We start from the raw sequence: 57,671 nt of genomic DNA, 5'->3' as shown, positions 1-57,671 counted from the left end.
CGTATCTGCCCGACAACGGCTTTACCTTCAACGGTGACCACCACGAGATCTACCTCAGCGACGCGCGTCGAACAGCGCCCGCCAAGCTCAAAACGATTCTGAGGCAGCCCGTCAAGGCGGTGTAGCGAGCCGCTTATCGTCAGGGGAGTCGACGATCATGGCACATCGCCGCGGCGATGTGCCATGATCCGTTTTATGCCTGACCCAGGGGAGTTGCGGCCCGTCGACGAGAACGATCTCAGGGCGCTGGCGGCCTTGACCGGTTGACGGTCTCGACGAGGAGTTGTTCGACGGCGTTGGGGTTTCGAAGTAGGAAGAGTTTTGCGTGGCCGGCGTGCTCGGCGATGGCGGTCATGATCGTGGGAAGGCTGCGGCGTCGGTATGTGACAAGCCAGCGCCAGAAGGCCAGGTTCTCGCGGGAGCGGTGCAGGGTGCGCCAGACGCAGCGCCAGAGCGGAAAGTCCAGCACGATCACGGCGTCGGCGGCTTGTAGTCGCACGGAGAGAACGTCGTATGGGCCGAGATCGCCATCGAGGATCCACCGTTCTCCGCTGGTGAGCCGGCGTTGGATCGCCGCCCACCGGTCCTTGGGTGCCGGGGTGAGGCCGGGTGTCCAGAAGTGTTCGTCCAGTTCGATGACGGGCAGGGCCGGGGCGGCGCCGAGGCGTGCGGCAAGGGTCGACTTACCCGCGCCGCCGCGGCCGAGGACAACTACTTTCCGCATCGTGGTTATGGTACGAGCGCTGGAAACGCTCGACCAGAAAAGATCATTTTCTCGGCGAATCGGTCCGCGAGGCGGGGTAGTGGTCAGAGATCACGATACCCGTCTCGGCAAAGGCGTTCTCGATCGTCCAATGTGGACAAAGACCGACGAGTGGTGGTAAGCGATGGCCGAGTCTATCACGCTGTGCAATGTGATAGGAACGCCTTGTGTAAGGAGCGTGTGCCTAATACGCACAGTGTTTGGGTATATCGCGAATTGATCCTTGACAACCATTTTCCACTCCCGAGACGTGTACCAGGTTGGACTATTTCCCCGACACCTGCGATGCTGACCCCTGTCACGCTGCGGGCGTTCACCCGCGGCGGCAGCGAAGCCGGAAGAAGGTGCCAGATGGCCCGGGCAAGCACCAGTACCGAGCGAGGTTGGCTCGCGGAGGTCCGCGCGGAGGAGAAGGTTCTCCGCGATGCGCAGGAGCGCAAGGCCGCGCGGACGGTCGCAGGACACTCCACCGACGCGACGGAGTGCGCGCAACTGCTGGAAATGCTCGGTCTCTACCCTGGCCAGGACCGAGAGGTCTGAATCACCGCGGCGTCCCACCGATCCGGCGGGTCAGTTCGCCGGCCGCCTGCCGCACCGCCTGTGCCACTTCGGGCCAGGTCTGTCCACAGGTCACCCGCTCGTCCGGGCAGTAGTGCCGGAGCGTGACGGCGATGGCCGCCATGGGCCAGGCACCGTGGTCGAAGACCGGGTAGGCGACCGACGCGAACCCGGCGGTCACGTGGCCGTCTTCCACCGCCCAGCCTCGTCGCCGTTCGATCGCGAGGATCCGGCGCAGCTCGGCCAGACCGCGCGGCCCGCGGTCCGTGCGGCGGACGAATGCGGCGGTGCTGGGAAAAAGCGCCCGTACGTGCGCGGTGGGCAGGTGCGCGAGCATCGCCCGCCCGGACGCGGTGAGCTGTGCGGGTAGCCGCACGCCGACGTCGGTGACCAGCGTTTCCGGCCGGGATGGCCGTTCCTTGAGCAGATACAGCAGTTCGTTGCCGTGCAGGACGCCGAGTTGCGCGGTGTGGCCGAGCCGGTCGACGAGCCTGCGCAGCAACGGCGCGGCCAAACGCTCCAGCGGTTCGTGCCGGAGGTAGGCGGAGCCGAGTTCGAAGGCCGCGATGCCCAGGCCGTACCGCCGTTCGGCGGGCATGTGCGCGACGAAACCGGCCGCCTCCAGTTCGGCCAGCAGGTGATAGGTCGTCGACCGGGGCAGGTTCAGCTCACGGGCGATCGTGGCAGCCGGAACCGGCCCCGCGTGCCCGGCCAGCACGCGCAGCACGGCGAGCCCACGACGCAACGCGGGCACGTCGCTGCTGGTACCCATGTGTCTGGAATACCAGACCAAACCTCCACGCGGTAGTCGGTGGAACGGTGCGCGGGGAGGTGCAATAGGCCAATGACGCGCACAGTTCGGCTGGACTCGGCACCGCTGACCCGAGAGCAGGTCGTCGCGGTGACTCGGCAGCAGGTGGCGGTCGAACTGACCGAAACCGTCGTCAAGAATCTCGCGGCGACCCGGCAGCACATCGACGCGCTCGCCGAGGCGGATCGGCCGGTCTACGGCGTCTCGACCGGCTTCGGCGCGCTCGCGACCCGGCACATCCCGCTGGACCGGCGGGCGGCGTTGCAGCGGTCCTTGATCCGCTCGCATGCGGCGGGCGCCGGCCCGGTCGTCGAACCCGAAGTGGTCCGCGCGCTCATGCTGTTGCGCCTGCGCACGCTCGCCAGTGGGCACACCGGTATCCGGCCGGCCACCGCGCAAGCGCTGGCCGCGCTGCTCAACGCGGGCATCGTGCCGGTGGTGCACGAGCACGGTTCGCTGGGCTGTTCCGGTGACCTGGCGCCGCTGGCCGCGGTCGCGCTCGCACTGATGGGCGAGGGCGACGTGTTCGACGCCGGCGGCGTCCGCAGGCCCGCCCGGGACGCGTTGGCCGAAGCGGGGATCGAGCCGGTCGTGCTCGCCGAGAAGGAGGGGCTCGCGCTCACCAACGGCACCGACGGGATGCTCGGCATGCTCGTGCTGGCCATCGAAGACCTGCACCGGTTGCTCGACGTCGCGGATTTCGCCGCCGCGATGAGCGTGGAGGCCTTGCTGGGCACCGATCGCGCCTTCGCCGCCGACCTGCAGGCGCTTCGGCCCCATCCGGGCCAGGCCGTTTCGGCGGGGAGAATGTTCGCCGCGCTCAGGGATTCCGAGATCGTCGCGAGCCACCGCGGCCCGGAAGACACCCGGGTGCAGGACGCGTACTCGCTGCGGTGCGCGCCGCAGGTGCACGGCGCGGCGCGGGACACGGTGAGCCACGCCGAGCAGGTCGCGGACCGCGAACTGGCTTCGGCCGTCGACAATCCGGTCGTGCTGGCGGACGGCCGCGTCGAATCGAACGGCAACTTCCATGGCGCGCCACTGGCCTACGTGCTGGACTTCCTCGCGATCCCGGTCGCCGACGTGGCGAGCATCGCCGAGCGCCGCACCGACCGCATGCTCGACGTCAACCGTTCGCACGGCTTGCCGCCGTTCCTGGCCGACGACCCCGGTGTCGACTCCGGACTCATGATCGCGCAATACACCCAGGCCGCGCTCGTGAGCGAGCTCAAGCGGCTGGCCGTGCCGGCGTCGGTGGATTCGATTCCCAGCAGCGCCATGCAGGAGGACCACGTGTCGATGGGATGGTCGGCGGCGCGCAAGCTGCGCCGGGCCGTCGACGGTCTCACCACGGTGCTGGCGGTCGAGTTGCTCACCGCGGCCCGGGCGCTCGACCTGCGGGCGCCGCTGCGCCCGGCCCCGGTGACGGCGGCGATCCGGGACCTCGTGCGCACCCGCGTCGGCGGGCCGGGTCCCGACCGGCACCTCGCGCCGGAGATCGCGGCGGTGGAGGAACTGGTCTCCTCGGGCGAGATCTTGGCGGCCGTGTCCGGCAAGACATTGGAGCGACGATGAGCCGCTATCGCCTTTCTGCTCATTGGCGCGACCGGGTGCGGGTGTCCCGCAAGACATTGGGAGCGACGATGAGTCATCATTGCTTTTCTGCTCGTTGGCGCGACCGGGTGCGGGTGTCCCGCAAGACACTGGAGGTGCGATGACTGTTCGAGCGGCTCGCGGCGACAAGCTCACCGCGAAGAGCTGGCAGACCGAGGCGGCGCTGCGGATGCTGCACAACAATCTCGACCCGGAGGTCGCCGAGCGCCCGGAGGAGCTGGTCGTCTACGGCGGCACCGGCAAGGCCGCCCGTGACTGGGCGAGCTTCGCGGCGATCACGCAGTGTCTGACCACTTTGGACGACGACGAGACACTGTTGGTCCAGTCGGGTAAGCCGGTCGGAGTGTTTCGCACCCACGAGTGGGCGCCGCGCGTGCTGCTGGCGAACTCGAACCTGGTCGGCGACTGGGCGAGTTGGCCCGAGTTCCGCCGGCTGGAGCGGCTCGGCCTGACGATGTACGGGCAGATGACCGCGGGTTCGTGGATCTACATCGGCACCCAGGGCATTCTGCAGGGCACCTACGAGACGTTCGCGGCGGTGGCCGAGAAGAGGTTCGGCGGCTCGTTGAAGGGCACGCTGACGGTGACCGCCGGGCTCGGCGGGATGGGCGGAGCCCAGCCGTTGGCGATCACGATGAACGGCGGGGTGGCGCTGGTCGTGGAGTGCGACGCGCAGCGAGCGCGCCGGCGGCTGGAGACTCGTTACCTCGACGAGCTGGCGTCCGATGTGGACGATGCGGTCCCGCGCGTTTCCCAGGCCAAAAAGGACGGCACCGCGCTGTCCGTCGGCGTGATCGGCAACGCGGCCGAGGTGCTGCCCGAGCTGTTGCGACGGGGGGTCGAGGTCGACATCGTCACCGATCAGACCTCGGCGCACGATCCGCTTGCCTACCTGCCGGCCGGCGTTTCCGTCGAGGACTGGCACGACTACGCGTCGCGCAAGCCTGACGAGTTCACCGAGCGTGCCCGCGAGTCGATGGCCGAGCACGTCGGTGCGATGCTCGGCTTTCTCGACCTCGGCGCCGAGGTCTTCGACTACGGCAACTCCCTGCGCGGCGAGGCGAAACTGGGCGGCTGCGCGCGTGCCTTCGACTATCCCGGATTCGTCCCCGCGTACATCCGGCCGCTGTTCTGCGCGGGCAAGGGGCCGTTCCGGTGGGCGGCGCTGTCCGGGGACCCGGCCGACATCGCCGCGACCGACCGCGCGATCCTGGAGTTGTTCCCGGACAACGCCGCCCTGTCCCGGTGGATCCGGCTCGCCGGGGAGCGGGTCGCCTTCCAGGGACTGCCGGCGCGGATCTGCTGGCTGGGTTACGGCGAGCGGCATCTGGCCGGGCTGCGGTTCAACGAGATGGTCGCCGCGGGTGAGTTGTCGGCGCCGGTGGTGATCGGGCGCGACCACCTTGACGCGGGTAGCGTCGCCTCGCCGTACCGGGAGACCGAGGCGATGGCCGACGGCTCGGACGCGATCGCGGACTGGCCGTTGCTCAATGCCCTGGTGAACACCGCGTCCGGTGCCACCTGGGTGTCGATCCATCACGGCGGCGGGGTCGGTATGGGGCGGTCGATCCACGCCGGCCAGGTGTGCGTGGCGGACGGAAGTGCCCTGGCCGCAAGGAAGATCGAGCGGGTGCTGACCAATGATCCGGGCATGGGGGTGATCCGGCACGTGGATGCCGGATACGAGCAGGCGGTGCGGGTCGCCGAGGAGTACGGGGTGCAAATCCCGATGCGGGACCACCCATGAGTGCCGTTTCGCTGCTGCGGGATATCTCCGACGTCGGCCGGGATCACTGGCGTGGCGGGTATTCGCGGCATGTGTTCGACCCGGCGGAGACACAGTTGCGCGAGTGGTTCGCCGAGCAGGCGGGGCGGCGCGGACTGGACGTGGAAGCCGACCGGAACGGCAACCTGTGGGCGTGGTGGGGGACGCCGGGCCCCGGCGCGGTGGTGACCGGAAGCCATCTCGATTCGGTGCCCGGCGGCGGTGCCTTCGACGGCCCGCTCGGCGTGGCCAGCGCGCTCGACGCCGTGAAACGGCTGCAGGACAACGGTTTTCGCCCGCGCTGTCCGGTCGCCGTGGTGGTCTTCATGGAAGAGGAAGGCGGCAGGTTCGGGGTGCCGTGCCTGGGTTCCCGGTTGCTGACCGGGTCCCTCGACGCGGACACGGCACGGGCGCTGCGTGATCCGGACGGCGTGACGCTCGCCGAGGCGGCGCGGCGGGCCGGGGCCGATCCGGAACGGTTCGGGCGGGACGAGGTCGCGCTCTCCCGGGTAGGAAGGTTCATCGAACTTCACGTGGAGCAGGGCCGCGGGCTGATCGATCTCTCCTCGCCGGTGGCCGTGGGCAGCACGGTCATCGAACACGGCCGGTGGCGGTTCACGTTCACCGGCCAGGGAAATCACGCCGGGGCGACGCTGCTGGCCGACCGCCGGGACCCGATGGTGCCGGCCGCCTCCCTGATCGGCGCGGCCCGGCGGTTCGCGGCGGAAACCGAGGGCGCGCGAGCCACCGTCGGCAGGCTGGTGCCCAGGCCCGGCGGCACGAACGTGATCGCGTCCACTGTGGACGCCTGGTTGGATGCCCGGGTGCCCGGCGCGGACAACACTCGTCCGATGGTGGAGCGGATCATCGAGGTCGCACGGCTGGCGGCCGCCGTGGAGGGGTGCGAGCTGACGGTCACCGAGGAGTCCCACGCGGGCGCGGTCACCTTCGACCCGGGACTGCGGGAGCGGCTCGGCGCGGTGCTGGGCCCGGTGCCCGAACTCGCGACCGGGGCCGGTCACGACGCGGCAATCCTCGCCCAGCACGGCGTGCCGTCCGGCATGCTCTACGTGCGGAACCCGACCGGTGTCAGCCACGCGCCGGAAGAGTTCGCCGAGGACGCCGACGTCGAGCGGGGCGCCGAGGCGCTGGCCGAGGTGTTAAGGGATTTGTCGACATGACCTACTTACCGCAAGCCGCGGCAATCAAGGTGACCGCAGAGCGCGCCCCCGAAAGCCCGCTATCGGGGGCGGCAGGGCGCCCATCCGGACTACGTCAGCCGGGCTCGCGAGGAGCGCCTTGTCGACACGATCGCGGTAGCGCGCAGACTCGCGGAGAGATCGGCATGACGCACTTGGTCCGCGAGGAGTTCGCGGAGGAACCAGCATGACGGCTTACTGGTGCGAACGAGCCTGGCTACCGGAGGGTGTGGCCACGTCCGTGCGGATCGAGATCGAGCACGGTCTCTTCACGTCGGTCACACCTGGGTCGCCGCCGGCGGGTACCGTCCTCAGTGGACTGGTTCTGCCCGGGTTCGCCAACGCGCACTCGCACGCCTTTCACCGCGCGCTGCGTGGCCATACGCACCACGAGCAAGGCACGTTCTGGACCTGGCGGGAGGCGATGTACGCGGTCGCTGAACGGCTCGACCCGGATTCGTACTACCGGCTCGCGCGCGGTGTCTTCGCGGAGCTGACGCTGGCCGGGTACACCAGCGTTGGCGAATTTCACTACCTGCATCACGCACCAGGTGGAAAGCACTACGCCGACCCGAACGCGATGAGCTACGCCCTGGCCCAGGCCGCCGAAGACGCCGGGATCAGGCTGACCGTGCTCGACACGTGCTATCTCACCGGCGGGTTCGGGAAGGCACTGAGCCCGCGGCAGGCACGCTTCGGGGACCGCGACGTCGCGGCGTGGGCGGAGCGGGTGAAATCCTTCGCGCCGCCGGGCGAGCACGTCCGGGTGGGGGCCGCCGTGCATTCCGTGCGGGCCGTCCCGCTTGACCAGCTTCCACTGTTCTCAGAGTGGTCGGAACCGCTTCACGTGCATCTGTCCGAGCAACGGATGGAGAACGCGGACTGCCTGAGCCACTACGGCCGCACCCCTGCGAGCGTGCTCGCTGAGGCGGGTGTACTTGGTGAAAACACTGTCGCGGTGCATGCCACGCACCTCACACGCGACGACATTGGGCTGCTCGCTCGCTCGGGCACCCGGGCATGTTTCTGTCCCACCACCGAGCGGGATCTCGGGGACGGGATCGGGCCCGCGCGCGGACTCGCGGATGCCGGCGTCCGGCTGTGCCTGGGCAGTGACAGTCACGCGGTGATCGACCCCTTCGAGGAGGTCCGGGCCCTGGAAATGGACGAACGGCTCGCGGCCGAGGAACGCGGCCGGTTCACCGCGCCCGAACTGATGGCGGCGGCGACCGCGCACGATGCGATCGGCTGGGGTGAGGCGGGCCGGCTCTCCCCGGGCGCCGCGGCGGACCTCGTCGTGGTGGACCTCGGTTCGGTCCGCACCGCCGGCGTGGACCCGCAGGGCGCGCTGTTCGCGGCCACGGCGACCGATGTCACGGACGTGCTGATCGGCGGCCGGTGGGTGGTCCGGGACCGCTCCCACCGGCTGGTGGACGAGCCGGAAGTGGTGCTGGCGCAGGAGATCGGTGCGCTGTGGCAATCCTGATCACCGGTATCGGCGAACTGACTACGAACGATCCCGAACTGGGCCGGCCGCGAGACGCGGCAGTGGTCCTCGACGGCGAACGGATCGCGTGGGTGGGTCCGGCCGTGCGGGCGCCCGCGGCCGACGAGCGGTTCGACGCCGAGGGCCGCGCGGCGCTGCCCGGCTGGGTGGACAGCCACACCCACCTGGTCTTCGCCGGGGACCGAACCGCCGAGTTCGCGGACCGGATGGCCGGAAAGCCTTACCAGGCAGGCGGAATTGCCACCACGGTGGCGGCGACCAGGGCGGCCGGGGACGCCGAGCTGGCCGCGAACCTGCGGCGTCACGTGGACGAGGCGGCGCGGCAGGGCACGACCTGCCTGGAAACCAAGACGGGGTATGGGCTTTCCGTGCCGGACGAGGTGCGCTCGGCTCGGATCGCGGCCACGGTGGCCGACGAGGTCACGTTCCTGGGTGCGCATCTCGTCCCGCCCGGCGCGGATCCTGAGTCCTATGTGGACCTCGTGCGCGGCCGGATGCTGGACGAGGTCGCGCAGTTCGTGCGCTGGGTGGACGTGTTCTGCGAGCGCGGGGCTTTCGACGAAGCGCAGTGCGAACGGGTGCTGCGCGCGGGGATCGCGCGCGGACTCGGCGCACGGGTGCACGGCAACCAGCTCGGTCACGGCCCCGGGGTGCAGCTCGCGGTGCGGGTCGGGGCGGCCAGCGTGGACCACTGCTCCTACCTCGACGAGGCGGACTTGGCCGCGCTGTCCGGGTCGGACACCGTCGCCACCCTGCTGCCCGCCTGCGATCTGTCGACCCGGCAGCCGCTGGCGCCCGCTCGGCGGCTGCTCGACGCGGGGGTGGTGATCGCGCTGGCCACCAATGCGAACCCGGGCAGCTCCTACACCACTTCGATGAACTTCTGCGTGGCGACCGCGGTGTTGCAGATGGGGCTGTCGGTCGAGGAGGCGGTCTGGGCGGCAACGGCCGGCGGCGCGCGGGCGCTACGGCGCGACGACGTGGGTGTGATCCGGGTCGGTGCGCGGGCCGACCTGCAGGTTCTCGACGCTCCCTCGGTGACGCATCTCGCCTACCGTCCAGGTGTGCCGCTGACCTGGCGGGTCTGGCGGCGTGGTCGAGCCGTTCTGCCCTGCTTCGTTGTGGAGGAAGGGGCGTTTGCTACGGATCATCCGTAGCAAATACGCCTTCCTCCTTTTCCGGCCCCGCCAGCGGGAGGGCTCAGCCCGCGAGGTGGTCGCGGGGGAGCGGCGGAAGGAGCCGGGTGACGCGCTCGGGGTCGTCAAGTAGCGCGATGATCTCCGCCAGGGCGTTGTCGGGGACGAACTGCAGGCCGGCCTCGATCGCGGACTCCGGCAGGTGATCGACGAACCGCGCGACGGTGACCCAGTCCTCCCGCCGCGCCAGCTCCGCGGCGACGGCGGTCATCAGTGGTTTCGGCAGCCCCGCGACGATGCCGGACGCCCGGCGCGGGTCGAGTTCGGCGGCGACGTCGGCGAGGAAGGCCGGCGATAGCCGCCGGGCGATCTCCACCCCCTGCGCGGGGTCGACCAGGCCGGCGATCCGCGCCGACAGCAACGGTCCGAACGCCAACTCGGCCATCCGGGCGAGCACCGGGCCGGGCAGCAGGCGGCTCGCCGCGGCCATTCGCCGCAACGGGCCGGCGTGCGCGTCGAACAGTGCGGCCGAGGTCTGCTCGCGGAACCGCCGGAGCTCCGCCGGCGGCACCTTTCGCAGGTAGCCGAAGCGTTCCGGCGGCGCACCAAGTAGCCGCGCGAGCTTGCGGATCTCGGCCTCGTGCGGGGTCACAGGCCCACGGCCTTGCGGATCACGGGACGCAGCAGGGCGGGAACGTGCCGCAGGGAATCGTCACCGACCTTGGCCAGCGCGGCGGCCTGCCGGCGGCGGGCGCCCCGCACCGCGTCGGCGAGGTCCCACTGGTGCTCATCCGACAGGGCCGCGATACCCGGGGGCAGGGGCCCCACCTGCTCACTGAGGGTCCGCTCGGTGTCCATCAGCCGATGATCTCATCTCGGTTGTCACGCGCGCAGAACAATCGAACGTCAAGCTGTGTTGTTCAAATACGCGCGATCGACGAACGCGCCTACGGACCGTGACTTGGCGACGCGCACCCGGCCAGCCGCCTCCGGCAGCCCGCAGCCGCGTTCGCGAAGCCTCGAGCGACTCGCCGAAGTACCGAAACAGGCTTCCGAACGGCCCTCAATCCAGACCGGGTGGGCGCTCGGGCCAGGAATGCCTGGGGTAGCGGCCGCGAAGCTCGGCACGCACCGCGGAATAGCCGGTGCGCCAGAAGGAAGCCAGGTCACGCGTGATCGCCGCGGGCCGGCCGGCGGGGGAGAGCAGGTGCAGCAGCACGGGGACACCGGCCACGCGCGGCGTCTCCGGCCAGCCGAACGCATCCTGCAACCGCACGGCCAGCACCGGTTCACCGGTGCCGTAGTCAACGCGGGCACGCGCCCCTGAAGGAAGCCGGATCTTTTCAGGCGCGAGGTCGTCGAAGCGGGTGGCCTCGGGCCAGGGCAGGAGCCGGCGTAAAGCGGTGACAGTGTCGATGCGCGCCAGGTCGGCCCGGCGTCGTGCGGCCGACAGCTCGGGCAGCCACTCGCCGGTCCGCGCCAGCAGGCCCGCCGAATCCACGGCGGGCCACGGTTCACCCACCGTCTCGTGCAGGAACGCCAGCCGCTCCCGGAGGCGCTCCGCGTCTCGGGTCCAGTGCAGCAAGCCCAGCCCTTCTTCGCGCAACCCGTCCAGCAAAGCCCGTCGCACAAGCTCCGGATCGGCTTCGGGTAGGGGACGCTCGGCGAGCACGATCGAGCCAAGCCGGCGCACCGATCGCGCGATGACGTCCCCCGACCAACCGACCTCGTCCACTGTGGACAGCAGGTTGGGCGCGGCCCGCACGGCCAACTCCTCATCCGCCCGCGCGGCGAGCCGGATGACGCCGTGGGCCCGGCCGGGATCGCGAGTGGCCTCGGCGACCGCGAGCCACTCGGCATCGCCGAGGCCGCTGCCGCCGGGTAGCTCGGCCGCGGTGCCGCCTGCCAGCAGATATACCGGCGAGCCCGGCTGCCTGCGCCGCGCCAGCCGCTCGGGATGGGCCAGGGCGATCACCAGGGCGGGATCCGGCGCTTCTTCCCCCGCGGGGACGAGCCGGGTGAGCCTGCGCACCTCGCTGCGCCAATGCCGGCCCCGTTCGCTTTGAGCACCACGAAGCGCGCGCAGTTCGGCTTCGGCGTCGGTGAGCGTTGCGCCCGCGTCGAGGAGCGCCACCACCTCGGCGGCCGATCGGGGTCCTACCTCGGCCGCTCCGTCGAGCAGTGCCCGGGCGAGCCGCGGATGCAGCCCCAGCTCCGCCATCCGCCGGCCCCGCTCGGTCACTTTGCCTTCGTCGTCGGTGGCGCCCAGCGTGCGGAGCAGCGTACGGCCGGCCGCGAGCGGGCCCTCTCCGGGCGGGTCCCACCACGACAGCGCGGTGCCATCGGGGGTGGACCAGCAGGCGAGTTCCAAGGCCAGCCGGGAAAGCTCCGCGGTGCGGATCTCCGGTTCCGGGTAGGCCGGCAGCGGGTCGTGACGCTGCCAGCACCGGTAGGCGCGACCCGGCGCCTCGCGCCCGGCACGTCCCGCGCGTTGGTCGGCGACCGCAGCCGAGACCCGCACGGTCGCCAGGCCGGGCAGGCCCCGGCGGTGATCCATGCGCGGAACCCGGGCCTGACCGGAATCCACCACGGCGACCACACCCGGCACCGTCAGGCTGGACTCGGCGACGGCGGTCGCCAGGACCACGCGGCGGCGCGGGCCAGGCCGGAGGGCGGCGTCCTGCGCTGCCGTGCCGAGCCTGCCATGCAGCGGCATCACGTCCACTTCGGACAGATCAGCGAGCATTCCGCTCACTCGCGATATTTCCGCCACACCAGGCAGAAAGGCCAGCACATCACCGTCCGTTTCGGACAGTGCGCTGTGCACCGCGCGGGCCACCCTGGCCTCCAGCCGCTCGTCGCGACCAGGTGGCAGGTAGGCCACCTCGACCGGGAAGCTGCGGGCGTGGGCGGTGATGACCGGCGCCGAGCCGAGCAGGTGCGCAAGACGGTCCGCGGCGACGGTCGCGGAGGTCGCCAGCAACGCCAGGTCGGGGCGCAGTCCCGCGCGGACGTCCAGCAGCAGGGCCAGCAGCAGGTCGGCGTCGAGATGCCGTTCGTGGCACTCGTCCAGCAGCACCGTGTCGACGTCACGCAGTTCCGGGTCGCTCTGCAACCGCCGCACGAGCAGGCCGGAGGTGACCACCTCGATGCGGGTGCGCGAAGACACCTTCCGGTCGCCACGCACCGAGTATCCGACGGTCCGGCCGACGGGCTCGTCGAGCAGCGCCGCCATCCGTGCTGCCGCCGCTCGTGCGGCGAGTCGTCTAGGTTCGGCGACCAAAATGCGGCCCGTCCGGTGCTCGGCGAGCGCGAGCGGGACGATCGTCGTCTTGCCCGTGCCCGGCGGCGCCACCAAGACCGCGCTGCCCGCCTCGTCGAGGGCGGCGGTGACTTCGCCGAGCACGGCGCGGACGGGGAGGTCGGGAAGTTTCATCGCTCCGTCACGGTAGGCGGCTCGGGCAGCGGATACCCGGACGGCCCGATGTTGCGGCGCACCGAGTCCTGCCAGGCGCCGCTGTCGATCATCCGCTGGATCGCGTTGCCGAGTGCGGACTGGCTCGCCGGGTCGCCCTTGCGGAGGCCGATGCCGTAGCGCTCGGTGGTGAACGGCTGGCCGGTGAGCCGGAGCAGTTCCGGATTCTGCGCGACGTAACCGGCCAGGATCACGCCGTCGGTGGTGACGGCGTCGATTTCGCCGGCGAGCAACGCGGTCACGCAGTCGGGATAGCGCGGGTATTCGACCAGTTGGACGCCATGGGCGAACCGGTCCTTCACGGTTTGCGCGGCGGTGGAACCCGGCACCGAGCAGAGCCGGCGACCGTCGAGGCTCGACGGCCCGGTGATGGTCGGGTCGGCCTTGCGCACCAGCAGATCCTGGCCGGTGACGAAGTACGGCCCGGCGAACGCGACGAGCTGCTTCCGTTGGTCGGTGATGGAGTAGGCGGCCACGACGAGGTCGACGGTGCCCGACGTGAGATCCGTCTCCCGGGTGTCCGGGGTGGTTTCGCGCCAGGTGATGTTGGACGGCTTCACGCCGAGACGGCGGGCGACGTAGGTAGCCACGTCCACGTCGAAGCCGACGAACCGGCCGTCGAGCGTGTGCTCGGCGAGCCCCGGCTGGTCGAAGCGAATGCCGATGGTGAGGTTGCCGCTCGCGGCCTTGCCGAGAAGTGTGCCGGGGTCTGCAGACGCGCAGGCCGAGAGCGCGACGGTGGTCAGCAGGATGGCCGCCATCAATCGCCGGAAGGACATGTCAGGTTCCGCGGAGTGGCAGTGCTTCACGGTTTTCTCAGGACCCGCGGCTAGCCTAGGCAGTGTGAACCGAGGTTCCCAAGCAGTTCTCGACCTCGTCGGGACCCTGGTCAGGCTGGGCCTCGCCGCCGTTTGGCTGATATCTGGATCGATTAAGGTCTCCGACCCCGGACAGACCTACCTCGCGGTCAAGGCCTACGACCTGCTGCCCGACGGGCTGGTCCACCCGGTGGCGACGGGGCTGCCGCTGCTGGAACTGGCGCTCGCCCTGTTCCTTCTGCTCGGGTTGGGGACCAGGATCGCCGCCGCGGTGTCCGCCGTAGTCTTGGTGCTGCTCATCGCCGCCGTCGCCCAATCCTGGGCGCGCGGGCTGACCATCGACTGCGGGTGTTTCGGCGGGGGCGGTCAGGTGGCGGCGGGACAGACCCAGTATCCGCAGGAGATCGCCCGGGACGTCGGATTCCTGATCCTGGCCGGCTGGCTGACCGTGCGGGCGAGGACGCGGTTCGCGCTCGATGGCTGGTTGCGGAGCGGGCGCGTGGACACCGTGGCCGAGGAAAGTGAACTGGAAAGGACCTGATCAAGTGGGTGGAGCGGAACGGTCCGCGCGCAAGCGTCGCCAGCAGCAGGCTGCGGCAGCGCGGGCGGTGTCGCAGGCACGTGGCACCGGCGGCCCGGACAAGCGCGTCATCGCCGCGGTCGTCGCCGTGGTGCTGCTCGCCGGTGTGATCATCGGCGGCGTGCTCTGGACGAACTCGTCGAAGAACAGCACGCAGGGCCAGTCGATTCCGCCTCAGACGACCAGCACCGCGCTGGACAGCCCCGGCGAGCGGCAGGGCGCGACCGTGGTGTCCGGGAGGCCGGACGCGAAGGTCAAGCTCGACATCTACGCGGACTTCCTGTGCCCGTACTGCGGTTCGTTGCAACAGGCTTACGGCAGCCAGATCGAGCAGCAGATCGCGGCCGGGACGGTGCAGGTGACCTACCACATGATCCCGCTGCTGGTGGCCAGCTCGGACCCGCCCGGTTACTCGCTGGACTCGGCCAACGCCGCCCTGTGCGCGGCCGACCAGGGCAAGTTCACCCCGTTCCACGACAGCCTCTTCGCCAGCCAGCCGAAGGAAGGCGCCCGCGGTTACGACAAGGCGCAGCTGATCAAGCTCGGCCAGGATCTCGGCATCACGTCACCGCAGTTCGCCGACTGCGTCAACGCCGGCACCTACAACCAGGACCTGACCGCGGCGCTGCAGCAGATCAGCCAGAACCCCAGCTTCCGGGGCACCCCGACGGTCTTCCACAACGGCGTCTCCGTCGACTGGACCAAGTCCAACTGGCTCACCGACCTGGTCAACCAGGCCTGACCGCAGTGGGGTCCGGCGCTTGCCGGACCCCACTGCGAACCCTGGTGGCGCGTCAGGTACTCTTATGACCACGCGATGAGGAGTTGACCTCACGCACGGGGCTATGGCGCAGCTGGTAGCGCACCTCACTGGCAGTGAGGGGGTCAGGGGTTCGAGTCCCCTTAGCTCCACAGTTTTCAAGATCGCCCGGCATTGCGGTTTACGCAGGTCGGGCGTTGTTTTTGGGTGCACCGAAAGCCCGTCCATTGTGGACTGCTGTCAGGTTACCCTTCAGTAGGTGGAGCAAATCTGGAGCAGTGCCTGACCCCGTTTGAAACGGGGTCGCTCAAAACTGCTCCAGGTAGAGCACCCGGCTGGGTGGTTCTGCCTGGGTGAGCGGTGGGCGGTGGGCACACCGCTACGGCTACAGCGCACTGGCGCCAGCCGAGCGGACGATGATCCTGTGACGGCTGTGTCAAGCGCGGCCTGTGCGGTCCAAAGGAACCCTCGTCCGGTCAGCGGACCAACACGCGGTCGCCGATTACGACTCTGTCGGGAAACATCGTGTCCGTGCTAGCCACCTTGGTGGCATCTCGTAGGAACGACTCCGCTGCTAGCCTGCCGTTGAACTCTGCGGAACGGAACTGCGCTGGTGGCCTACTGGTCGACGCCTCTTCTGGTGCAGACCCCCTGGGCGGCGTCGGGCCGCTTCTTGCCGCGCCCTGCCGCGCCCATTACGCTCGCCTACCGTCCGAATTACCGACGGTGACAGATTTGGGCGCATGCCGCAGGGGGGTCGGGGTGTCATTGACGTTCGACGTGGATCTGGCGGAGTTGGACATCCTGGACGAGGACCTTGGCCTCGGCCGACTCATCGCACCCTACGAGATCCCTTACGTCAGCCGTTCCGGCACGGAACGCGCCGCGCACCGGGACAAGGTCCATCGGCGACTGCGGCGTGACGGGTGGATGTCCCGCAGTGGCGGCCTGCGCGGCGACATCGAGGAGTTGTTGCGTATCTGGGCTGAGCCCGAGATTGTGGTCACCCAGGTTGTGAATGTCGTCGAGGGTGACCGCCGGTTTCTGTATCGCGGTGGTTGGCGGGGCCGGATCGGGGTCCTGACCAACCAGGAAGGCACCGTGCTGACTTTCGCCGAACTCCGCCCCGCCCAGGTCATCGACGAAATGGTCCGCTTCCTGCCGCACTCGGAACCGGTGTATGGCGCGCCTGTCACCTATATCCATGGCGACGGCGCACGCGCACACTCCGCTCACGACGACGGGGAGTTCTTCGGCGGGATCGACGCGCCGCCACCCGCGCCATCGAGCGGCCCCGGGGCGACGGAGCGATTCTTCCGCGCACCCATCATTCGGGCCGGGGTCATCGCGTGCTCGGCCCGCGAACCCGGCATCCGCAAGCGACGGGGCCGAGAGGTGAAGATCGGGTCGCTGAGCTGGTTCGACACCACCGACGGCCGCTTTTTCCTCACCACCGAAAGCCTCTCCGACGGTGCCAGGCGGCACACCATCACCCCGGCCGACCGGGCCCGGATCGCGCAGTGGCTGCGTGACCGGATCAACCGCGGCGCGGGCGCTGGCTACTAATCGCATCGAACCTGTGACGCCGCGGTAGGACGCGCTGTACCGTGGCACGCAGCGGTAGGGACCAGCCACCGGCACCAATACGTAGGGAGGACGGGCATCATGGGCGACGACAGTACGGGCGGCTGGCTCGGATCGTCCCTCACGGACATCTTCGGTGGCGAGCAACAGGTCAACCAGATGACCGAGGACGCCAAGAAACTGCTCGCGGACGCGAAGGCAGGTAAATGGGCCGTCGACGAGGAAACCGGCACTCACCTCAAGCGCGCCTTCACACAGATGCAAGACCAGTTGACCGACGTCGGTTCGCGCATCGACCGCCTGCAGCGCGCACCAAAGTTGGGGAACGACGCTTATGCGAAGGAAGCCGCGCAGCACTTTCTTGCAGCGATGACGGCGGACGATCAGGCACTTGTTCCGGTGTTCGAGAAGACTAAAGAGAGTCTGATCATACTTGAGCAGGCGATCGACGAGGCGATCAAGCACTACAACGCATCCGATGAAGCCGCGACAATGCATTTCGGCCCCTTTAAAGACTGAGGAAATTCGTGACCACGAAGACCGGCATCACTCGCACATTGGTGGGCGGCGCATGCGCAGTGCTTGCCTTGACCGGGTGTTCCGGCACGATAGCCGGCACGCCCACTCCCGTCACGAGTTCCAGCGCCGCAAGTACGAGTACCTCCGGCGCGGATATCTTCGCGAACTTGAACCCTTGCCAAGTTCTCGACCAGGTACTCGCAGGACAGGGTTTCAATCCCGGTGAACGAAAGACTACTCGAAACGAATGTGGCGCGCTCAAACCCGGTCTTGGCACGTATGGCTTGGCGTTAGATCCGGTGCAAGGGCTAGTGGAGTTCACCCAGACCGATCCCAGTGCTGTCAAGATTGACGTCAATGGGCGAAACGCGTTGCAAGCCACCACTCAAACAGGGGGATGCACGGTGGCGATTGAGGTATCCGCTCACGCGCGGGCATCGGTCGATGTTCACCTGTCACGTACTACTGATTTGTCGGTCGCTTGCTCGAACGCTGTGCAGTTCGCGCAGCAGGTTGAGCCGTTGTTGCCGAAGATGCAATAGGGGGTTGTCGTGACGCAGTCGGGGGATGGGTTGGACGGGTACACGCCCCGTGCATATGAGGCGGAGGTGTACGCGAAGGTCGCCGGGGCGAATGCGGGCAAGAACCCACTCTGGAGTTCGGACTGGCGTGATCCGGCCGATGTCGCTGGCAAGTATTCCACCAAGTCCGCCGAGTTCTACGAGCGGAAGTTGGCCGCCGAGGGCGGCGGTTACCGAGACGGACTGGACACCTCGGATGTGGACTACCGCGCTTTTCCCCACCAGCAGCTCATCTCTATGGTCAGCGACGGCGCGAGCCCGGAGGACGTCGACGAGCAGGGCATGATCGTCAACGATTTCGGCAATGCCTTCAAGGAGCTGTCCACGACGGTTCGTCAGGCGGCGGCGAAGGAGCAGGCCGGGTGGCAGGGTGAGGGCGCCCAGGCCGCGTTCGGGTACCTGGCTCAGTACGCGAACTGGGCGGACGACTCGGGTGACAAGGCGTTCCTATCCGCGAACCGGTATTCACAGACCTCCGCGGCGTTGTCCGCGGCCCGCAACAGCATGCCCGAACCGGCGGGCCGCACGGTGACGCAGTCGATGGATTTGGCGCACCAGCAGCTCGCCAGTGGGGACATCGGCGGTCTTCTCGACACCTACGAGAATATGGAGTCGCAGGCGCGGGTTGCGTTTGAGACGCAGCAGCGGGCCGCGCAGGTAGTGGCGCAGCGCGACCAGATGCTCTACTCCGGTGGCTCGACCCAACCGAACTATGTCCCGCCGCCCCAGTTGTCGAGCGTCGCCACGCCGCCACCAACCACCGGCAGTTCAGTCGGGGGTTCGAACGCCGTAATCCCGGACCTCGGCCGCACCACGGCGGCCAGCGCCGGTGGGCCTTCAGCCACGGTAGCCGGCGGGGCGCCGATCCCCTCTGGTGGCGGATCACTGCCCCCGGCCGGACTGCCGCCGACCGGGCTGCCGGGCGGCGGGACGTCCGGATCAGGTCCCGGCGGCTATCCCCCGCCGGTCAGCGGGGGCGGTGACGCGAGTGGCTGGAACCGGACGTCAGGGCCGACGCTCAACCCGGGTCTGGCTGCCGGGCTGCCCATCGCCGGTGGTTCAGGCTGCGGGGGCGACATCGAACGCGGTGGCTCGGGCCGCTCCGGCGGTGGCTCGTCCGGGCGAACCGGTCGCCGGGTACCCGTAGGCGGCACCGAGCAGGAGCCGGCGGGTGGCAAGAGGTCCGGCACGGCCGAACCCGGCGCGAAGGCCGCGGCGCAGGCCGCCCGCGAGGGTCTCGCGGGCAAAACCGGCAAGCCAGGGGCCAGTGGCATCCCCGGTGCCGCGGCCGGCGGCAAGAAGGGCGAGGAAGACAAGGAACACAAGCGCCCCGGCTACCTCGTCGAGGCCGATCCCTATGACGCGCTCGGTGTCAAGATCCAGACCGACGAACACGGCAACAAGATCGCCCCACCCGTACTCGGCGAGTGAACCACAGCCTTCGTTACCTACTGGCTCGACGACGCTGCGAGCCGGAGGCGATTTCACGGCCGGTCGCCAGCACCTTGGAGTTCTTATGGCTTGACGTTAGCCTCACTTCGTAGCGATCCCCATTGATCTTCGCGGGTGGTGGCCTGTTCTCCACCCCGCAAGACCACGAGCACAGAGCCGGCGTCGAACTCGTCGAATCGATTGACGAAGGTGCCAGCGGCCGCTTGGGTAACGTCGTGCCCGTCGGACCTCGGTTAGCCCTCGATCTCGTTGACGACGGCATGGCCCGATCGTTACCAAAGTGGCGGGATAGGCTTATCCGCTGCGGACTTCGAATCCTGCACGAGCCCGCACCCCCAATCTCCCCGCGGTGGCCAGGGTGCTGGTGCGCTTCGCTGATACCGGCGACGAGCAACGGAAGGTCGTCGAAGAGGCGCTGCGCGATGCGCTCAGCGGATCGGGGACCGCACGCACAACTGCTGAGTAACTCCAAGAGGTGATCGGCTCCGTGGCCGACGAGATCTATGCGCGGACAGCTACGCGCGGACTGGGCGGCGTCCGGCAGCGGCCGGCCGAACAGTTACCTCCGCTGGTGCCCGACGGCTGGGTCGACTTCGACGACGAAGTTACGACCTACCCCGCGGCCGGATGAAACCCTGACCCAGGTGCGGCAAGGAGCGGCCTCGATTCGAAACATCACCAAGCACGGCGTAGCGAGTGAGACTGACGTGGACGCCATCATGGCCGCCTCGCCGATGATCGCGGTGCGCAGGCCCTAGCCGCTGCGCTCCAGCACGTCACAGCACACGAGCCGATGTTGGTCGGAACGCTGTGCGACGATGTCGTTCCTGCCGTTCATCGGACAGCTGCTGGTGAACGGCTGCGATAGCAGCCGAGGCCACAAAACAGATGGGAATGTGAATTCGAGAGGCCGGGCGTGGCAGCTAATCGAGCTGGCACAGCGGCTGAGCCACCTTGCGCCAGGTTGTCTGCTCGGGTGGTGTAGTGCTGTCGGCGGTGGCTTTGTCCCAGCGGGTTTGGAGTGCGTCGAGGAGGCGTTGTTCGACGGCGCGGGCGACGTGGGAGTAGGTTTCTTGGACCTTGTCGGCGAGGACGTGGCCGAGGCGGAGTGCTTGGGCGATTTCGGGAACGCCGTCGTCGATCATCCAGGTTTTGTGGCTGTGCCGTAATCCGTGGAACTTCAGCCCTGGTTTGACCGCGCGCAGCCGGACTTGCGGGTTGATGATGTGGGCGTTGCCGTCGGCGGCAGGACGGAAGGCACGGCGGGCGAAGTTGCATGTGGCCAGGCCAGCCCTTCGACGAAGTCGTTGTGACCGCTTAAGGTCAGTACCGGCTGGTCGGTGCTCAGGTCCCAGACGATCGCGGTCTGGTCGTGTGAGGCGGTTGCGAGGCGTTCGCCCTCCGGGCTCCAACCGATGCCGAGCACGTTGCCCTGGTGGCCGCGCAGCGTGTGCACGATTTCGCCGCTGCTGATGTCCCATATTCTGAAGATCTGATCGCGGCAGGCACCCGCGATGTGCCGGCCGTTCGGGCGCCATGCGACTCCGCGAACGACGTCGGTCGCGCCGATCAAGGTTCCGCGTGCGGTGCCACTGGTGGCATCCCAGACGCGGACTGTGTGGTCTCGCGAGGCCGTCGCGACGGCCCGGGAGTCAGGCGACCACGCCACCATCTCGACCATCGATTCGTGCCCACGTAATAGGTGCAGCAGGCGCCCGGACTCTGCGTCGAATATCCCAGCCGTACCATCTCGGGAGGCCGTGGCGATGCGCTGGCCGTCAGGGGACCATGCGAGATTGCGGACGGTGTCGGTGTGGCCCCTCAGGACCATTCGCAGATGGCTGAATGCCATCGCCGCCATGAGCGCACGCTGCGCGACCGGAGTGTCGGCACACTCGCCAAGCGCCGCGAGCGAGAGCAGGATGGCCAACTCCGGATATCGCTCGGCGTTGGCCAACACGTGCTTTCCGATGCCTTCTGACACACGACGCAGGAAGGCCAGGTCGCGGCGTCGGGAACGGTCCACGAACAGACGCACCTGCTCGGATGCCTGACCACGTTCTTCCAGGGCCGTCAACCATTGCTGGGCGAGCGCCAAACGCTCACCGGTCAGCAGGTAGTCATCGCTGCGCTGTGACCGTTCCCAGTCCGTTGCCCACCGCTCAAGCTCGGCTCTCTGACGCAATCCCTCCGCGTGCGCCTCGACTTCCTGACGCAACGGGGCCCACTGGCGGAACAAGGCTTCGTGCGCGACCTGCACGTACGGGGTGCCATCATCGGCGGCAGTGACGAGAAGCCGCGCGTCCACGAATGCGTCCACGACAAGTCGCTCGTCATCAGTGAGATCGTCCATGACGACCTTCCGGCGGATGGACTCCTGGCCGTCGATGCTGACGAACTTGAGCAGCACGCCGACGACTACGTCTGCGCCGTCCGAGCTCCGAAGCTCGGTCAACACCTGATCTGCCTGGCGCGACAGCGCCCCAGCCACTCCACCCAGCGCCCGGTAACGCTCTTCCGTGACGACTTGGCCAGGCCCCACCGCGAAATACAACTCCTGCAGCAAGTAAGCCATCAACGGTAAGGCATCGCTGGTGCCGGCGTCGTCGACGATCACGTCCACCAGCCCTGGCGAGAACCGCATGTCCACCAGTGCGGCAGGACGCTCGATCACCTGAATCATCTGGTTTCGACCGAGGGCGCCGATCGCCAGTGGGTTCTGGAACAGCGCTGCCTGCCTGGTCTCCAGGAATCCGCGCAGGAACTCGACGCGAACGGTGCCGAGTACCCATAGCCTCGAATCACGTGCGAGGGCGATCGCCAAGGCGTCCAACACGAACGCTCGCTCACGCTCCCCAGTCAGCGTGAGCAATTCCTCGAGCTGGTCGATCACCAGAAGCGTACGGCGGAACCGGTGTCCCTGCCTCACCTTGGCTTGACGAACCAGCTTCCCCAAGGTGTCCGGTGAGTGGCGGAGGCGTCGCAGCGTGGCAGCCGTATCGGAATCACCGTTCGCTTCTGCCAGGACCCGGGCCAGAGCGCCGAGCGGATCCGGCCCGGGAGCCATTACTCCGAGCACGTTCCATCGCCGCTGCCGTAGCCGCGGAAGCACGCCTGCACGGACCAACGACGACTTGCCGCTTCCCGAGGCGCCTACCACCGCTATGAAACGATCCGCCGGGTGCTGCGGCGTTTGGTGGACCCGGCGCACCAACTCGGCTATCTGCACGTCGCGCCCGAAGAATACGGCTGCTTCGGCCTCGGTGAACGCGTCGAGTCCCGGATACGGCGGGCGGTGCCGGTCCCACTGCTGCCGCGGCCTTGCCGGCCTTTCCAGGCGGTAGACCGTGACCTGGCCGACGATCATTGCCACGATCAGCACGCCGATGCCCGGCAGCGCGATCTGGCGCAGAAACCGTATGATGTACGGGCCGTCATCCGAGTTTGTGGCAAGGTTGGTCAGGATGCCCATCAGGGTGGCCACGACGATTAGTAAGGCCTGAAAAAGCAGTTGCAACTGCTGGCGGCGCTTCATGCGCGCGGCCCGCGCGGATTCCGGCGTGCGCCGTTACTGTTGGCCCCTGACAGGGGCGATGGGATTGGGTAAGTTGGGCCGATCTGTCTGTGGCGTATGTTCCATTGCCTCACACCTGCCCCCGTCTGCTTGCCACCTGGTCGCGAGCAACTTCCTCAAAGTTACCCACCCGCGCAGGTGTCGATCAACGGGCGGGTTGTCAGTGCCGCTGATCACCTGGCCAGCTTGGGCTCAGTTGGTACCTCGGATGTGCGGGGACGAACTGGTCGGATAGTGGTTTCCCACCCGTTGACCAGCACACGCCTCACGAACCGGTGCTGGCGATGCTCGCCATCGCCGTGCACACACCCGTCGCCTATGGCATGACTGGCGCGCGCTCGTGCTGGACGAGTTCGAGCCGCGGTCGGAGTGGAAGACCCACGAGCCAGTTTCATGTTGATGGCCGCCATATCGAGCGCTGAGGTAGTCGGCTGCGTCTTGTAGTGGTCGGCCATCGAGCAGCCGATCACGGTGGCTTCGCTGGAGACCTTGATGGTCATTTCCTGGACGAAGCTCCACCGCACCAGCGACCAGTCGCCGCCGAACGGCCGGACTCCAGCGGCGGTGCTGGCGCCGATGCGGCCGGATACCGCGCGGTTGTCGGCGGTGGGCTGGCCGAGCACCGTGACCATCCGGTCGGTCAGTCTCTTGCGGCCTGGAGTCGAGGCCACCCGTTGCCCTGGTTCGGCCGAGCGAATCGCCTCCGCGCTCGCCAGGTTTTCCGAGACCATGCTGAGGAAGCGTGGCGGCAGGCCCGACGACGCGGACACCATGCGGTATAGGCGTTGATCACCTCGGTGTTATGGGTGACGGAGGGGTTCGGGGTGGCGTCTGCTATTGACCGGGTTGACGTGGAGGCAGAATGCGAACTCGCGTCCGCAGGCGATCTGCGCGAACAGTGGTTCGTAGCCACGGACGCGGGCTTGCGGCTCGTCGGAGGATGGCCAGTCGGCCTCGTTCCCAGGACGGGCGCCGAGTGGTGAGGACCAGCACGGGTGCGCGGCGTGGGGTGTCAGTGTCCAGCCGCCAGAGCATGCGTTCGCCGTTCGTGTCGCTGAGTCCTTGCAGGACGGCGGTGTGTAGCATTTGGGGGTTTGTTCAGCCTGCGCTGGGCCCCGGTGCGGAAGGGATCGAGCCAGATGCGGGACAGGTAGGGCATCGTGTGTCGCCAGCCGAGCAGGGCGAAGGGGTGATGGCTGTCGGAAGTGTCGTCACCGTCGAACGGGTGCCGGGGGAACGTTCACCCAGCAAATGCCGCACTTCCCGTGCTGTAAACGATCGTTTTCGGGTTGAAGGAGGCGGGCAGATCGGTGTGTAGTTCATCGCGGTCGTGCGGGTCGATGGTGAAGGCAGGTCGACCTTGGCCGGCCGCCGGGGTTTCCGCTCCAGTTCCGGGTAACGGTGCCCCGCCTGGCGTCGATGAGTACTCTGTATGCGGGAGCGCGTCAGTGGGAGATGCCCGTCGCACGTACCAGGGTGGGGGCTCCAGTTCGGCGAAGCACGGGAGAGGTATCGGGGTTGCGGCCAGGCAGCTTCATCATGCAACGGGGCAGGTGGGACATCGGCCGCGTGAGTGCGGTCCAGGCGAGTCGGGTCCGCATCGAATACTTCGAGTCGATCGCAGAACCGATCGCCGAAACTGCCGATGCCTTCGTGCAGGATTGCCAAACCGTCATGCTCCCCGTGGGGGCGCGAGTTTTCTGGTGCGACCCCGACACCCACGAATGGACCGCGGGAAGGGTCACCGCCCGGCAGGGCGAGTCGTACTTCGTCCGATTCCCCAACCACAGCGAAGACCGTCGGGTGAGTGGATCGGATCTGAGGGTGCGCTGGAACCGCCCTGTTCGGGATCCGCTGCACGTGCTCACGGCGGGCGGGAGCGAGCCCTGGTTCTTTAGACAAGCTCGTATGCCGATGTTGAACGCACTGGTCCGGCAGCGCGCCGCTTGCGCAAACGTTCCCGCGTTCTTGTCCTCTGCCGTTGAATTGTTTCCCCATCAGGTCCAGGCGAGTCTCACAGTCCTGTCGGACCCGGTACAGCGGTACCTCTTGGCCGACGAAGTCGGACTGGGGAAGACGGTCGAGGCCGGGTTCGTCATCCGTCAGACCCTCATCGACAATCCTTTGGCCAAGATTACGATCGTGGCACCGGACGTGCTGCGCAGGCAGTGGATCCGCGAATTGACGGGCAAGTTCTTCACTGACGACTTCCCGCGAGCCGAAATAAAGGTTCTCGCCCACGAGAACCCGACTGGCTGGGCTAAGCACAAGAACAGCGATCTGCTTGTCGTGGACGAAGCACACGCACTGGTCCAAGGAGGTGATCCGAACTCCTCGCCGTACCGCGAGTTGGCGCCGTTGGCTCACACCTCGGAGCGACTTCTGCTCCTCTCCGCCACGCCTATCACGTCGAACCTGATCATCCACCTCGGCCTTCTGCACCTGCTGGACCCCGACGTCTACCGTTGGGAGGACCGGGCGGCGTTCGAGGCGCGCTACGCCCTGCGTGCTGAACTGGCGGACGTCGTCTACGCGGTCGATGCTGACTGGCCACCGCTGCTCCCGATGAACATTGATCGAGTACGTGCGATCCTTCCCGACGATAAGCGGGTGGAGGAGTTGGGCGCGGCGGTGCTCGGCATGCTCACGTCCGACGGCGACCTCGCCCATGCGGCCGACGAGGATGAACTGAGGTTGCGCGTCGACGAGTTGCGAGGACACATCAGCGAGACCTACCGGTTGCACCGGCGAACGATCCGCCATCGGCGATCCCAGGTTTTGGCGGACCGGGCCGACTCTGACTTCGTACCGTACGAGGTGCGAGGGCGGGGACTGCCGAGACGTTTAACGATCGAGTCTTCGGCTGATGAGCGAATCCAGGAAATTATCGAAGAGTGGCGGACAGGTACACGCAGCGCCTTGCTGGACGACGGGATCCAGGACGAGGAATCCGGCTACGCTCAGGTCTACGGCATTCTCGTGTCGCGTTCGGGTGTCAGCGGGCGAGACCTTCTCGAGATCCTGCGGTTGCGAGTCGAGCATGTCGAACCGTCGATCGGCCTAGATCCGGTGGATCGCGGACTTCTAACCCTTCCCCCTGTCCTAGCCCACGAGTCCGATGTCCTGCGCGCGGTCGAGGAGGTGGTGGCCGAGAGCGGCGCCGCCTCCTTCGAGCCGGTGACCAAGGCTCTGCTGCCGGTGCTCGCACGGCACCGCAAGGTGGTCGCGTTCTGCGGTGGCGGTACCCTCGCGGACAACCTGGCCGACCACCTGCGGGCGCGGTTCCCGAAGGCTCCACTGTTCCAGCACACGAAATCCATGGCCGCGGAGGCCGCGGAGGAGTCGGTCACCAGCTGGCGGGATGCGGCGAGCGGCCTGCTGGTGTGCGATGACTCCGGCGAAGATGGCCTCAACCTCCAGGTCGCGGACGCGGTGATCCACCTAAGGCTGCCGTGGTCGCCCAACCGGCTCGAACAACGACTCGGGCGGGTGGACAGATTCGTAGAGAGCGGCAGGAACACGCCGCACGGCCCTGCCACGCATTACGTTGTGCTGCCTTCAGACGGTGAGTTGGCGGTGACGATCTCATGGCTGGAACTGCTGTGCGCTGGCTACCGCATCTTCGAAACCTCGGTGTCGACGCTTCAGGACGCGATCTCTCAAGATTTGGGCTCTGTGTGGCGTCGAGCCCTCGACGTCGGACCAGACGGGCTGGTGGGCTACGTCGAAGATGTCGAGCGGACATTGAAAGAAGCGTCGATCGAAATCGACAAGATGGACATGCTCGAGTCGATTCACCACAGCGTCACCTATGCCGACGACGTCGCGAACGCCATGAGCGAACTGGAAACCGACTGGCGCAGCGTCCGGGACGCGGTCATCGGCTACACGTCGGGCAAGAACGGCGGCATTAACATCCGCAGGCTGGAGCGATCCGTCGACGGCAGGCGCGTGGAGGTGTTCGACGTCGCTGGGTCGAAGCCGAGAATCGACCCGAGCATCCTGCGCGTCGCCCGATCCCGCTTCGGAGAGGACTCGGGCACGGGTGTGTTCAACCGGTCCGTCGCCGTTCAACCGCCGGGCAGGCGGATATTCCGTGTCGGCAACCCGGTCGTCGACCTCCTAGCGCATGTGATCGATAACGATGACCGGGGGCAGGCCACCTGCGTAATCCGCATCGATCCCCGGTATCAGGAAGAGGAACCGGACGTCTACTTCGGTTTCGACTTCCTGGTCGAGGCGGACCTTCGAGCTGCGATCGCTTGTGTGCCTGACGCGCCCAGCGCGGTCCCCGCGCTGCGCCGACGCGCCGATCGGCTGTTCCCCCCTTTTACTATGCCTGTGTGGGTCGAAGTCGAAGGGGACTGCGCGCTAGCGGACCCAGCAGTCACGATGTGGCTGGAGCGACCGCTCGACCCCCGACGCGATCACGACATCGCGGGACGGCGACTCGACGAGTTAGTTGGTCGGTTCGGTGGGTGGGCGGGCTTCCGTAAGGCCGGTGTTGAGGCGGAGCACTCGGCACGAGTTCACCTGGCAGAGACAGCGAAGCTCACCGAACTCTCCACGGCGGCTTTGGGACGAGCGAAAGCTGGTCTACGGGTGATGCAGGCGCAGGCCAAGGCCCGAACTCTAGCGGGACGGCTGGTGAACGACGAGGAGACTATGGTCTTGGATAACGCCCTGACATCCGCCCTCGCGGACGGGATCAGCAACCCCAGTGCACGCGTGGTCGCGGCGATGTGCGTGGTTCGGATGGGGATCCCTGGGCAGGCTCGTGGGTTCTGATTCGTGGACGGGCGCACAGCAGTTGTTCAGACAGTGGCCGGCCATCCCCTCCCAAGGTGGTGCGAACGGGCTCCTGCGCAGGCTGACCGACGCCGTACGTGAGTTGGGCACGCCACGAGCCTCCAAGGCCGACGTGGCGGTGCTCACCCGACAGGTGCTTCTGGAGGCTGCGGCTCGGGGGAATGACGCGGGATTGGTCGTCCCCCTTGCCCCTGCACTCCCGGATGTATCGGAGTGGTTGAAGGCCGAGTGCACCGCGATCGAAACTCGCAGTGGACTGCGCGTGTGGGCAAACCCATGGACCCCGCAGGCGGCAGGGTCGTCCCTCGCATCGGCTGCCGCCAAAGATGACCTGCTCAATGTCCATCTCGGCAGCGAGGCTCCCCAGCGCTTCACGCCCGCCGCCGTGCCGGCCGACCCATTCATGACCAGTGCCTTCGGCCATCGCACCTACAGGTCCATCGGGCAACGGCAACTGGCTCGTGCGGTGGCGCTCGCCGAGTCGGGCAGCACGCTGGTGCTTAGCTTGCCTACCGGGCAGGGCAAGACGGCCGTCGCCTTGGCCGCAGGGTTGGTATCTCCTACAAACTCAGGTTTGACAGTGGTGGTCGTGCCAACTGTTGTGCTCGCGCTGGACATGGAGCGGCGGACCAGAGAGGTGATGCAGTACCACGCCATCGGCACACCGGACGACCGCTTCGCGTACGTGGGTGGGCTTGGCGAAGATGACAAGCGACGGCTGCGAGAAGCAATCAAGTCCGGACGGCAACGTGTGCTGTTCACCTCGCCAGAGGCGCTCGTCACCGGGCTCGCGAAGTCGTTGGAGGATGCGGCCACGGCCGGGCACTTCCGCCACTTCGTGATTGACGAGGCCCATCTCGTGGAGCAGTGGGGGATTTCGTTCCGCCAGTCGTTCCAGACAATGGCCAGGCATCGGAAACGGTGGATCACCTTGGCTCCGGAGGGCCGGGCTCCGGTGACTATCGCGATGAGCGCGACGTTCACGAGCGATCAGATCTCCAGCCTGAAGTTCATGTTCGGCGATCCCGACCGCACTCGGGTCGTCTCCGCGGCGCAGTTGCGATACGAACCGAGCTACTACATGGCGCACCACGAGACCGAGGATGACCGCGTTTCCGCTGTGCTGCGTGCGGTGCGCCTGTTGCCCAAGCCGATGGTACTTTACGTGAGCACCCGCCGCGATGCGCGGTTGTGGCGGGACCGGCTGAATCAAGCTGGCCTACGGCGGATCGCCGCAGTCACCGGGGAGTCCAGTGACGTCGAGCGGCAGAACACGATGACAGGATGGAGCGGTCGCGATTCGACCGGAGAGGTCCCGACCGCCTATGACGTCGTGGTCGGAACTTCGGCCTTCGGCCTCGGGGTGGACGTAGGTGATGTCCGGACAATCGTGCACGCTTGCGTCCCCGAATCCGTGGACCGCTTCTACCAGGAAGTGGGCCGCGGTGGACGCGACGGGTTTCCGTCGCTGTCGGTCTTGTTGAGCACCGAAGAAGACTTCGAAGTCGCCGCCAGCATCGCGGATGAGCGTCTCATCACGGCGGCACTGGCATTCGAACGGTGGAGCGCGATGTTCCTTAATGCCGAACGGATGGCGAGAGACGTTTACCGCGTCGATCTTGACCGCTACCGAGCGAAAATGTCCATGACCTCGAAGAAGAATCGGGGGTGGAACCTGCACATCCTCGGTCTCATGCACCGCGCTCGATTGATCGACTTGTCGCTGTCGACAGCCCCCAACGAGACCGGGCCCGACGTCTGGGATCCCGCGCTCGGCATCCCCGGCCAACCTGGTGATCGGTTCGTGCAGGTCACCCTATTGGAGGCGGCCGCGAACCGGGAAGAGGAGTTCTCCGAGCAAATCAAGCGTGTCCGTGGCGACATCAAGCGGGCCCGCCGACAGGCGGTCGACGGCATGCGGCAGTTGCTCAGCGGGCAACACTGCGTGGGACGCGTGTTGGCGGACTACTACAGCACCGACGAGGTTGCCATCGGAGTGACCTGCCGTGGTTGCCCCCGGTGCCGCCAGGAAGAGAAACGGCCAGGAGATGCCTTCTACCGGTTGGCGGCCGAACCGTCGCCGTTCCTCCCCGCTCCGACCCGACAGGTCGGCTCTGACCCGCTTGTTCGCTTCCGAGGCCGGGCGAACTGCCTCAGCATCACCTGGGGCGACGAGGCCGACTTCCGACGGTCGGTGCCCAGGCTGCTCAATGCACTGGTACGACGAGGGATGCCCGTTGTGGGCGGACCAGGTGCGACGCCCGGGCTGATGGCGGCGCTCCAACGGGATGCAGGCGAGGTCCCCTTGATCCATGACCAGGACGACGACCTGTTGAGGTCCTATGCGGGACCAATCATCTGGGTCGGCACGCCCGACACCTGGCGCCTGCCGAGGGATGTGGTGGAAAGGATCCGTTCCGCGGACGTCGTCTACCTCCTCCATCCGGCAGTTACCGCGCATCCGGACAAGGCATCGGAGGCGTTTGCCACAATCCATCGACCGACCGTGTCCTTGCGCGCAGCGTTGGAGTTTCTCTGATGGCCTTCCTGAACGTCGACCGGGCGTTACCCCCGCAACTCTGGGCGCTGGTCCGGCTTCTGAGCGCGCGAAAGTCCTTGACCGACAGCCAGGTCAAGGCGCTCATGAGTCCGGACTCGCTGAACGCAGGGAAGACCGATCCTCCCGTCCAACTCGCAATTCGTACGTCGCTGGAATTGGGCTTGGTGGTGCAGGACGAGAGCGGCAAACTGGCGCTGCAGCGCCCAATGCCGAGTCTCGCGGATTTCCAGCACTGCCTCCGTGAGATCCTCTTCTCGCCGGCACGCAACACCGACTTGGAGTCCGATCCCATCAGTGGCAACAGGGACATGACTATCGTTCTCTCCTACTTCCTGTCCTTCGACCCACTGGACTCCCCGGTTACCCGGACCCAGGTCGACGAAATAAGCGCGAGGAGTTTCTCGGTGGAGGGCAAGAACCCGACGCCGAGCAACGTCCGATGGCCGCGGTTCGTCCACTGGGTACCGATGCTTGGCCTCGGCGTGGCACCGCTGATACCGACATCCGATTCGGGAACGCTCACCCCGGACTGCACAAGAGCGGTCCGACAGATGCTGGCCAGGTCAGGGTTGGTGGGGAAGACCGTCTCGGCCGTGGATCTGGTGCGGAGGATCCGCGAGGCCATCCCCGTGCTGCCGGGGGGTGCTTACTCGATCCGACTGGATATCCCCGATCCTGGCCAGCAGGTCGTTGACCCCGCCCTCTCCTTCGCGCTCCTGCGCGGTGAGCACGAGGGTTGGTTGCAGTTCAACCGATTCTCGGACAGCGCGAGTTCGGTGACGATCGCTGATCGGGATAAGCCCAACCGCCGGTTTTCGGACATCGTCGTCTCGGAGAGTATCAATGGCTGAGCAGTTCACCTTGTACACCTGCTGGCACGCCGAGGATGCGGCTCAAACGATCAACACGGAGGCGGTCAGCCCTTCCCGTGCGGTCTTTCTTGCCACGCATGCTCCGTTCAGGCTCCGACGCAGTCGGTTGACGGGGGGAACACGCGAAGACGCGAAGAACCTTGAGCGTGCGCCCGACCTCGTTGACGAGAAGGTGGTATTGTCCGACTTTTTGACGCGGAAGTCCGATACCGGTGCTCTGCTGATGCCCATCGTTGGGGAGTCGGGAACGGGCAAATCTCACCTTATCAGATGGGTTCGCGAGAAGGTCAAGGACACCCCCAAACGCAAGGTCATCTACCTTGAGAAGGGGAAAACCAGTCTTAAGGCCGTTATCGCTGAACTACTCGCCGACCTCGACTCGGATAACGCAGCAGAACTCCGCCGCACCATCGACCAACTCTCATCGAGCGTGGAACCGGAAGCCCTGGCGAGACGCCTGATCAACAGCATCGAGGAAGAACTGTCGGCCACCACCCAGGACGGTGTGTCCGGGCCAACACGAGTCTTGCGCGGCCCTCGCGGAGTGGCCGTTATGCTGCAGGACCCTCATGTCCGCAACTACATGCTGGAACCGATGCGGTTCATCCCGCAACTGGCGCACCAACTCCTGCACGATCGTCGCGACGGCGAGCAGCAGCGCCCTGAACGGTTCACTACAGAGGACCTGCCGCTGGAGTTCGGTGACATCGGCAAGGTGGCGTATATGACAGCCGGCGTGTTGAGGATGCTTAGCACCAACCCGGCGATGAAGGTCGCCGCTGTCGAGTTGCTGAACGAGTGCCTGGAGGCCGCGGTCAAGCGAACCTTCAACATGGGGGCAGGCAGCATGGTGTCGGCGATGGAGGAGGTACGTCGGGAGTACGCCCGGCAGGGCCGCGAGATAATCCTGCTGGTAGAGGACTTCGCGCTCATCCAGGGAATGCAACGGGAACTGCTGGATGCCATGATCGAACCCGCACGGCGGGAGGGCGTTGAAGTGCTGGCCCGCATCCGGACCCTGCTCGCGGTGACGACCGGCTACTTCCAATCGCTGCCGGAGACGGTGCTGACCCGTCTGCACGCCACGGTGGGGTACGTCTATGACCTCGACGCACCGTTCGACCCTGCCAGCCGCGGGGAGGACTACATGGCTTCCTTCGTCGCGCGTTACCTCAATGCCGCCAGGCTCGGGATTGAAGTGCTCGACGCGGTGTCCGATGGGTCCGAGGTCCCCAACCATTGTGCGTCTTGCCACTTCCGGACCGAGTGCCACGCCGCGTTCGGTTTCTCCGACGAGGGCTACGGTCTCTACCCCTTCAACCGATCCGCCCTGGTCAGGGCTGTGCACTCCACCGCTCCAGCCGAGGCGCCGCACCAGTTCGTGCCGCGGGCGGTACTGGGCTCCGTGGTGCACAAGGTCCTCGTCGAGGATGCCAAGCCCATCCGCGACGGGGCTTTCCCGCACCAGGGCTTTATCGACAGGTTCCGTCGGGCGAAGATCGACGATCCCCTCGACAGCGCGATGCTCGACATGGTCGAGTCCGCATACCCGACCCAAGTAAGTCGATACCGCGCGTTCTTGGAGTTCTGGGGCAACGCCGAGTCGCCATTCAAGGGGGAGGCGGCGGTGCGACTCGCGTTCGGGTTGGCGCCGCCAAAGGCTTCTGCTACCCGTCGATCTCAGATTCCGGACAGGCCGAAGCCCACGACGAACCGGGACAAAGCTGCCGAGGCAGGCGATTCTTCACTGCCGCAGTCCCTCCGGAGTCGACTCCAAGAGATCGAGGACTGGGCGACGAAGGAGGCGGACGCGATGCCCAACGTTGCCCGTGATCTCAGGGGAATCGTCGCTGACGCGGTTGCCCAGCGATATAACTGGGCCGATCCGTTGATGAACAGCATGAGTAAAGAAGCGCTCAAGTTGATATGGAGCGGCGCCTCTGGTGCGGTGTACATCCGCGGAGCGCGAGGCGGGCTGAAGGTTGACCCTGAGTCGGCTCCAATCCGGTTCGAAAAGAGCGGGCATAACGCCCAGTTCTTCAAGTCGGTTCTGCGATTGAGCCAAGGACACCAGCCCATCGCAATGAACAGCGTGTACCGGTTGGCCGAGTTAGCCGAGGCGAAGGCCGCGGACTTCACCGCGGCTGTCCTTGCGAAGCAGGAAATCACTGACACGGAGTTGGTGCTCGGCCTGAGGGTGTCGTTGATTGGCGCTGCATTGGCTGGTCGGGCGTGGCCGGGCATGCCAGAGGCGGGGATGGTCGACGCGGTCCTGCACGACGGCAAGGGTTGGGTGCGCGAGGATTCCGGTACCCGAATACCGCAGTGGAACTCGACACTGGCGGAGCACCTGGGCAAGCGCGGGGAACTCGTCGACCGGATCAGGAACGCTGTCGGCATTTCGCAAGGCGAGCGTGGCAAGGTGCGCCTGATTGACGCCGCGCACCTGCTCCCGCTGCTCCAGCAGGCGGCTCAGGAGTGGACGTGGGAGGTCGGTGAGCGTCCAGCGCCGACATGGGTCTCGACGGCTGCAGTGGGGTTCAGCTTGTTGCCCCACATGATCGCCGACCAATTGGAGGTGCTGCGGGATTTGTTGGCCGCGCTGCGGCGCAGAGTAGCCCGGGGCACGCTAACCAAGATTGTGCCAGCCGTCTTGGACGCCATGGAGGTGGCCAAGCAGCACGGGTTGCATCTGACTTCCGCTCAAGCCGCGGACTTGAGATCGCGGGCGGCCGACGTCCAAGACGTGGACTGGAGCGTCATCACCGAACTCGAGGACGACCTCATTCGCCTCGCGAACACGACAAGCGAAGATCACGACCGGGCTAGGGTTGAAACGATCGTCGCGGTTAGAGGGCGTGGGCCGGCGTTGCTCGCAATCCGCGACTTCCTGGAAGCGACCGACGCTTGGTTGGACGAGGCGTTGCGCTCAGCCAAGAGCCGCACTGGCGGGCACGAGGCGGAAACCTCGAACAACCTCAGTTCGGTGGTTCGTGAGTGGGCTGAGACAGTGGGTAGCGAGGAGCTTCTTGATGGGTGAGGCGACCGTCTTCGAGAAGGTCGATCAGTTGCGGAGCGAGGCACGTCGCCTGGAGACCGCCGAGAGGGGCGCCGAGGAGGCACGGCGGATCGGTAACCGGGTGACGAAGCTGAAGGCCTCGCTCGCGGATTTGCGAACCCAGGTCGAACTCGCCCGCAAGGTCAACGAGACCATTGGGGCCACCAGAGTGAATCTGTCTACCGTGGACGACGGTTATCGTGACTTCGCGGCCAAGGTTCGAAGTGTCACCAACCCGGGTGACGCGGTCTTCGAACGGGCCAACCGGCGTATCGCCGCGGTGTGCAATCGACTGAAAGAGGAGACCCACTCGGCGTGGGTCACCTGGGCATCGGCCCGCATTTCGGAGTTGCCCCTGACACGCATTCCCATGCTCCCGTCTGGACTCCAGCGCGATGCTCGTCGGAAGCAGGGCGAGTTGGAGCGCTGGTCCCGTGCGACCGAAATATCCAGGTCCGACATCAACCTCTTCACATCATCCGTCGGTTTGTTGGCGGACATGCTCGCCGACGCCCCTGACGCGCCGCCGGAGGTCGCGGACCTGATGATGAGACTGTCGAGTGACCGGCCACCGACGCTGTCAGAGATCACTGACGAGAAAATCTCGTTGCTGCGGTCACTACACCTCGACGAACAGATCACGTTGAAGAGGATCAGCACGTGACCGATGTGAAGGCTGCCTTCGTCAACGACCTCCTCTCAGCACTGGAAGACCAGGAGCTCCCTCTCCTGTCCTGGGGCGTGACTACCGGAGTGCTTTCCCGGGACGAGGTCACCAAGACGATCGAGCACGTCCTCGCTAAACACAAGGACGCACCTCCCGGCGTGACCATCGAAGCGCTTGTCGACTACCTCGTCGACAAGGCGTTGCTGGTGCCCGTCGACACTGCGGAGACACCCGGGTACCGAACGCGAATGGCCGAGGCGCTGAGGTTGACCGTGAACCTGCGGCAACTCTTCGCGCCCCGTTGGGGTGTTACGCAGCAGACGGGCTGGTGGCTAAGTGGACCGCGACTGGTGGCCGACTATCGCCTGCACGTTCGGCCACGCCGCTACCCGAAGCGGGACGTTACTTTGGACCAGGCACGTGCCGAGTTGGGCACGCTGCCAGGTTGGGGTTCTCTCCAGGACCGGGTGATGACGGCGCTCGTGGGGGAGAACGACTTGGCTGCGTTCCAGGTCGACGCGACGCAAAATATCTTTTCCGCGATCGGTTCGGGCCGGAGCCGAGGGATTATCGTGGGCGCGGGCACTGGTAGTGGGAAGACCATGGCCTTCTACCTGCCCGCATTCGCCTCGATGGTGGGGACGGCTCGGCAGGGCGTCCACACGCTGGCGATCTACCCGCGGGTGGAACTGTTGCGCGATCAACTGGTCGAGACGGTCCGCACCGCGAAGCGGCTCCACGACTCGGCGGCCACCCCGCAGCGCGTCCGCATCGGTGTCCTGTACGGGGACACACCGAAGAACAACAAGGACTCTCGACACTTCGCGAGGCCGCGATCCGCGTGGAAGCGGCGCAGCAGCGGGTTCGTGTGCCCGTACTTCAGTTGCCCGGCATGCGACACCGGCGAGTTGATCTGGCCGGACACCGACCGGAACGCCGGTGATGAACGGTTGATATGCGGAAACTGCCGGTACGTGATCGATCCGCCGAGCCTAGTGTTGACCAGGGAGAGTATCAGGGCGAAACCTCCGGAGATACTGTTCAGCACCACGGAGATGTTGAATAGGGGCGCGACGAATAACCTCTCGGGCCTGTTGGGCTGGCAGGGTGGAGCGCCACCCTCTGTCGTCCTACTGGACGAGGTGCACACCTACGTCGGGATGCACGGTGCGCAAGTCGCGCTCCTTCTGCGGCGGTGGCGCAACGCAACGAGGAAGCCCGTGACCTTCGTCGGTCTGTCGGCGACACTGCGCGACAGTGAGCGGTTCTTTGCCGCGCTGACCGGTCTCACTCCGAGCGCTGTCGACCGGGTGGAGCCGCGGGAAGCCGACATGCTGGACGAGGGACGTGAGTACTGCATCGCGCTGCGCGGCGACCCGGTGTCCCAGGCAAGCCTGCTGTCGACCTCGATCCAGACGGCGATGCTGTTCGGCAGGATTCTGGACAAGAAACAGCACGTGTTCGGCACGACTGGTTTCGCCTTCACCGATGACTTGGACGTGACCAACCGCTTCTATGACGCCTTCCGCGACGCCGAGGGCGGACAAGACCGGGCGATGCGCAATGGCAATCGGCCGATTCTGGCTGCGTTGCGGTCCTCGGCGGGGAACTTTGAGGCAGATCGCGAGCGCGATGGCCAGGTGTGGCGCGTTGCGGAGAAGATCGGACACCATCTGTCCTCTGACCTCAGGCAGGAGTACCTGCGGGTCGGTCGAACCTCGTCACAAGACGCGGGGATGGATCGGGAAGCGGATTTCACGGTCGCCTCACCGTCATTGGAAGTGGGGGTCAACGACTCCAGAGTTGGGCTGGTTCTGCAGCACAAGGCGCCCCGCAACCCGGCGGCCTTTATTCAGCGGCGAGGACGGGCAGGTCGCCTCCGGGATACCCGGCCGATCACCGTGGTGACACTTTCGGAGTACGGGCGCGACCGCTTGGCTTACCAGGCTTACGAGTCGTTGTTCACGCCGGTCTTAACCGCTCCCGCCTTGCCCGTGGGCAACAGGTTCATCCAGAAGATCCAGGCGACGCAGGCCATGCTCGACTGGCTGGGTGCTCTGATGCGAGCGAAAAACTGTTACGCCGACCCGCGTAGCGTCCTGGCACGTCCGTGGGGTGAACGGCAGCCGGACGATTCCGCCTGTGAAACCGCTACTCAACTGCTACGCAATGTACTGGAGAACTCCAAGGCCCAGGACCAACTCGCGAAGCACCTCCAGCGTGCGTTGCAGATCGATTCGGACGACGTCCAGGCAATCTTGTGGGACCCACCGAGGTCGTTGTTGTTGTCCGTGGTCCCGACAGCGCTAAGGCGGCTGAGCACGCGATGGGTCTCCGCCCGGGAAGACCCCGGCGCCGGCCCGGGGAAACTGCTGCCGGAGTTCCTGACCACATCGCTGTTCGCGCCGTTAAATCTCCCCGAGGTTGAGTTGGATTTGCCGTTTGCCAACCAGGAAGACTCGGAGACGCTCGGTGTCGCGCAGGCACTCCGTGAGGCTGTACCGGGCAGGGTCAGCAAACGATACGCGTACCGTCGCGACGACGATCGAACCTGGATTGCACCTCCCGTCGGCGGTGACGAACTCGACCTGCGGACGATCGTCGGCCCGGGTGCGACGGTGGAAGGTGTGTGGGAAGGTCCTGACGGCAGCCAATACCAGGTGGTCCGTCCGGCCAAGATCCGTCTGACGGAACCGGAACGTGATGTCCACACGAGGTCTCAGGGCATTCCCCGGTGGGTCAGCCAGGTCGTGGTTAACGACAGCAGGCCGCCCCACGCGGCTGATGTCCCGGATCCGTCACCGTGGAGCGCCAGGCTGGTGGAGGTCGCGTTCTGTTCCCACCTGAGCGGAAACCCGGTCGAGGTCCGGAGAATGACGGTCGGGGCGGATAGCGTCATTGCACGCGCCAACCAGCGTGTCGATCAGCGGCGGAAGATCACCTACCTGCTCGACGACCAACCGGCGGCCCTGGGCTTCCACTTGGATGTGGACGGGATGAAGTTCGTCCTCAGGCGCCCGTATCTCGACAACCCCGGATTCCGGGCATACCTCGCATCGCCTCAATGGCGATCGTTGGCCTTCCTCGACGCAGTGCGCACCGATCCCGCAATCGACGACGTGGCGAACAAGTTCCAGCGCGAGTGGCTGGCGCAGATCTACCTCACCGCCTTTGCCCTCGCCGGGGCGAACGGGAAGCCTGGCTCGGAGGTGCACACGGAACTTGTCGGTGGATCATGGCGTGATCAACTCCAAGAGATCCTCACCGTCATGTATCGAAGCACCGAAGCACCAGGTTCCGGTGTGCCGACGACGGAAAGACTCGTCCAGGACCTCTCAGCGCTGGCCACACAGCGTGACGTTGTCGACGCCCTCAACCGCGCCGGCCGGCTCTTGGTAGATCCGGACATCGTAGACCGGACAGCGTCATTAGCGACGCGGGTGTACACGCACACGATCGCCGCCGCGATCCTCGCGGCATCAATCCGCGTCTGTCCACATGCGCAGGACAAGGACCTCACCGTCGACGTCTTCGAAGAAGGGGCGGGCGAACACGCCGTGGTGTGGCTGACCGAGACGTCGGTCGGAGGCGTCGGCGTGGTCGAGCACCTGGTCCAGAATTATGCGCAGGACCCCAGGGCGTTCTGGACGCTCGTCGACTCGATCCTGGCGCCGGGAGAGTACGAGCACGTGGATGCCGCGATGCTCGGTCTGTTGAAGGAGTTGACGGCGAATCCGTCCGGGGCGGCAGCGACGGCGATGGCGGAGTTGCGGCGCGCTCGGTCCACCTACGCGGCCGAAGCCGGGTTCCAGGATCTGCGCGAGGCGTGGACGGCCTTGAGCGGGCCACCTCGGCACGCCGCGGTAGCAACTCTGTCGACCAGGCTGCTGCGCCCGGGTTCGGACACGGCATCGGACCGCACAGCCTTGCGCTTGGTAGAGGACTGGATCAAGCTAGAGCAACAACTAGGGGTGGAAGTCGACGCGCGGGTGGTGGCCTATGCGGCCAGTCGCGGGTCTTTTGCCGCCGACGAGCGCGAACTGACCGCTGACCAGGCATTCAGCATGTTGTGGCCACGTGGTCATCAGGCTCGGAACCAGCACTTGCAGTACTACCACGGATACGGCCAAGAGGCCGTCGTGGACCGGGCGTTGGTCACCGCTTCGCATGCTGAGCAGGTGTTCGAGATCGAACTCGATGACTCGGATTGGATCATGCGGTACCAAGCAGCACTAGCCGAGCATGGACAACTCGACCTTGTGAGTCATGGTCCCGGGAACCAGGCGGTGGCCACCGCGTTGGCGCTCCTCCCGGTTCTGCCCGCAGACCGGGACGCCCTTCGCGTCTACGGCCAGGTCCGGAACATCATCAGGCATTCCGACCGCATTACCGTGCGCGTGGAGATCAGGGAAGCGGTGCAATGACCAAAGCTGCGCGCACGATCCGCATCAGCGAGCAGACACGCATCAGGGTCGCACCGGTCTTGCGTGCCGTGTTGTTGTCGGAACTGCTCGTCCCAAGCCCGTTGATTTGGCTGGTTTCGCCATGGATCACCGATGTCGATGTGATCGACAACTCCGGGGGCGAGTTTGATGCAGTCTTTGGCGACGACCCGGTGACCGTGTGCCGGTTGTCCGACGCACTCACCAGGATTAACGCGGCCGGAGCACGCATTCACGTGGTGACCCGCCCCGATGCCCACAACGAACCCTTCGTACACCGGTTGAAGGCCGCGGCACCTGATGGACGCCTGAAGGTCATACAGGCACCTGAAGTCCATGAGAAGACGATGTGCGGACAGGAATGGATGCTCACGGGTTCCATGAACTTCACGATCCGCGGTATGACGGTGAACGACGAGGTGGTCACCTATAGCCTGGGAGGACGTGAGCCTGGTCAGGCACGAATCGACCTGGAACGGCGTTGGGAAAGGGCGGCGTGACCGAGATCGAGGCTGTTCCACAAGCACGAACGCGAGAATCCACCCGGCGGCTACTTGAAGCGTTCTTCGCGGCACCTGTCAACGACGCATGGCCGGACATGGCGGAGCAGTACGAATGGGCAGACCGCACTCGACCCTTGGTTGACATCGTCCTGGATCGGATGGATCTTCCGCTGGTGCTGCCTTCGTTGAAGAAGTCGCTAGACCGCTTCTTCATCTATGTCGTGGTGGACAAGCGCGAGGACGTCGCACTTACCGCGGAACTCATCAAGGCGTTCGCAGGGCCCAGTTACCTCGTACACGCATCGATGGAATACCCCGTTCAGCTTGACCCGAGGGTAGAGGCCGAGCGGATTCTGCTCGAGTCCATGCGCCCGGCAGCGGTGTTCCGCCTCGGCGCGGCCCCGGTGCCGAAGCAGCGGGGGAGACTGACGGATGCGGCGCACTTGATGCTGCGGGTGCTCGCGAAGCGGCCGACGCGGACTTGGCAGGTCATCAAACCAACTGGCCGGCTTTTGGCGGAGTTCGACGCGGCGCTGGCCGCCGGCGGTGAGGCGAGCTCGGCGGCGATCCTCGACCAACTGCGGGACAACGGCGGCCTGGATGCCAGCAACTTGGCCTATCTGACGATCAAACGGTTCAACCGGCTCGGCAAGGACGTCGAGATCCAGACGCTGCCTCGTCTGGCCGACGTCATCCGGCAGGAGCCGCCCACTCCAGTGCGTGAAGCCCTCTTGGAGTCGCTGTACTTCAGTGCGATCGAGGACCACCTGATGGCCGGTGACCTGGACGCCGCGATCCAGGTGTTGCGTGACACCGGAACTCACTTGGATGAGTTGTTGAATGGGTCACTCAGGTTCCGTTCGACCGGCGCGCTGACTATCGCGGTGCTTGCGGGCCTCGTCCGCGGTGATCACATTCTGCTCAAGCATGCGAAGGCCGAACTGCAGAGCCTGGGGCAGATCGATGAACTCCCTGCGGTGGTGCGTACAGAACTGCTGAGCAGGCTCGAGGACGGGTCTCCTGACACGGCGATCGCGACTGAACCACACCCCGTCATGTCGTCCTGGGGCGAGTTAGTAGCGGCGATGTCAGACCAACCCTTAGCCGTGCGCAAGGTGCTCAGGGAGTCGGCGTGGCGAGAGTGGCCTTCGCCTGCACAGAACGACGAAGAGATTGCCAGCCTGTTGGACGACCTGGGGGATGAAGCCGCTGAGCAGGCATGGAGCGCAGTGGGCGCCTTTCTGGAGGCCACCGGGTACGACGATCCAGCAGATCGCAGTGCGCATTCATTCATCCTCAACGCTCTCACCCACAATCGATTCAAGCCGGGCGACCTCTTAGTGATCCAGGCGCTGCTCAGCATCACGCTGCGCGGTGCACCGAACGCCGACCACTACGAGCGCCTGCTCCGGGAGATCGGCTCGGAGTCTGATCGCTGGGCTGCGCCGGAGCGGGCATCGACCGTTCTCGACATTGTCGACTCGCTGGTTTTGTCCGCATGCCCGGATGAAGCTGCGCGGCAACAACTGGGCTACCGGTTGCTGACGCCGCTCTCGCGGCATGCGGAACGATTGGACGTGGCGGACCTTAGCTTCGCCCGCGTGCTCGACGGTGAACTCGGGCTCGGGCTGTCTTGGCAGACGGAACAAGATGACGAATTGGCGCAGTCGGAGGCGTGGCAGTCCGCGGACGTAAACCTGCTTTTGTACTCGCTAGATGAGAAGGTCCTGAAGCGGGTGACCGAACAACTCAATTCTGTCGCACCAAATGTCCGCGTTACGGCTTCGTCTGACCACGTTGGCAGTCCCCGTCTGCGCCAGTGGGTGCAGAGCGCCGATCTGGTTGTGCTGATCACTCGATGCGCTAAGCACGCTGCGACCGGATTCATCTCGGCCCACACCAACAGCGAGAAAATCGCCTACGTGGACGGCAGTGGGTCCGCCTCACTGCTTCGTACAACGTTGGCGGAACTGAGGAGGCGGTACGGATAGCTAAGGCTGTGTGGGTGCCGCAACGCCAGGCCGGGGCAACGTTGCTACGTCTCAAGGAGTGCCGCCGCCCGACGGATCGGCTGCGAGGACGGTGAACCGGCCGACCCGCCTGGCGCGCGGCTCGCAAAGTATCCGTGGGCAGAGGTCTACGCCAAGCGGAGTTGACGCGAACCACGCCTCTTCCCAGACGCGCGAGCGCGGTACTCGCCCAACAGGTGATTAGTGAGCAACTGGATATCTTTTGGAGTGTTCTGCAGATCGTTCCATTTGCGCTGGGTGCCGTCGCTCATCTCCCAGACACCCGACGTCCAGTGGCACACCTCATCCAGTCGTGAGAGTTCGGATACGAAGCCGTCCAGGTCCAGTTCGTCCTTCTCGAGAAGAACGTCTGCGATCGCATCCATGACGAAGCTGAGGCTGATAATCCCGACGCCGTGGGTCAGTCGTGACTTGCGGGGCGGCAACGCCCAGGCGTCAGCGAACACGGTGCTCACAGCGGTCCAAAAGGTCTTGACGAGGACGAGCATGTCCTCGGTTCGACCGCCACCGTTGTGGACGTTGCGGTACTGGTGTAGCGCGCCATCCGTGAGGCTGTTTTCTAGCATCCGGAGCACCGAGTTGTCCTTGATGACGCCCTCGGGCATGGTCGGCGTTTGGATCCTGTGACGCATTGGCGAGTCTGCGTCATGGTTGAGGCGCTCCAGCAACATTGCCGGGTAGCGGCGCGCCTGTAGTTGCGGCGGGAGTTCGCCAGCAGCCGTCGGCAGCAGTTCGTGGATCAGGCCCTTTGGCAGTGGCTTGGTGTTGTTGACGAGGATGAACTGGGAGCGTTGTTGAGACTCGTCATCGGTGATGAACGCGGTCACGCACACCGGGAACTGCTGTACCTCTGCGTCTCGAATAGCCGACGAGCGTTGCTGGCCGTCGACGATCCAGCCGGGCTTGTCAGCGTCTTCCCAGGCGTCATCAACCGGGATGACCAACGTACCGGGTCGGGAGTACGCCTTGGGCGACCGGCGTTCAGAGGACTCGAACGTGACTCGCTTGTCGAACGCTACGACAAGCGCGTTGGGGAGCATCGCGTCGGGAGACTCGATGTAGCGTCGGATGGCGTTGATGTGGGCGAGTGCAGCGGGACGCTGGTAACCCTGCAGATGCGCATCCTCGCCGCGGCGAACCCTGGAGACGGTGGCAACGCGGGGGAGTTGCTTGCCGTCGATCGCGAATGTGTAGAGGGTGCGATTGGGTCCCTGCTGGACCTCCAGAGCAGGTATCCGGATCTCGGCGGCGGCGCCGTTGGACTTGCGCTGCCGACTGGTCGTGCGGGTCACGCTTTGCTCCCTGCTAGTTCGCGGTCGAGTTGGTGTGCGAGGACGGACAGATTATGGAAGCCGCGGCTCTTGTTGCGCTCGGCGCCTCGGAAGATTACGACTTCGATACCGATCCGGTCGCAGATCCCGCAGGTACACTGCTCCCAGGGGCGTGCTTCCAGGGTCTGGCGGTAGGCATCGCTGCGGTCCTTGCCGGGGTCGTGCAGGTCCTCGTAGGCACGTAATGCGGCGAGGACGGCGTCCGCTGTGGCTTCTTGTCCGGCGTAGGCACGTAGCAGACGCAAGCAGTCTCGCTCGCAGGCGATCGCCGCGTCCTGTGAGATGCGGCCTGCCCGGATAGCCCTCCGTAGTTTCGGGTTGCCGTCTACTTGAGGAACCCGGATAGCCATATAGGCTCGTTCAAGCGTGTGATAGTTGTTTCTCTCGTCCTTGTACGCCTGTTGAAACGCCGATGTACTGTCAAAACTTGTCACGCCGTGCGCGGCGAATCCGGTGGCGTTCTCGCAACGACTGATGCCCAACAAGTGCAGTTGCGTCGCGCTGTCCCGCACGTCAGCGATGGCTGCAAGGCAGGCCATGATGTCCTGTGTTTTCAACGGCACCATGCCGCCCAAGGCGATGCGGCGGTAGCCCATCTTCTGCAAGTTGGCCACTGAGTGAGCGTAGGAGCCAGGACTCCATCCCTGGGCCACACCGAGGGGCTCGAAGGACGCTTCTTGCCGGACTTTCGTAAGGAACTCCGTGGCAAGTTCGAGAGTGATCTCTTGCCGTCGACGCCAATCCTCTAGGTCGTCGGCGTCGGCGCCGTCGTCGGTGGCCGGGTTGTATCCAAAGATCACATGGTCTACGGAGACTCCGAGGTCGAAGCCGCACCCTTCGTAGAAGTCGATGACCTCGTCTGGGCTGTACGGCGGGACCTCCTCTTTGATGTAGTTGAAGGCGCCGCAATCGCCCATGATCTCCAGTGTCTGGCCGGCGTGATCGAGTCTGAAGAACTTGCGGGCGCCTTGCCGGTAGAGTCGGTGGCGCTGGGCGACGGTGTACTTGCCAGTTCCGTTGGCGGTGCCGTCCACAATTGCCTTGGAAACCAGCAATCCGTGAAACGGAGGTTCGTGCAGTGCTTCGTGTGCGTACAGATCGTCGCGTTGCCGGACGCGGAAGATCCCCTTTTCTTCGGTGAAGAAGTCAAACTCGCGATCGATCTGGTCCTGGGAGTCAGGGAAGAAGAATTTCATGGCCGCGGCGTCCTGCTCTGCGCATAGGTACGGATGAGAAAACTGGACAGCTGCTGCGTGTGGCGCGACAGGTTCTGGATGTCGTTCCACTTCATGCCGAGTTCAGGCCAGACACCCGAAGTCCAATGACAGTACGGGGCGACGCGCGCCAACTCAGTTCGGACCGCAGCGGGCGCATCAGCGGCTGTGGGGTCGATGGTAGTGAGTATGCGGTCCATCAAGCGTCCCATTGCCTGGATGCCCGCACCGTGCATGAGACGGCTCTTGGCCGGTGGCTTGCTCCAGGCGTCAGGAAATGTATCGCGGACCGCCGACCAGTAGACGATCAGCGCCGTCCACAGGCCGTCGCTGTCGATTTCGCCGCTCGTCAGGTTCCGGTATACGAACAGGCATCCCGTAGACAGGCTCTCCTCCAGCATCTTGATGATGCTGGTGTCGGTGACCACCGCACTACGAGAAGCCTTACTGCCCGAGGAGGCACGACGGATCAGCCCGTGGAACGGTGATTCCTTGTTTTGGTTGAGCAGGTTGCACAACTCCGACGGCAGTTTCTTGATCGACAGTCGGGGCGGTAGGCGGGTATCAACCTCAGGCAGGAGTTCGGTGACCAAGCCGCGTGGCAGCGGTTTGGTGTTGTTGATGCGGAAGAACTGGTCGCGTTGGAGACTGACGGAGTCTGCGATGAACGCGGTGATGGGAACCGGGAAGCCCTTGTTGGTGGCCTGTGTGAGAGCGAGCGCACGCTGCTGGCCGTCAACGATCCACGCAGGTTTGGGCCGATCGCCGGTGGGCAAGGGGATCTCGATGTCGCCGCCGCGAGCAAGCCCGTCGGTGGTATTGGGCCCGCGGCTCGATGTGAACCGTGCAGCCGACGACAGGGCGAGGATGATCGGGTTCGGGAACAGTGCGTTTGGCCCGTTGAGGTAGTCCACGATTTCGTTGACGTGGCTGCGTACCTCCGGACGCTGGTAGCCGATGAGCTTGCCGGCTTCGTCTCGGCTTACCCGCGAAATGTCCGCTATCTGCAGGATCTCGTGGGCCTTGAGCGTGAACAGGTACAGCGTGAGTTCTGGCACCTGCTCAATGCGCAGTGCTCGCCGCTTGAGGGCTTGAGATGTTGGTGGCATCACTGGCTCCTCACGGTGGCTGAGAACAGTTGGGCGAACCGCTTCTGCTCGCAGGCAAGTCCGGAACTTCGCAGTTGCCGGAGCAGCGCGGTATGCGTGCTGTGCTCGGTGAGACGCTCCAGGATGAAGGCGCGGATCTGGTCGTCGGTCATTGGCGTTCGTTGGAACACCGGGCGTTTCCCCGCCTGCTGTTGCAACCGAGCAAGACCATCCGCGAACACCTGCCTGTTCGGCGGAGTGTTCGGCAAGGTTCGCAACAGTTTTGCGGCTATGCGTACGTTGAGGGCTCCGAGGGTTCCTCCGACGACGGTCTGCAGGTGGCCATTAGCGGGGAGCACGAATTCTCGCAGTTCGCGTGGCGAAGAGCCGCCAACGGAGATGATTGTTAACTGCTCGGGCTGTCGCAGTTGTTCCGCCAGGGTAACGAGATCACGGGCACAGGCACGCAAGTACATCGCCGACAACACGACGAGCAAGTGCGCGCTAGGCGATCGAGCCCCGAGGCTAGCCACCGAACGAGGAGCACCAGCGACTGGGCCTGCCCAATCGGTGTGGTATCCCCACCAGCGCTGGATGCTCTCAGTCGTGCCTCCGACCGAATCGTGGTGGCCGGACGTGAACGTAGCTGCGTATGGACGCAGCGGTGCTGTGATAGGCACAAGCCCATAGCCAGCGGAACAGACCCATGTGGCGGCTGCGTGGCCTGCTGCCGAGGCGTCTTGGCTAAGTGCGCGCGCCACTTGCCAGTGTTCGCCCCCGTAAAGCTGGTCCGCAGGCACTTCCTCGGCGTGGCTTGTGGTGAGTTGACGGATCCAGCTATCGAATCTGCCAGGCAACCGCTTGTGCTGGATGCTTTGCAGACGCAGGTTCTGGGGCACGGGATGGCGCTTACGGTTAGCGCACGTGACCACCACGTGCAGATCCGGCTCTGTTGCCGTTGTCTGGCTCACCGCTGCTCCCATCCAGGGTGGCCGAGCGGCATGCTCGTGCGAGGCCACGTGATAGACGCGAACGCAGCGTGGTCGTGGATGCTCTCATCGTTGGATGCATGAACGTGGAACGAGGCGACACGCGGATCGCTGCGCAACTGCACCGCAACGTTGCGGGCCATGTCCTCGACAAACACCGGGTTGTCGTATGCCTGCATAGTGATGTACCGCTCATCGGGCCGTTTCACCAGCGGGTAGACCGGCGCCGACGCCGACTTCTCGGCGATGTCGACGAGGTCTTCGATCCACAAAGGACTGACATCGTCAGCCTGCCGGGCACTGATAGTGATGCGACCACGCTGGTTATGTGCGCCATAATCACTAATGGCCTTGCTGCAGGGGCACACGCTCGTCACGGGTACCTGGACCTCGAGCGTCAGCAGCGTCGACGTGCCGTCCGCGGTCGCCGACCAGACTGCGTCATATCCCATCAGCGACCGCGCATGGCTGACTGGGGAGAACCGTTCACGGAAGTAGGTCGCGCGGATCTGCAGGCGCGCCTGCTTAGTGGCAAGACGCTGACAAACAGCATCTATGATCATAGGCAGCGTGGCGATGCTGATGTCAGTGGCGTGTTCGTGCAAGATCTCCACGAACCGGCTCATGTGTGTGCCCTTGGTCTCCGCAGGCACGCCGACCGACATCGTGACCTGACCGACGGACTCCTGTTTGGCGCCATCACGATCTGCGAGCGTGACGGGATAGCGCAAGCCGCTCACTCCCGCCTCGTCGAGCGCGATACCACGCGTGTCCGGTCGCCCCTGCACGTCTTCCAGGGTCACTGGTCCTCCCCGCGGTAGATGCAGCCTGAGGTGCACGTCTCACGCACCTGCACGGCAGACAGCGGCAACTGCCCAGTCAGGCGATCCCAAATCCACCGTGCCAGCACCTCGCTGGTCGGGTTCTCCAAGCCCGGCACTTCGTTGAGGTACTGGTGGTCGAGTTGCTCATGCAGTGGCTGGAACGCCGCCCGCAGGTCACCAAAGTCCATCACCCAGCCGGTGTCTGGCCCGACCTCGCCCTGCACGTGCACCTCGACCCGGTAGGAGTGCCCGTGTAACCGAGCGCACTTGTGGCCTTCGGGGACATGCGGCAGTTGGTGAGCGGCTTCGAAGGTGAACTCGCGGAAAATCTCCATCATTGGATCCCGAGGTACTTGTGAGTTTGCAGGCTCAGGCTCCACTGCGGGTTCGCCAGGCAGTACTCGACGGCCAGTTTCGTGTTGAGGGCTCGATCTGGGCTGTCCATGGGTTGCAGTAGCAATCGGCTAAAGTTCAGGTGCTCGAACAACTCTGGCTCCGCGCCTTCTTGCGGGAAGACCAGCTTGAGTTCGTTGCCTGTGGTGAGCACCAGGTCAGCGCCGGCTTTCGGGCTGACGCAGATCCAGTCCAGGCCTGCGGGAGCCGGTTGGGTGCCGTTGGTCTCCACAGCGATCTCGAACCCCGCCCCGTGGAGCGCGTCGACCAGGGGTTCGTCCAGTTGCAACAGCGGTTCGCCGCCTGTGCACACCACGAACGGCTGTGCACGGTCATGTGCGTTCCCCTGCCACCTCGCCAACACCTGGGCTGTGAGTTCGGTTGCCGTGGCAAAGGTGCCACCACCGGGGCCGTCGGTACCAACGAAGTCGGTGTCGCAGAACTTGCAGATAGCCCGAGCCCGCCCGGACTCACGACCGTTCCACAGGTTGCACGCCGCGAATCGGCAGAACACCGCTGGTCGGCCGGCGTGGGTGCCCTCACCTTGGAGAGTGTAGAAGATCTCTTTGACCTGGTAGGCCATCAGGCAACCACAGACGGCGCGGATAGAGCGGGGTCGGTGAGACCTAGTTCGGCGAAGCCTCGGCCCCTGAGCAGACAGGAGTCGCAGGTACCGCACGCCCGGCCTTGAGGGCGCGGGTCGTAGCAACTGTGCGTCAGTGAGTAGTCGACACCCAATTCCAGGCCGCGGGCAATGGTCTGCGCCTTGCTCAGTTCGATCAGCGGCGTGTGGATACGCAGGTGCTGGCGGCCTTCCACTCCAGCCTTTGTAGCGAGGTTGGCCATCCGCTCGTACGCCTCGATGTACTCCGGTCGGCAGTCCGGGTAGCCGCTGTAGTCCACCGCGCTGACACCGATGAAGACATCACTGGCCTCCAGAGTCTCTGCCCACGCGAGGGCGAACGACAGGAAGACGGTGTTCCGGGCCGGCACGTAGGTGATGGGGATCTCGCTGGTCTCCAGGTCATCCGCGCTGTCGTTATGAGGAACGTCAATGTCGGCGGTCAGCGCCGAGCCGCCGAAAACCCGCAGGTCAATCTCCGCGACTACGTGCCCGGCCGCTCCGAGTGCGGCAGCGACCTTCTTCGCCGCATCAAGCTCCACATCGTGACGCTGGCCATATCGGAAACTCAGTGCATACGGCTCGTATCCCTCAGCGCGGGCCATCGCCAGAACCGTCGCGGAGTCCAACCCGCCGCTGAGGAGAACTACCGCCTTGTGGTCGTTGCTCTTCATGCCACCTCCAAGGTCTATCTGTCAGCTACCAGGTAGCCAGCCTGGCTGGAAACTTCAAGATCGTCCGTGCTAGATCAACCGCAGTTTAGCCGTGCGGTCGAGCGTTAAAACTACACCGGTGTCATTCCACCAGATTCGACCAGCACACAACAAGCCGGGGTGATCTTGGGCGACGACCGGTTGAACTCGGGTTGCGAGCCGAGGTCGGCGTGGCCGATCGCGGCCTGGCCGAGCAGCCGTGCCCGGGCGGCGAGCGTGATCGCGTCGGAGACGAGTTCGGTGCGCACGTGCTCGGCCATCGCGTGGCCGATGAGTTCTTTGTTGTGCAGGTCGATCAGGGTGGCCGGGCACAGCCAGCCTTCTTGCGTGAAAGCTAATGGCCCCTGGCGATGGGTGAAAACAAACCCCGTTGACAGTAGGGAGCCGCTCACACCGGGCGAGACGACGTTGATGGGTCAATATTTTTCGGGCCGGTATCGCATCTCCGGTGGCTCGTGTACCCGGTTCATGTACTGGTCTAGCTCCCAGGTATGCAGTTGGGGCGGCTCAGGCCAGCCCGGCAGCGTCCGGAACGGGTCCCGCCGGTCGGCGTGCTCGGTGATCCACTCCAGCCAGCGGTGGGCCTCCGCGAGAGTGCCGTCGCCGGCGTCGGCCTTGGCGAGGCGTTCGGTGAGGGTGGCTGCGAAGGTGCGTAACTCGCGGACTTCGCGCCAGCGTTCGAGCTGTTGTTGCAGGATTTTCAGCCGGTGCGCTTCTGCGGCGCGGGCACGGGCGCGTTCCTGTTCGCGGGCGACATCGTCTCGGTACTGGGTCTCGGCGCGTTTCTGGGCTTCGCGGCGCAGGCGCAGTTCGTCGGCGCGGACGGCGACTTCGCGCAGCAACCCCGGCAGTTTCTCCTCCAGCGTCCACGACGCCCGGTCGGCCCAGAACGATCTGCGTTCAGTGTCGGCTGGGCCACCGAGGTCGATGCGGAGGCGTCCGCTGGGAACGTGGACGTGGCTGGGGATGCTTATCCAGGGGCGGCGTTCCTTTTCCTTGAGTTCCTTGGCGGTCGGCACATGCTCGACGCGATCGGTCTCCTCGCTGATCCGCAGCGGCACTGTTTCCTGACTGTCCGAGAGGAGCAGGTGCCATTGAGCCGGAGTCCCCTGTTGGGAGTTGGGCTTGGGGCGGTGGTCGGACACGGTGAAGCCGCGACGTTCGGCGTCGACGGCGACTGCGTGCAGAATCCTTAACGCCCGACCCTGCGCTGCGGGCGAGACGTCGATGCGCTTCGCCTTGCGCAGTGCCGACACTGCTGGGTGGTATCGGCCGACCTCGTCGGGCACGGGTACCGGCTCCAACGGGGCATCGGCTCCTGCTGGCCCGTCTTCAAGGACGAAGAGGTTGCGCCGCGGACCCAACCAGCTACCGTCGTGCACGATCTGATGCACGAGCCGCTTGCCAGGTGGTGTCTTACCGTGACGGTTGGCGATGCGGGCCAACTGCGCCATCCGATAGCCGTCATGGTCGGCGTCTGCGGGAAGTTCCAGCACCCCACCGGCCGCGATGACCTCAGCCACGAGTTGCTCTGCGGCGCTCGGCTTCTTCACTGGGCGTGGGGGCTCGCGAGGAGTGTCCCCGCTGCTGGCCGACGGCTCGGTCGCGCGCACCTTCGGTTGCGAGGGCGTCTCGCGCTTGGCCTTGGGGAGCGGCTTCTCAGACGGTGCGGGAAAGCGGCCGTGCTCCAGATAGTAGCGGCCGGTGCTGGTCACGGCCGCGGACCAGAACCCTTTGCGTTTGGTGACCGTGATCAGTCGCCGGCTCTGCAGCGCTCGTGCTGTGAGCTTGTGGGCGTCGCCGGACATGACACCGTCCGGACAGCCGTTGGCGATCCAGCGCAGCACGTCCAGCTGCCTGGCGTTGAGCGGGTCGGTGAGACGCACGCGACTATCGAACCTCACCGGGGCTTGGTCTTCGTAGTCACCAGTTCGGGTGAGCACCGACGATATGCCTCGAGGCCGGAGCCACCTTGTCGGCGTTGAACAGCAGCGAACGACAGCTCAAGCTGTTATGGCCGCCCGAGTAGTGATTCTCCACGGAGCCTCTGCAGGACGCGGTCGATCGCACGGTCCAACTGGCGTTGATCGCACGGTTTGAGCAGGTAGTCCACGGCACCGAGGTCGAAGGCGTTCACCGCCTCATGTGCGTGTCCGGTGACGAATACCAGCACCGGCGCGGGGTCGAGTGCGGAGAAGACCCTTGCCATCTCCATCCCAGAGAGGCCCGGCATTTGCAGGTCGGTGAACACCGCATCGATGACCAGTAACCCTATCTCCTTGCGCTGCTTGAGCTCCGGATTGTCCGAGGCAAGCAGACGCAGCGCTTCGGACGCGTCCACCGCCTTGAACACCTTGCCCACGTCTGCATTGTGACGCAGTCTGTCGACCAGCAGCGCCAACCAGTGTGGTTCGTCGTCCACGATCAGCAAGTGAAGTTTTCTGTCGAGGGAGTGAGGCGCTGTTAACGGGCCACCGTTGACGATGGTCACGCTTGAGTGGATATGGATGCTTCCACCGTTGAGATCCCGCATTTGCACAGCTGTTCCAGGACTACCGATGATCGAGTTCAACGTGGCGCCCGTCGTGTCATCTTCGTTTGAGATGTTGCACGCCATGCCCCTCCTCTGGCTGCGGGACCCGCCAAGTCGAAGAATACGGCAACCTTGCTTGAGAGGGCCGCAAGGATCGACGATTGGCCTGGCAAGCTGCAGCGACTTTCAGGGGCCCAAAGCGACGTCCTGGGTCTATGTCGACCAAGCGTGGATTTCGGTGGGAGGGGGCGTTGGCCGTGATGGCACAGGGTGCTCTCCGGCTGGGCATCGGTCTACAACCGGCCACTGCGGGGTGTCGTGGCGCTGGCAGTGAGGGGGTCAGGGGTTCGAGTCCCCTTAGCTCCACAGGTTTGACAAGCCCTTTCGATCACGCTGTTCGTGCTGGTCGGAGGGGTTTTCTTGTGTTCTCATGGTGATCTCTGAAGATCGTTAGTGCGGTGCCGCATTCGCCCCGGGTGGGGCGTTTCTGGGGCATGAGCCTGGCGCGTCCTGCGCTGGCGCGGGCGTGTTTCCGTTGCGCGCGTTGGGTTTCCCGCCGAGCGGTGGTGGTGTCCCGCGTGCCGGCGAAGAGGGGGACAACCGGCGCGAGTGGCGGTTCGGTCGGGGTGCTGGGTTCGGGTGCGGGCGGCGGGTCCTGGTGGGTCGCGGTGTGCCAGCGGTGTTCGAGGGCGGTGAGGAGGCGGTGTTCGACTTCTGGGGCGACGTGGCTGTAGGTCTCGACGATGCGGTTGTCGAGGCGGTGGCCGAGGCGGCGGGCTTGCGCGATCTCCGGGATGGCATCGGCGATGAGCCAGGTTTTGTGGCTGTGTCGCAGCCCGTGGAAGGTCAGGCCGCGCCGGACTGCCGTGAGGTCGGTGCCGGGTTTGCCGTCAACGGCGGGTCGGAAGACGCGGCGGATGAATGTGGAGCGCCACAGCCAGGTGCCGGAGGGTGTGGTGAACACGAACTCGAACGGGTGGATTTCCATGTGTTCACGCAGCAAGCTGACGAGGAATGGCGGCAGTGTGATGCGGCGGGCGGCGGAGGGTCTTTTGGGTGGGCCGAGCCAGCGGCGGTGTCCGCACTCGTGCAGTGCCCCGAGGAAGGGGTCGATGGTGAGCACGCCGTGGTCGAGGTCGAGTTGGCTGTGGTGCAGGCCGGCCAGTTCGCCCCAGCGGCAGCCGGTCCAGGCGGCGGTGATGACCAGCAGGTAGGCCACTCGGCCACCGAGCATTCCGGCTTGTTCGGCGATGTGGACGACTTGTTCCGGGGTGGCCCAGATTTTCTCGCGGGTGATTCGACGGGAGCGCCGGCCGCGGCGGCGGCGCTTGTGGACGGGGTTGGTCGCGATGAGGTGCTGGTCGGCGGCGTCGGTGAGGATCATCGACAGCAAGTTGATCAGGCTGGATATCGTAGTGGGCGCGTAGCGTTCGCCGAGGGTCGTTGCCCACAGGGTGACGTCGAGCGTGGTGATTTCAGCCAGTGGGGTGTTGCCGAAGCGTGGCAGGAGGTGGCAGCGTAGCCGGCTGCGGTAGCTCTCGACGGTGCGCTCGTCGAGGTCGATGGCAGGGAGCCACCGTGTGACCCATTCGGCGAGTGTGATGCGCCCAGCGGCGGGGTCGATCCAGGTGCCGCGTCGCCGGTCGGTGGCCATGTCGGCGACGTAGGCGAGGGCGTCGCCTTCACTTCGAAACCCTCCGACCGACTGGGTGCGCCCGGGCACGTGCCAGCGCACCCGCCAGGACCGTTTGCCTGATCGCTCCACCCACGCCATGACGACCTCCAAGCCCGAAGAATCCTGTGTTCTTCTGTCCTGCTCCGGGACGCGTCGGATGTCAACCGCGGCGTCGGGGGCGTCAAGCGAGAAGGGGTCTGACCGTGGTTGGTGCGGGAGGAGACGGCGAGCGTGTCAGGCGGGGTGAGGTGTGGTCAGGGCGTGCAGTGGCTGGGGGTCGTCCAGGGCGAGGTAGCGGTAGCTCTGGGGTGGTTGGAAGCTGGCGTGGTTGCGGAGCCAGTTGAGTTCGTAGGGCTCGGGCAGCGGGCGTGCCTGTTCGATGAGTAGGCATGAGGCGGTGGAGACGCCCGCGAGGTAGTCGTTGAATTCGGCGCGGGTGAGCCCGAGGTGGGTGCGGTGGCGCCGCCAGAGCCGGGTGGGCGTGTCGGTGTCGACCGCGCCGAGGACTGCGGTGCCGAGGACGGAGCGCACGGGAGTGCTGGCGTAGACGATGATCGGTGTTCCTGGTGGCGCGGCGACCCGGCTGCGTCGCAGTTCTACGGTTTTAGTGCCTTCGAGGATCGCGTGGGCGAAGCGCGGTCGCAGCGACATCAGCAGAGGGCGCACGTCTACGTGGTCCTGGGTATGTCTGGGCACGGACGGTGACCCTACCTGGAGGGGTAGCACAAGCTGTTCCGTGGGACTCCCAACCATGAGGGGAACGCTAGTTCGAACCTGGATGGTTGTCACGCGTACGCGCGACGTCGGCGCGGTTATTGTGTGGCCAGCGCGTATACGGCGGCGAACAGTTCGGCCGGGATGCGTTGCGGTCCCATGAATTCTTTCGGGCCTGTGCCGAGGTTCTCGCGGAGCTGGCGATACCGTCGGCGACTGATCGGTGTCCGGAACAGTTCGGTGTCGGACAGCCGCAGTGCCTCGGCGACGTCGCTGCCTCTGGCGGCGGCGGTCACGGCTGCGAGATCGAAAGTTCCGTAGTAGGACAGGGTCTCGTGTAACTGTTCTGGGGAGTCGACGACACGACTGTCCAGAGTGGATGCCGCGAAGATGTGTCCACTGCCGGTGCCTGCACCGGTGGACAGCCACAGGACGCGCGCTGGTGCAATGATTTTGCTGTTGGTGGCGCTGCGGTAGTAGACGTGCTCGCGCCCCAGCGACAGCTGGGTGTCGCGGGTGCTGAGTCCTTCGGGATAGCCGAAGAGTTCGTAGGCGTAGTTCGCTCTGATGGGGATGACGAAGGTGGGCAGTTGACTGTCGAGGATCTTGGCGGGCCACCACGTGTGTTCCAGTGTTGCCGCTGCGTGCGCGGACAAGCCGGGGCGCAGCAGAGGTGGCGCGGGTAGGCCCGCGGCCGTGTGGATTCGGGCCGCGGCCGCAGCGACCTCGTGTGATTCGCCGCATACGTCGATAACTGGTGCGAACCAATGTGTTCCTGCGGCGGTGAGAGACTCGAAGCTGGCAGCCTGCACGAGGCGTCGCGGTAGGTACGGGTCGCAGATGTCGATCAGACCGGCGCCCTCGTCGCGGGCCTGCAAGCGGAGATTCCACAGAAGATGGCGGGCGAGAGTGTCGGCGAGGGGGTGCTGGGTTACGCGCAGCAGCGGCACTTCCCATCGCTCGCCGTTGCGGTAGGCGCAGTAGAGCGCGGCGGCAATGTCCCTCTCATCGTGGACGATTCGGGGTTCCCGGCCCGCGCGGATCAGCTGGTGGACGTGACGGTGCAGCTGGGGGCGGCGCTCGCCGGAGCTGTCGGCGATGAACGCGTCGAGTTCACGCTCGAGGCGCGTGCCGGCGCGGGCGTGGGTGAAGGTACTTCCGGCCAGGCTGTCGAGGCGGAAGGCGTCAGCGTTTGCGAGTTCGTCGAGGTGCAGTACCACGTAGCTGGGTTTCATCAGCGTGGTGCCGGTCAGCGCTTCGACTACGTCTCCCAAGCGGTTGATGAGGCGTTGGTCCCAGGTGAGGAAGACACTGACGCCCGCTGCGGCGGCGTGGGCGACCTGCAGGAGGTCCCTGCGATCCTGCTCGTTCGCCGGGTAGTCGGGCGCGGTGTTCTGGACTTCGGTGAGGATGCGGTTCGCCAGGTCTTGGGCCCTCGCCTCCACGGCGTGCACCGTCGGGTACGGCTCGATCGCCTCGAGGAGCGGGCCTCGCCTGGAGCGTTCGCCGTCGTTGATCTCGGCGAGCATGCCGGAACTGACCACCAGTTGGAGGCGGCCCGCGAGATCGTCGGCGACAAGGAGCTCGGATCGCATCTTGCGGTCGGCCGAGCTGGCCAGGTCGAGCGCGATATTCAGGTCGATCGCGGCTCGCAGCTCGACCGGCACCTCGTACTCGGTGAACAGGTCCGGATGTCCGTGATCCCTCCACCACACCGTCATCGGGGCTCGGTCCCGGCCACGCCCGATGGCCTTCGCGCGAGCAGTAAATCCCAGGCCCGTCCATGTGTCGGCGAGTTCGTAGTCATCTCGGCACTTGGCTCGTATCCCTAAGCGTTGCACATGCTTTTCGGAGATCGCGTCCACCAGGGCACGGGCGACGCCGGTGCCGCGAGCATCAGGTGCGACGCACAGGTGAGTCAGCGATACCTCGTTGCGGGGCAGCCGGTATAACGCATAACCCACGACGGACCCCGCGGCCAAGTCCGTCGCGATCAGAATCCGCTGGTCGTCACGTGCATCCTCGAACGCCGCGTAAGGCAACTGACCCAGGCGATCACTGAACCGGTCACCGAGCTTGATGACCGCCTCGTAGCCTGCATGATTGTCCACCGTGAGAGGCGCGATACGGACACGGCCGCGATCCACACGCCTACCATTACCGATCACTCGCCGTGTGTTCTACGGGGACAGTGACTATTTCACCCGGATGGCATAGCCGACATTCACCACAATTGTGGGCTCCTCGGGATTGTTTCAAGATCGTTTGTGCCGTGAGGTGCTGTGATTCGAGTGGAGGTCAGACCGTCGTCGGCTGCCTAGGGGTAGCAAGGGGAAGCGTGACCGACGCGATCGTCGCCCAGCCGCCCGCCCCAAATTGAGCGCCCACAAAGCGTGCTGGTCGCTGGCGAGCCGCAACGCGACGAAGGTTTGCTGGCAGCTGAACATGCGAAGCGAACGAACGCGGCCCCCAATCATGCCCGACCACGACCGGCCTAGTGCCGTGTCATGCAACGTTGGGTAGGTAATCGGGGCGGCGGATCTTGGAGTTGATGGCGAAGTGGCGTTTGGGGTGGCAGTGGCGGTTGTGCCAGCGTATGTAGCTGGCGATGGCGGCTTCTTGGGCGGCGTGTGTTGGGTAGTCGCTGCCGTCGAGGGTGAAGTAGCGCAGGGCGGTGAACTCGCACTCGATCCAGTTGAGCCAGGACGCGTTCTTCGGGGTGTAGACCAGTTCGATCCCGTGTGCCGTGCACCAGGTGGTGACTTCGGCTTTGCCGTGCGGGCCGTAGTTGTCGCAAATCAGGTAGAGCTTCCCGGCCGGGTAGCGGCGGCGGAGTTGTTTGCAGAAGTCGAGGAACTCCGGCCAGCGTTTGCGGTCGCGGAACCGGTAGAAGAGCTGTCCGGTCGCCAGATCTTGCGCGGCGAACATCTGCCGGATCCCGGCGTGGCGGGTGTAGGTGGCCCGGCGACGGGCCGGGTGGGTGCGCCGGAACCAGCCGTGTCCGGGGCGGGGTTGCAGGTTCAGCGGCCCGAACTCGTCCACACAGAGCACCCGCCCATCGGCGGGCGGGTGGTCATACAGGGCCAGGACGCGAGTCATCTTCACCGCGAACTCGGGGTCTTTGCTGGCTTTCCACGTTTTCGTGCGCTGCCAGGAGATCCCCGCCTCGTGCAGGATCCGGCGTACGCTCTCAGTGGAGATGATCAGCCGGTGGCGCTGGCGCAGGTAGGCAGCCAGTTTGGTCAGGCTCCACCCGGTGAAGGGCAGTCCCAGTCCCTGCGGGTCGCTGCGGCCGATACGGCAGACAAGGTCGCGGGCGACCGGCCCGAATTTAGGTGGCCGGCCGCCGCTCCATTTTGGGTCCAAAGCGGCGAACCCGGAGTCGTTGAACGCGTGGATCACCTCCCGCACATAGTTCTCCGTAGCGGCGAACATCGTCGCGATCTCGCTCGCGGACCTGCCCTGCACCGACGCCAGCACGACCCCCGCCCGCCGCAACCGGACACGATCCCGTGTCGACCTGGTGATCTTCACCAGACGCTGCGCCTGCTCAGGCGACAGATCCCGCACAAACACCTCAGGCTGACGAGCCACCAGCACCACCTCCACCCACCACCCTGCCAGCCCCGATTACCTCCACAACCTTCCAGGGCACAGCACTAGTAGCGCTTTGTTAGGTGCTGTTGAGCTGGGGTTTCTGTTGTGGGGTTCGGGTCTGGACGGGTTGTCGGCAGGTGTGGCAGACACCTGTCCAGACCGCGAGCAGGGCCTGGAGTTCGCGCAGGACTGCGTAGAGGGTCAGGCCTGCGCAGGGGCTTTTGGGGTGCGTCGGAGCTGGGTGCAGATGGCTTGGGCCACCGCGGTGAGGGTGACGTGGCGGTGCCAGCCGAGCCAGGAGCGGCCTTCGAAGTGGTCCAGGCCGAGGCCGTCTTTGAGTT

General features: G+C 65.8%; 46 protein-coding genes, 1 tRNA gene and 2 pseudogenes (1 of these 49 running past the window's edge). 23 read left to right on the top strand and 26 right to left on the bottom strand.

All coding sequences use genetic code 11. The features are described from left to right. Positions 1–125: the 3' portion of a GyrI-like domain-containing protein gene (locus tag A3CU_RS55440; RefSeq protein ID WP_084143775.1), read on the top strand. The gene continues 1,030 nt to the left of window position 1, outside the view; the window shows 125 of its 1,155 coding nt (coding positions 1,031–1,155); its start codon lies off the left edge, out of view; it ends in the stop codon at positions 123–125. Positions 126–238: 113 nt separating this feature from the next. Here the strand turns inward: A3CU_RS55440 and A3CU_RS46665 are convergent, their stop codons facing one another. Next, positions 239–724: a P-loop NTPase family protein gene (locus A3CU_RS46665; protein ID WP_052372187.1), complete on the bottom strand. Its 486-nt coding sequence runs from the start codon at positions 722–724 to the stop codon at positions 239–241. Positions 725–1,114: 390 nt separating this feature from the next. On the opposite strand from A3CU_RS46665, the gene A3CU_RS46660 reads away from it, so the two are divergent. Next, on the top strand, positions 1,115–1,303 hold the full coding sequence (locus tag A3CU_RS46660; protein ID WP_052372194.1) for a hypothetical protein: 189 nt from the start codon (positions 1,115–1,117) through the stop codon (positions 1,301–1,303). Between the two features lies 1 nt (position 1,304). Here A3CU_RS46660 and A3CU_RS0126090 read toward each other — a convergent pair whose 3' ends face one another. Continuing rightward, entirely contained in the window at positions 1,305–2,093 is a 789-nt protein-coding gene (locus A3CU_RS0126090) for an IclR family transcriptional regulator (RefSeq protein ID WP_027944788.1), read from the bottom strand. A gap of 72 nt (positions 2,094–2,165) precedes the next feature. Here A3CU_RS0126090 and hutH point away from each other — a divergent pair, with 72 nt between their 5' ends. The 5 genes from hutH to hutI all read left to right on the top strand — a co-directional run bounded on the left by hutH (position 2,166) and on the right by hutI (position 9,374). Then, positions 2,166–3,707: a histidine ammonia-lyase gene (hutH, locus tag A3CU_RS0126085; protein WP_027944787.1), complete on the top strand. Its 1,542-nt coding sequence runs from the start codon at positions 2,166–2,168 to the stop codon at positions 3,705–3,707. Positions 3,708–3,846: 139 nt separating this feature from the next. Beyond that, on the top strand, positions 3,847–5,493 hold the full coding sequence (gene hutU / locus A3CU_RS0126080; protein WP_027944786.1) for a urocanate hydratase: 1,647 nt from the start codon (positions 3,847–3,849) through the stop codon (positions 5,491–5,493). After that, positions 5,490–6,692, top strand: a complete 1,203-nt coding sequence (locus A3CU_RS0126075; protein ID WP_027944785.1) for an allantoate amidohydrolase — start codon at positions 5,490–5,492, stop codon at positions 6,690–6,692. Before hutU ends, A3CU_RS0126075 begins: the two co-directional genes overlap by 4 nt. Positions 6,693–6,897: 205 nt before the next feature. Further along, positions 6,898–8,196: a formimidoylglutamate deiminase gene (locus A3CU_RS0126070; RefSeq protein WP_027944784.1), complete on the top strand. Its 1,299-nt coding sequence runs from the start codon at positions 6,898–6,900 to the stop codon at positions 8,194–8,196. Beyond that, positions 8,184–9,374, top strand: a complete 1,191-nt coding sequence (gene hutI / locus A3CU_RS0126065; protein ID WP_027944783.1) for an imidazolonepropionase — start codon at positions 8,184–8,186, stop codon at positions 9,372–9,374. Before A3CU_RS0126070 ends, hutI begins: the two co-directional genes overlap by 13 nt. A gap of 43 nt (positions 9,375–9,417) precedes the next feature. Here hutI and A3CU_RS0126060 read toward each other — a convergent pair whose 3' ends face one another. The 4 genes from A3CU_RS0126060 to A3CU_RS0126045 form a co-directional block, all read right to left on the bottom strand. After that, a complete protein-coding gene (locus A3CU_RS0126060; RefSeq protein WP_027944782.1) occupies positions 9,418–10,005 on the bottom strand; it encodes a hypothetical protein in 588 nt (195 codons plus the stop codon). Continuing rightward, positions 10,002–10,211, bottom strand: a complete 210-nt coding sequence (locus A3CU_RS0126055) for a hypothetical protein (RefSeq protein WP_027944781.1) — start codon at positions 10,209–10,211, stop codon at positions 10,002–10,004. The genes A3CU_RS0126060 and A3CU_RS0126055 overlap by 4 nt, the downstream gene beginning before the upstream one ends. A 205-nt stretch (positions 10,212–10,416) precedes the next feature. After that, positions 10,417–12,789 (bottom strand): ATP-dependent helicase HrpB, encoded by a 2,373-nt coding sequence (gene hrpB, locus A3CU_RS0126050; protein WP_027944780.1) that lies wholly within the window; start codon positions 12,787–12,789, stop codon positions 10,417–10,419. After that, the gene (locus A3CU_RS0126045; RefSeq protein ID WP_027944779.1) at positions 12,786–13,607 is read right to left on the bottom strand and encodes a glutamate ABC transporter substrate-binding protein; all 822 of its coding nucleotides are present in this window, start codon (positions 13,605–13,607) and stop codon (positions 12,786–12,788) included. The genes hrpB and A3CU_RS0126045 overlap by 4 nt, the downstream gene beginning before the upstream one ends. A 64-nt stretch (positions 13,608–13,671) precedes the next feature. Here A3CU_RS0126045 and A3CU_RS0126040 point away from each other — a divergent pair, with 64 nt between their 5' ends. From A3CU_RS0126040 to A3CU_RS52735, 8 genes are all read left to right on the top strand, one after another. Continuing rightward, complete coding sequence (locus A3CU_RS0126040) at positions 13,672–14,187, top strand: MauE/DoxX family redox-associated membrane protein (protein WP_027944778.1); 516 nt, start codon at positions 13,672–13,674, stop codon at positions 14,185–14,187. A gap of 4 nt (positions 14,188–14,191) precedes the next feature. After that, positions 14,192–14,968 (top strand): DsbA family protein, encoded by a 777-nt coding sequence (locus tag A3CU_RS0126035; RefSeq protein WP_027944777.1) that lies wholly within the window; start codon positions 14,192–14,194, stop codon positions 14,966–14,968. 97 nt (positions 14,969–15,065) lie between these two features. Then, positions 15,066–15,138: transfer RNA gene (locus A3CU_RS0126030), tRNA-Ala, on the top strand. A gap of 610 nt (positions 15,139–15,748) precedes the next feature. Then, positions 15,749–16,552 (top strand): ESX secretion-associated protein EspG, encoded by an 804-nt coding sequence (locus A3CU_RS0126025; RefSeq protein WP_027944776.1) that lies wholly within the window; start codon positions 15,749–15,751, stop codon positions 16,550–16,552. A 99-nt stretch (positions 16,553–16,651) separates the two neighbouring features. Then, positions 16,652–17,089: a hypothetical protein gene (locus tag A3CU_RS0126020; RefSeq protein ID WP_027944775.1), complete on the top strand. Its 438-nt coding sequence runs from the start codon at positions 16,652–16,654 to the stop codon at positions 17,087–17,089. 8 nt (positions 17,090–17,097) lie between these two features. Continuing rightward, entirely contained in the window at positions 17,098–17,631 is a 534-nt protein-coding gene (locus A3CU_RS51405) for a DUF3558 family protein (protein ID WP_084143773.1), read from the top strand. Positions 17,632–17,640: 9 nt separating this feature from the next. Further along, entirely contained in the window at positions 17,641–19,101 is a 1,461-nt protein-coding gene (locus tag A3CU_RS0126015) for a hypothetical protein (RefSeq protein ID WP_156960555.1), read from the top strand. 508 nt (positions 19,102–19,609) lie between these two features. Next, positions 19,610–19,753, top strand: coding sequence for a hypothetical protein (locus A3CU_RS52735; RefSeq protein ID WP_156960554.1), 144 nt, complete (start codon positions 19,610–19,612; stop codon positions 19,751–19,753). 292 nt (positions 19,754–20,045) lie between these two features. On the opposite strand, the gene A3CU_RS54680 is transcribed toward A3CU_RS52735, so the two are convergent. The 4 genes from A3CU_RS54680 to A3CU_RS55760 form a co-directional block, all read right to left on the bottom strand. Then, the gene (locus tag A3CU_RS54680; RefSeq protein ID WP_052372185.1) at positions 20,046–20,267 is read right to left on the bottom strand and encodes a hypothetical protein; all 222 of its coding nucleotides are present in this window, start codon (positions 20,265–20,267) and stop codon (positions 20,046–20,048) included. A gap of 35 nt (positions 20,268–20,302) precedes the next feature. Then, entirely contained in the window at positions 20,303–22,657 is a 2,355-nt protein-coding gene (locus tag A3CU_RS46650; protein ID WP_052372183.1) for an nSTAND1 domain-containing NTPase, read from the bottom strand. Between the two features lie 212 nt (positions 22,658–22,869). Beyond that, positions 22,870–23,427, bottom strand: a complete 558-nt coding sequence (locus A3CU_RS0125995) for a hypothetical protein (RefSeq protein WP_156960553.1) — start codon at positions 23,425–23,427, stop codon at positions 22,870–22,872. Between the two features lie 103 nt (positions 23,428–23,530). Next, a complete protein-coding gene (locus tag A3CU_RS55760) occupies positions 23,531–23,782 on the bottom strand; it encodes a type I-E CRISPR-associated protein Cas6/Cse3/CasE (RefSeq protein WP_084143771.1) in 252 nt (83 codons plus the stop codon). A gap of 333 nt (positions 23,783–24,115) precedes the next feature. Between A3CU_RS55760 and dpdE the strand changes: the two genes are divergently transcribed. Genes dpdE through dpdD form a run of 8 tightly spaced genes read left to right on the top strand, consistent with a single transcriptional unit; the run spans position 24,116 to position 41,598 of the window. After that, complete coding sequence (gene dpdE, locus A3CU_RS0125990; protein ID WP_084143769.1) at positions 24,116–27,484, top strand: protein DpdE; 3,369 nt, start codon at positions 24,116–24,118, stop codon at positions 27,482–27,484. Beyond that, entirely contained in the window at positions 27,417–30,044 is a 2,628-nt protein-coding gene (gene dpdF / locus A3CU_RS0125985; RefSeq protein ID WP_342668934.1) for a protein DpdF, read from the top strand. The genes dpdE and dpdF overlap by 68 nt, the downstream gene beginning before the upstream one ends. Continuing rightward, the gene (dpdG, locus tag A3CU_RS0125980; RefSeq protein WP_027944770.1) at positions 30,044–30,916 is read left to right on the top strand and encodes a protein DpdG; all 873 of its coding nucleotides are present in this window, start codon (positions 30,044–30,046) and stop codon (positions 30,914–30,916) included. Before dpdF ends, dpdG begins: the two co-directional genes overlap by 1 nt. Further along, positions 30,909–33,977 carry a protein DpdH gene (gene dpdH / locus A3CU_RS0125975; protein WP_027944769.1) on the top strand — a complete coding sequence of 1,023 codons (3,069 nt, stop codon included), beginning with the start codon at positions 30,909–30,911 and terminating at the stop codon, positions 33,975–33,977. Before dpdG ends, dpdH begins: the two co-directional genes overlap by 8 nt. Next, positions 33,970–34,659, top strand: coding sequence for a hypothetical protein (locus tag A3CU_RS0125970; RefSeq protein ID WP_027944768.1), 690 nt, complete (start codon positions 33,970–33,972; stop codon positions 34,657–34,659). Before dpdH ends, A3CU_RS0125970 begins: the two co-directional genes overlap by 8 nt. Further along, positions 34,656–39,086: a protein DpdJ gene (dpdJ, locus tag A3CU_RS0125965; protein ID WP_027944767.1), complete on the top strand. Its 4,431-nt coding sequence runs from the start codon at positions 34,656–34,658 to the stop codon at positions 39,084–39,086. The genes A3CU_RS0125970 and dpdJ overlap by 4 nt, the downstream gene beginning before the upstream one ends. Next, positions 39,083–39,604: a phospholipase D-like domain-containing protein DpdK gene (gene dpdK / locus A3CU_RS0125960; RefSeq protein WP_052372178.1), complete on the top strand. Its 522-nt coding sequence runs from the start codon at positions 39,083–39,085 to the stop codon at positions 39,602–39,604. Before dpdJ ends, dpdK begins: the two co-directional genes overlap by 4 nt. Further along, a complete protein-coding gene (gene dpdD, locus A3CU_RS46645; protein ID WP_052372176.1) occupies positions 39,601–41,598 on the top strand; it encodes a protein DpdD in 1,998 nt (665 codons plus the stop codon). Before dpdK ends, dpdD begins: the two co-directional genes overlap by 4 nt. Positions 41,599–41,744: 146 nt before the next feature. Here dpdD and dbpB (A3CU_RS46640) read toward each other — a convergent pair whose 3' ends face one another. The 16 genes and pseudogenes from dbpB (A3CU_RS46640) to A3CU_RS55755 form a co-directional block, all read right to left on the bottom strand. Continuing rightward, complete coding sequence (dbpB, locus tag A3CU_RS46640) at positions 41,745–42,929, bottom strand: DGQHR domain-containing protein DpdB (protein ID WP_052372174.1); 1,185 nt, start codon at positions 42,927–42,929, stop codon at positions 41,745–41,747. Continuing rightward, a complete protein-coding gene (gene dpdA, locus A3CU_RS0125945) occupies positions 42,926–44,164 on the bottom strand; it encodes a tRNA-guanine transglycosylase DpdA (protein ID WP_027944765.1) in 1,239 nt (412 codons plus the stop codon). The genes dbpB (A3CU_RS46640) and dpdA overlap by 4 nt, the downstream gene beginning before the upstream one ends. Continuing rightward, positions 44,161–45,291: a DGQHR domain-containing protein DpdB gene (gene dbpB / locus A3CU_RS0125940; RefSeq protein ID WP_027944764.1), complete on the bottom strand. Its 1,131-nt coding sequence runs from the start codon at positions 45,289–45,291 to the stop codon at positions 44,161–44,163. Before dbpB (A3CU_RS0125940) ends, dpdA begins: the two co-directional genes overlap by 4 nt. Beyond that, positions 45,291–45,758: a hypothetical protein gene (locus A3CU_RS52725; RefSeq protein ID WP_156960551.1), complete on the bottom strand. Its 468-nt coding sequence runs from the start codon at positions 45,756–45,758 to the stop codon at positions 45,291–45,293. The genes dbpB (A3CU_RS0125940) and A3CU_RS52725 overlap by 1 nt, the downstream gene beginning before the upstream one ends. 479 nt (positions 45,759–46,237) lie before the next feature. After that, entirely contained in the window at positions 46,238–47,062 is an 825-nt protein-coding gene (gene folE2 / locus A3CU_RS0125930; RefSeq protein WP_027944763.1) for a GTP cyclohydrolase FolE2, read from the bottom strand. Next, a complete protein-coding gene (queD, locus tag A3CU_RS0125925) occupies positions 47,059–47,418 on the bottom strand; it encodes a 6-carboxytetrahydropterin synthase QueD (protein WP_027944762.1) in 360 nt (119 codons plus the stop codon). The genes folE2 and queD overlap by 4 nt, the downstream gene beginning before the upstream one ends. Beyond that, complete coding sequence (gene queE / locus A3CU_RS0125920; protein ID WP_027944761.1) at positions 47,418–48,059, bottom strand: 7-carboxy-7-deazaguanine synthase; 642 nt, start codon at positions 48,057–48,059, stop codon at positions 47,418–47,420. The genes queD and queE overlap by 1 nt, the downstream gene beginning before the upstream one ends. Next, on the bottom strand, positions 48,059–48,772 hold the full coding sequence (queC, locus tag A3CU_RS0125915) for a 7-cyano-7-deazaguanine synthase QueC (RefSeq protein ID WP_027944760.1): 714 nt from the start codon (positions 48,770–48,772) through the stop codon (positions 48,059–48,061). Before queC ends, queE begins: the two co-directional genes overlap by 1 nt. Before the next feature lie 110 nt (positions 48,773–48,882). After that, entirely contained in the window at positions 48,883–49,071 is a 189-nt protein-coding gene (locus tag A3CU_RS52720) for a hypothetical protein (protein WP_156960550.1), read from the bottom strand. 156 nt (positions 49,072–49,227) lie between these two features. Beyond that, a complete protein-coding gene (locus tag A3CU_RS0125905) occupies positions 49,228–50,697 on the bottom strand; it encodes a hypothetical protein (RefSeq protein ID WP_027944758.1) in 1,470 nt (489 codons plus the stop codon). A gap of 155 nt (positions 50,698–50,852) precedes the next feature. Beyond that, a pseudogene (locus A3CU_RS46635) lies at positions 50,853–51,233 on the bottom strand (LytR/AlgR family response regulator transcription factor); the annotation flags it as partial. Between the two features lie 499 nt (positions 51,234–51,732). Then, positions 51,733–53,118 carry a tyrosine-type recombinase/integrase gene (locus tag A3CU_RS46630; protein ID WP_156960549.1) on the bottom strand — a complete coding sequence of 462 codons (1,386 nt, stop codon included), beginning with the start codon at positions 53,116–53,118 and terminating at the stop codon, positions 51,733–51,735. A 135-nt stretch (positions 53,119–53,253) separates the two neighbouring features. After that, the gene (locus A3CU_RS46625; RefSeq protein ID WP_043842580.1) at positions 53,254–53,670 is read right to left on the bottom strand and encodes an ASCH domain-containing protein; all 417 of its coding nucleotides are present in this window, start codon (positions 53,668–53,670) and stop codon (positions 53,254–53,256) included. A gap of 161 nt (positions 53,671–53,831) precedes the next feature. Continuing rightward, positions 53,832–55,844 carry a GNAT family N-acetyltransferase gene (locus tag A3CU_RS0125885; RefSeq protein WP_169739692.1) on the bottom strand — a complete coding sequence of 671 codons (2,013 nt, stop codon included), beginning with the start codon at positions 55,842–55,844 and terminating at the stop codon, positions 53,832–53,834. Between the two features lie 394 nt (positions 55,845–56,238). Then, a complete protein-coding gene (locus A3CU_RS0125880) occupies positions 56,239–57,327 on the bottom strand; it encodes an IS630 family transposase (protein WP_027944756.1) in 1,089 nt (362 codons plus the stop codon). 204 nt (positions 57,328–57,531) lie between these two features. Next, positions 57,532–57,671 (bottom strand): annotated as a pseudogene (locus A3CU_RS55755) (IS701 family transposase); the annotation flags it as partial.

This window comes from Amycolatopsis taiwanensis DSM 45107 (genome assembly GCF_000519205.1).
GTDB lineage: Bacteria > Actinomycetota > Actinomycetes > Mycobacteriales > Pseudonocardiaceae > Amycolatopsis_E > Amycolatopsis_E taiwanensis.
Note: the sequence above shows the minus strand (reverse complement) of the source record. Positions and strands in the feature narration are given on the sequence as shown.

What these genes read in the sequence shown, in the direction of transcription:
- A3CU_RS0125995 (WP_156960553.1), bottom strand. Translation starts at nt 23,427, where the DNA reads ATGGTCTCGGAAAACCTGGCGAGCGCGGAGGCGATTCGCTCGGCCGAA.
- dpdE (WP_084143769.1), top strand. Translation starts at nt 24,116, where the DNA reads ATGAGTACTCTGTATGCGGGAGCGCGTCAGTGGGAGATGCCCGTCGCA.
- A3CU_RS0125970 (WP_027944768.1), top strand. Translation starts at nt 33,970, where the DNA reads ATGGGTGAGGCGACCGTCTTCGAGAAGGTCGATCAGTTGCGGAGCGAG.
- A3CU_RS46630 (WP_156960549.1), bottom strand. Translation starts at nt 53,118, where the DNA reads ATGGCGTGGGTGGAGCGATCAGGCAAACGGTCCTGGCGGGTGCGCTGG.
- A3CU_RS0126055 (WP_027944781.1), bottom strand. Translation starts at nt 10,211, where the DNA reads ATGGACACCGAGCGGACCCTCAGTGAGCAGGTGGGGCCCCTGCCCCCG.
- A3CU_RS0126090 (WP_027944788.1), bottom strand. Translation starts at nt 2,093, where the DNA reads ATGGGTACCAGCAGCGACGTGCCCGCGTTGCGTCGTGGGCTCGCCGTG.
- A3CU_RS54680 (WP_052372185.1), bottom strand. Translation starts at nt 20,267, where the DNA reads ATGATCGACGACGGCGTTCCCGAAATCGCCCAAGCACTCCGCCTCGGC.
- A3CU_RS0126070 (WP_027944784.1), top strand. Translation starts at nt 6,898, where the DNA reads ATGACGGCTTACTGGTGCGAACGAGCCTGGCTACCGGAGGGTGTGGCC.
- queC (WP_027944760.1), bottom strand. Translation starts at nt 48,772, where the DNA reads ATGAAGAGCAACGACCACAAGGCGGTAGTTCTCCTCAGCGGCGGGTTG.
- A3CU_RS0126075 (WP_027944785.1), top strand. Translation starts at nt 5,490, where the DNA reads ATGAGTGCCGTTTCGCTGCTGCGGGATATCTCCGACGTCGGCCGGGAT.
- queD (WP_027944762.1), bottom strand. Translation starts at nt 47,418, where the DNA reads ATGGAGATTTTCCGCGAGTTCACCTTCGAAGCCGCTCACCAACTGCCG.
- A3CU_RS46660 (WP_052372194.1), top strand. Translation starts at nt 1,115, where the DNA reads ATGGCCCGGGCAAGCACCAGTACCGAGCGAGGTTGGCTCGCGGAGGTC.
- dpdH (WP_027944769.1), top strand. Translation starts at nt 30,909, where the DNA reads ATGGCTGAGCAGTTCACCTTGTACACCTGCTGGCACGCCGAGGATGCG.
- dpdK (WP_052372178.1), top strand. Translation starts at nt 39,083, where the DNA reads ATGACCAAAGCTGCGCGCACGATCCGCATCAGCGAGCAGACACGCATC.
- hrpB (WP_027944780.1), bottom strand. Translation starts at nt 12,789, where the DNA reads ATGAAACTTCCCGACCTCCCCGTCCGCGCCGTGCTCGGCGAAGTCACC.
- A3CU_RS52720 (WP_156960550.1), bottom strand. Translation starts at nt 49,071, where the DNA reads ATGGCCGAGCACGTGCGCACCGAACTCGTCTCCGACGCGATCACGCTC.
- queE (WP_027944761.1), bottom strand. Translation starts at nt 48,059, where the DNA reads ATGGCCTACCAGGTCAAAGAGATCTTCTACACTCTCCAAGGTGAGGGC.
- hutH (WP_027944787.1), top strand. Translation starts at nt 2,166, where the DNA reads ATGACGCGCACAGTTCGGCTGGACTCGGCACCGCTGACCCGAGAGCAG.
- dbpB (WP_027944764.1), bottom strand. Translation starts at nt 45,291, where the DNA reads ATGCCACCAACATCTCAAGCCCTCAAGCGGCGAGCACTGCGCATTGAG.
- A3CU_RS46665 (WP_052372187.1), bottom strand. Translation starts at nt 724, where the DNA reads ATGCGGAAAGTAGTTGTCCTCGGCCGCGGCGGCGCGGGTAAGTCGACC.
- dpdA (WP_027944765.1), bottom strand. Translation starts at nt 44,164, where the DNA reads ATGAAATTCTTCTTCCCTGACTCCCAGGACCAGATCGATCGCGAGTTT.
- hutU (WP_027944786.1), top strand. Translation starts at nt 3,847, where the DNA reads ATGACTGTTCGAGCGGCTCGCGGCGACAAGCTCACCGCGAAGAGCTGG.
- A3CU_RS46650 (WP_052372183.1), bottom strand. Translation starts at nt 22,657, where the DNA reads ATGAAGCGCCGCCAGCAGTTGCAACTGCTTTTTCAGGCCTTACTAATC.
- A3CU_RS0126045 (WP_027944779.1), bottom strand. Translation starts at nt 13,607, where the DNA reads ATGTCCTTCCGGCGATTGATGGCGGCCATCCTGCTGACCACCGTCGCG.
- A3CU_RS0126020 (WP_027944775.1), top strand. Translation starts at nt 16,652, where the DNA reads ATGGGCGACGACAGTACGGGCGGCTGGCTCGGATCGTCCCTCACGGAC.
- A3CU_RS46625 (WP_043842580.1), bottom strand. Translation starts at nt 53,670, where the DNA reads ATGTCGCTGCGACCGCGCTTCGCCCACGCGATCCTCGAAGGCACTAAA.
- dpdG (WP_027944770.1), top strand. Translation starts at nt 30,044, where the DNA reads ATGGCCTTCCTGAACGTCGACCGGGCGTTACCCCCGCAACTCTGGGCG.
- A3CU_RS55760 (WP_084143771.1), bottom strand. Translation starts at nt 23,782, where the DNA reads ATGCTACACACCGCCGTCCTGCAAGGACTCAGCGACACGAACGGCGAA.